Source organism: Pseudoalteromonas luteoviolacea DSM 6061, from assembly GCF_001625655.1.
Lineage (GTDB): Bacteria > Pseudomonadota > Gammaproteobacteria > Enterobacterales > Alteromonadaceae > Pseudoalteromonas > Pseudoalteromonas luteoviolacea.
The window spans coordinates 57672-115342 of sequence record NZ_AUYB01000013.1 but is presented as its reverse complement, the minus strand read 5'-3'; the positions used below and the strand labels follow the sequence as shown (position 1 = coordinate 115342).

51 protein-coding genes (2 of these 51 cut by a window edge) are annotated in these 57671 nt (G+C 42.3%); 26 read left to right on the top strand and 25 right to left on the bottom strand.

Going from position 1 to position 57671, the window contains the following annotated elements; translation table 11 throughout:
• A protein-coding gene (gene asnA, locus N475_RS00915) for an aspartate--ammonia ligase (RefSeq protein ID WP_063356683.1) crosses the window boundary here: on the top strand, nt 1–625 show its 3' portion. 371 nt of this gene lie to the left of the window's left edge; the window shows 625 of its 996 coding nt (coding positions 372–996); the start codon falls outside the window, past its left edge; its stop codon occupies nt 623–625.
• Between the two features lie 23 nt (nt 626–648).
• Here the strand turns inward: asnA and N475_RS00910 are convergent, their stop codons facing one another.
• From N475_RS00910 to N475_RS00875, 9 genes are all read right to left on the bottom strand, one after another.
• On the bottom strand, nt 649–2259 hold the full coding sequence (locus N475_RS00910; protein WP_063356682.1) for a flagellar assembly protein A: 1611 nt from the start codon (nt 2257–2259) through the stop codon (nt 649–651).
• 373 nt (nt 2260–2632) lie between these two features.
• Nucleotides 2633–3025, bottom strand: coding sequence for a RidA family protein (locus tag N475_RS00905; RefSeq protein ID WP_063356681.1), 393 nt, complete (start codon nt 3023–3025; stop codon nt 2633–2635).
• A gap of 11 nt (nt 3026–3036) precedes the next feature.
• Nucleotides 3037–5139, bottom strand: a complete 2103-nt coding sequence (gene spoT, locus N475_RS00900) for a bifunctional GTP diphosphokinase/guanosine-3',5'-bis pyrophosphate 3'-pyrophosphohydrolase (protein ID WP_063364533.1) — start codon at nt 5137–5139, stop codon at nt 3037–3039.
• Between the two features lie 182 nt (nt 5140–5321).
• Nucleotides 5322–5597: a DNA-directed RNA polymerase subunit omega gene (gene rpoZ / locus N475_RS00895; protein ID WP_039611918.1), complete on the bottom strand. Its 276-nt coding sequence runs from the start codon at nt 5595–5597 to the stop codon at nt 5322–5324.
• Nucleotides 5598–5723: 126 nt separating this feature from the next.
• On the bottom strand, nt 5724–6344 hold the full coding sequence (gene gmk, locus N475_RS00890) for a guanylate kinase (protein WP_063356679.1): 621 nt from the start codon (nt 6342–6344) through the stop codon (nt 5724–5726).
• Nucleotides 6345–6446: 102 nt separating this feature from the next.
• Nucleotides 6447–8456 (bottom strand): methyl-accepting chemotaxis protein, encoded by a 2010-nt coding sequence (locus N475_RS00885; RefSeq protein WP_063356678.1) that lies wholly within the window; start codon nt 8454–8456, stop codon nt 6447–6449.
• A gap of 558 nt (nt 8457–9014) precedes the next feature.
• Entirely contained in the window at nt 9015–9146 is a 132-nt protein-coding gene (locus N475_RS26150; RefSeq protein WP_264373389.1) for a hypothetical protein, read from the bottom strand.
• A 256-nt stretch (nt 9147–9402) separates the two neighbouring features.
• Entirely contained in the window at nt 9403–9540 is a 138-nt protein-coding gene (locus N475_RS25305; protein WP_155730874.1) for a hypothetical protein, read from the bottom strand.
• 680 nt (nt 9541–10220) lie between these two features.
• Nucleotides 10221–10505: a helix-turn-helix transcriptional regulator gene (locus tag N475_RS00875; RefSeq protein WP_063356676.1), complete on the bottom strand. Its 285-nt coding sequence runs from the start codon at nt 10503–10505 to the stop codon at nt 10221–10223.
• 490 nt (nt 10506–10995) lie between these two features.
• Between N475_RS00875 and N475_RS00870 the strand changes: the two genes are divergently transcribed.
• Complete coding sequence (locus N475_RS00870) at nt 10996–12750, top strand: PI-PLC domain-containing protein (RefSeq protein ID WP_063364532.1); 1755 nt, start codon at nt 10996–10998, stop codon at nt 12748–12750.
• Nucleotides 12751–13067: 317 nt separating this feature from the next.
• Here N475_RS00870 and N475_RS00865 read toward each other — a convergent pair whose 3' ends face one another.
• Nucleotides 13068–13928 carry a YicC/YloC family endoribonuclease gene (locus tag N475_RS00865; RefSeq protein WP_063356659.1) on the bottom strand — a complete coding sequence of 287 codons (861 nt, stop codon included), beginning with the start codon at nt 13926–13928 and terminating at the stop codon, nt 13068–13070.
• A gap of 153 nt (nt 13929–14081) precedes the next feature.
• Between N475_RS00865 and rph the strand changes: the two genes are divergently transcribed.
• The 8 genes from rph to trmB all read left to right on the top strand — a co-directional run bounded on the left by rph (nt 14082) and on the right by trmB (nt 21871).
• A complete protein-coding gene (gene rph / locus N475_RS00860; protein ID WP_023399777.1) occupies nt 14082–14795 on the top strand; it encodes a ribonuclease PH in 714 nt (237 codons plus the stop codon).
• Nucleotides 14796–14811: 16 nt separating this feature from the next.
• Nucleotides 14812–15456: an orotate phosphoribosyltransferase gene (gene pyrE / locus N475_RS00855; RefSeq protein WP_063356658.1), complete on the top strand. Its 645-nt coding sequence runs from the start codon at nt 14812–14814 to the stop codon at nt 15454–15456.
• A 136-nt stretch (nt 15457–15592) separates the two neighbouring features.
• Entirely contained in the window at nt 15593–16942 is a 1350-nt protein-coding gene (gene mpl / locus N475_RS00850; RefSeq protein ID WP_063364531.1) for a UDP-N-acetylmuramate:L-alanyl-gamma-D-glutamyl-meso-diaminopimelate ligase, read from the top strand.
• 4 nt (nt 16943–16946) lie between these two features.
• Nucleotides 16947–17564, top strand: coding sequence for a flavin prenyltransferase UbiX (locus N475_RS00845; protein ID WP_063356656.1), 618 nt, complete (start codon nt 16947–16949; stop codon nt 17562–17564).
• Between the two features lie 41 nt (nt 17565–17605).
• Complete coding sequence (locus tag N475_RS00840) at nt 17606–18526, top strand: ABC transporter ATP-binding protein (RefSeq protein ID WP_063356655.1); 921 nt, start codon at nt 17606–17608, stop codon at nt 18524–18526.
• Between the two features lie 2 nt (nt 18527–18528).
• Nucleotides 18529–19296 carry an ABC transporter permease gene (locus N475_RS00835; RefSeq protein ID WP_063356805.1) on the top strand — a complete coding sequence of 256 codons (768 nt, stop codon included), beginning with the start codon at nt 18529–18531 and terminating at the stop codon, nt 19294–19296.
• A gap of 300 nt (nt 19297–19596) precedes the next feature.
• Nucleotides 19597–20982 (top strand): fibrinogen-like YCDxxxxGGGW domain-containing protein, encoded by a 1386-nt coding sequence (locus tag N475_RS25905; protein ID WP_063356654.1) that lies wholly within the window; start codon nt 19597–19599, stop codon nt 20980–20982.
• Between the two features lie 223 nt (nt 20983–21205).
• On the top strand, nt 21206–21871 hold the full coding sequence (gene trmB / locus N475_RS00825) for a tRNA (guanine(46)-N(7))-methyltransferase TrmB (RefSeq protein WP_063356653.1): 666 nt from the start codon (nt 21206–21208) through the stop codon (nt 21869–21871).
• Nucleotides 21872–21900: 29 nt separating this feature from the next.
• On the opposite strand, the gene N475_RS00820 is transcribed toward trmB, so the two are convergent.
• Nucleotides 21901–23787 (bottom strand): GGDEF domain-containing protein, encoded by a 1887-nt coding sequence (locus N475_RS00820; protein WP_063364530.1) that lies wholly within the window; start codon nt 23785–23787, stop codon nt 21901–21903.
• 292 nt (nt 23788–24079) lie between these two features.
• Here N475_RS00820 and panP point away from each other — a divergent pair, with 292 nt between their 5' ends.
• Nucleotides 24080–25705 (top strand): pyridoxal-dependent aspartate 1-decarboxylase PanP, encoded by a 1626-nt coding sequence (panP, locus tag N475_RS00815; RefSeq protein WP_063364529.1) that lies wholly within the window; start codon nt 24080–24082, stop codon nt 25703–25705.
• Between the two features lie 377 nt (nt 25706–26082).
• Nucleotides 26083–27165, top strand: coding sequence for a sensor domain-containing diguanylate cyclase (locus N475_RS00810; RefSeq protein ID WP_063356804.1), 1083 nt, complete (start codon nt 26083–26085; stop codon nt 27163–27165).
• A gap of 7 nt (nt 27166–27172) precedes the next feature.
• Here the strand turns inward: N475_RS00810 and N475_RS00805 are convergent, their stop codons facing one another.
• Complete coding sequence (locus N475_RS00805; RefSeq protein ID WP_063356650.1) at nt 27173–30592, bottom strand: hybrid sensor histidine kinase/response regulator; 3420 nt, start codon at nt 30590–30592, stop codon at nt 27173–27175.
• Between the two features lie 399 nt (nt 30593–30991).
• Between N475_RS00805 and N475_RS00800 the strand changes: the two genes are divergently transcribed.
• The 10 genes from N475_RS00800 to N475_RS00755 all read left to right on the top strand — a co-directional run bounded on the left by N475_RS00800 (nt 30992) and on the right by N475_RS00755 (nt 42967).
• Complete coding sequence (locus tag N475_RS00800) at nt 30992–31255, top strand: DUF4212 domain-containing protein (RefSeq protein WP_063356649.1); 264 nt, start codon at nt 30992–30994, stop codon at nt 31253–31255.
• Between the two features lie 11 nt (nt 31256–31266).
• A complete protein-coding gene (locus tag N475_RS00795; protein ID WP_063364528.1) occupies nt 31267–32991 on the top strand; it encodes a sodium:solute symporter family protein in 1725 nt (574 codons plus the stop codon).
• 81 nt (nt 32992–33072) lie between these two features.
• The gene (locus tag N475_RS00790) at nt 33073–34911 is read left to right on the top strand and encodes a DUF294 nucleotidyltransferase-like domain-containing protein (protein ID WP_063356803.1); all 1839 of its coding nucleotides are present in this window, start codon (nt 33073–33075) and stop codon (nt 34909–34911) included.
• A gap of 4 nt (nt 34912–34915) precedes the next feature.
• Entirely contained in the window at nt 34916–35533 is a 618-nt protein-coding gene (locus tag N475_RS00785) for a 3'-5' exonuclease (RefSeq protein WP_063356647.1), read from the top strand.
• Nucleotides 35534–35690: 157 nt separating this feature from the next.
• A complete protein-coding gene (gene epd / locus N475_RS00780; RefSeq protein WP_063356646.1) occupies nt 35691–36704 on the top strand; it encodes an erythrose-4-phosphate dehydrogenase in 1014 nt (337 codons plus the stop codon).
• A 30-nt stretch (nt 36705–36734) separates the two neighbouring features.
• Nucleotides 36735–37913, top strand: a complete 1179-nt coding sequence (locus N475_RS00775) for a phosphoglycerate kinase (protein WP_063356645.1) — start codon at nt 36735–36737, stop codon at nt 37911–37913.
• A gap of 143 nt (nt 37914–38056) precedes the next feature.
• Nucleotides 38057–39121 carry a class II fructose-bisphosphate aldolase gene (gene fba, locus N475_RS00770; RefSeq protein ID WP_063356644.1) on the top strand — a complete coding sequence of 355 codons (1065 nt, stop codon included), beginning with the start codon at nt 38057–38059 and terminating at the stop codon, nt 39119–39121.
• Nucleotides 39122–39840: 719 nt separating this feature from the next.
• Entirely contained in the window at nt 39841–40530 is a 690-nt protein-coding gene (gene phoB / locus N475_RS00765; RefSeq protein ID WP_063356802.1) for a phosphate regulon transcriptional regulator PhoB, read from the top strand.
• A 61-nt stretch (nt 40531–40591) separates the two neighbouring features.
• Nucleotides 40592–41920 carry a phosphate regulon sensor histidine kinase PhoR gene (gene phoR / locus N475_RS00760; RefSeq protein ID WP_063356643.1) on the top strand — a complete coding sequence of 443 codons (1329 nt, stop codon included), beginning with the start codon at nt 40592–40594 and terminating at the stop codon, nt 41918–41920.
• A 78-nt stretch (nt 41921–41998) separates the two neighbouring features.
• On the top strand, nt 41999–42967 hold the full coding sequence (locus N475_RS00755) for a PstS family phosphate ABC transporter substrate-binding protein (RefSeq protein WP_063356642.1): 969 nt from the start codon (nt 41999–42001) through the stop codon (nt 42965–42967).
• A gap of 71 nt (nt 42968–43038) precedes the next feature.
• Here the strand turns inward: N475_RS00755 and N475_RS00750 are convergent, their stop codons facing one another.
• The 8 genes from N475_RS00750 to sfsA all read right to left on the bottom strand — a co-directional run bounded on the left by N475_RS00750 (nt 43039) and on the right by sfsA (nt 49641).
• Nucleotides 43039–43275 (bottom strand): hypothetical protein, encoded by a 237-nt coding sequence (locus tag N475_RS00750; protein ID WP_063356641.1) that lies wholly within the window; start codon nt 43273–43275, stop codon nt 43039–43041.
• 196 nt (nt 43276–43471) lie between these two features.
• A complete protein-coding gene (panC, locus tag N475_RS00745; RefSeq protein WP_063356640.1) occupies nt 43472–44320 on the bottom strand; it encodes a pantoate--beta-alanine ligase in 849 nt (282 codons plus the stop codon).
• Nucleotides 44320–45114 (bottom strand): 3-methyl-2-oxobutanoate hydroxymethyltransferase, encoded by a 795-nt coding sequence (gene panB / locus N475_RS00740; protein WP_063356639.1) that lies wholly within the window; start codon nt 45112–45114, stop codon nt 44320–44322. Before panB ends, panC begins: the two co-directional genes overlap by 1 nt.
• 1 nt (nt 45115) lies before the next feature.
• Nucleotides 45116–45619 carry a 2-amino-4-hydroxy-6-hydroxymethyldihydropteridine diphosphokinase gene (folK, locus tag N475_RS00735; protein ID WP_063356638.1) on the bottom strand — a complete coding sequence of 168 codons (504 nt, stop codon included), beginning with the start codon at nt 45617–45619 and terminating at the stop codon, nt 45116–45118.
• The gene (pcnB, locus tag N475_RS00730) at nt 45616–46968 is read right to left on the bottom strand and encodes a polynucleotide adenylyltransferase PcnB (protein WP_081215903.1); all 1353 of its coding nucleotides are present in this window, start codon (nt 46966–46968) and stop codon (nt 45616–45618) included. The genes folK and pcnB overlap by 4 nt, the downstream gene beginning before the upstream one ends.
• 342 nt (nt 46969–47310) lie before the next feature.
• Nucleotides 47311–48276, bottom strand: a complete 966-nt coding sequence (gene gluQRS, locus N475_RS00725; protein ID WP_081215890.1) for a tRNA glutamyl-Q(34) synthetase GluQRS — start codon at nt 48274–48276, stop codon at nt 47311–47313.
• A 46-nt stretch (nt 48277–48322) separates the two neighbouring features.
• Nucleotides 48323–48766 (bottom strand): RNA polymerase-binding protein DksA, encoded by a 444-nt coding sequence (gene dksA, locus N475_RS00720; protein WP_063356637.1) that lies wholly within the window; start codon nt 48764–48766, stop codon nt 48323–48325.
• A 164-nt stretch (nt 48767–48930) separates the two neighbouring features.
• A complete protein-coding gene (gene sfsA, locus N475_RS00715; RefSeq protein WP_063364527.1) occupies nt 48931–49641 on the bottom strand; it encodes a DNA/RNA nuclease SfsA in 711 nt (236 codons plus the stop codon).
• An 82-nt stretch (nt 49642–49723) separates the two neighbouring features.
• Here sfsA and pepB point away from each other — a divergent pair, with 82 nt between their 5' ends.
• Nucleotides 49724–51019, top strand: coding sequence for an aminopeptidase PepB (gene pepB, locus N475_RS00710; protein WP_063364526.1), 1296 nt, complete (start codon nt 49724–49726; stop codon nt 51017–51019).
• Nucleotides 51020–51065: 46 nt separating this feature from the next.
• Here the strand turns inward: pepB and N475_RS00705 are convergent, their stop codons facing one another.
• The 5 genes from N475_RS00705 to gpmM all read right to left on the bottom strand — a co-directional run bounded on the left by N475_RS00705 (nt 51066) and on the right by gpmM (nt 56414).
• A complete protein-coding gene (locus N475_RS00705) occupies nt 51066–51485 on the bottom strand; it encodes a CBS domain-containing protein (protein WP_063356634.1) in 420 nt (139 codons plus the stop codon).
• 96 nt (nt 51486–51581) lie between these two features.
• Nucleotides 51582–52343 (bottom strand): divergent polysaccharide deacetylase family protein, encoded by a 762-nt coding sequence (locus N475_RS00700; RefSeq protein ID WP_063356799.1) that lies wholly within the window; start codon nt 52341–52343, stop codon nt 51582–51584.
• 118 nt (nt 52344–52461) lie between these two features.
• Nucleotides 52462–53685, bottom strand: coding sequence for a S41 family peptidase (locus N475_RS00695; protein WP_063364525.1), 1224 nt, complete (start codon nt 53683–53685; stop codon nt 52462–52464).
• Between the two features lie 37 nt (nt 53686–53722).
• Nucleotides 53723–54868, bottom strand: a complete 1146-nt coding sequence (locus N475_RS00690; protein ID WP_063356632.1) for a murein hydrolase activator EnvC family protein — start codon at nt 54866–54868, stop codon at nt 53723–53725.
• Between the two features lies 1 nt (nt 54869).
• Nucleotides 54870–56414: a 2,3-bisphosphoglycerate-independent phosphoglycerate mutase gene (gene gpmM / locus N475_RS00685; protein WP_063364524.1), complete on the bottom strand. Its 1545-nt coding sequence runs from the start codon at nt 56412–56414 to the stop codon at nt 54870–54872.
• Nucleotides 56415–56696: 282 nt separating this feature from the next.
• On the opposite strand from gpmM, the gene N475_RS00680 reads away from it, so the two are divergent.
• The 3 genes from N475_RS00680 to secB all read left to right on the top strand — a co-directional run.
• Nucleotides 56697–57128 carry a rhodanese-like domain-containing protein gene (locus tag N475_RS00680; protein ID WP_063356630.1) on the top strand — a complete coding sequence of 144 codons (432 nt, stop codon included), beginning with the start codon at nt 56697–56699 and terminating at the stop codon, nt 57126–57128.
• Between the two features lie 12 nt (nt 57129–57140).
• On the top strand, nt 57141–57398 hold the full coding sequence (gene grxC / locus N475_RS00675) for a glutaredoxin 3 (RefSeq protein ID WP_063364523.1): 258 nt from the start codon (nt 57141–57143) through the stop codon (nt 57396–57398).
• 89 nt (nt 57399–57487) lie between these two features.
• Nucleotides 57488–57671, top strand: partial view of a protein-export chaperone SecB gene (gene secB / locus N475_RS00670; RefSeq protein WP_063356628.1) — the start only. It continues 299 nt past the right edge of the window; 184 of the gene's 483 nt are visible here — the first part of the coding sequence; the start codon lies at nt 57488–57490; the stop codon falls past the right edge of the window.

Below are 57671 nucleotides of genomic sequence, written 5' to 3'. Positions count from 1 at the left end.
TGGTGAGACTCAAAGAAGCTTAGATACCTTAAAAGCTACCGTGAGTACATTGTATCAGTGCATTAAAGCGACTGAACAAACTATCTCAGATGAGTTTGGTATAACTCCATTCCTACCTGAAAAAATTAAGTTTGTGCATGCTGAAGAGCTACGTAGCATGTATCCAGACTTTAGCGCAAAGCAGCGTGAAAAAGCGATAGCACAAGAGTATGGTGCAGTATTCCTAATTGGTATTGGCGGCAAGTTAGGAGACGGAAAAATTCATGATGTACGTGCTCCAGATTACGATGATTGGTCAACGTCAACATGTGAAAAGTACCAAGGGTTAAACGGAGACATCATTGTTTGGAACCCAGCATTAGAAGATGCATTTGAGATTTCTTCGATGGGAATCCGCGTTTGCCCTGAATCATTGGCACATCAGCTTGAACTCAGTGATGCGCTAGACCGTAAGGAGTTTGATTGGCACCAAGCGTTACTTGCTGGGGAACTACCGCAAACAATCGGCGGAGGCATAGGCCAATCTCGATTGGTTATGCTGTTGTTACAAAAGTCGCACATCGCGCAAGTACAAGTGGGTGTTTGGCCTGAGCAGGTTAAGCAGTCAATTGAAGGGGTTTTATAATTACGCTAGGGGCCTTTGGGCCCCTAGGTTTTAAATTCGATTTCGATTTTTCCCTCTAGCAACTTAGCAGTACATGGTGGGTAGCTACGATTTGTTCGATAGGTTTTATCAAAAATATGAAGTTCAACGCCTGAATGCAGTGCATTGGTTGCCCGCAATTGAGTGCCTTCCAATAACTCATGTAAGGTATGGTCTAACTCGCTTAACTTGTTCTCTAACGCTTCAGCTTGTTGGCTGTAATGGTTTTGTGTGGCGCTTATTTTAGCCATTAACATCTTTTTCTTTTCGGCGTCTCTTAATTGATCGGCCTTTTCAACGGCTTTTTGTAGATTATCTATTTGTTCGTCGGTTTCACCCAGTTCACGAATACATTGGTCGGTTTTGTTGGTAATTTCAATACCGGAAGTGGCTAAGTAAACTGACATGGTTGCACCAGAAGGGCTACCTATTTCGCCAGCCGTAACGGATTGAGCGTCAAATATGGTGCCACCAATGAGTTTGCCACGTGGGTTATCTTCTTGGCCTACCAAGACTTGTCGTAAGGCTTTTATATCGCAATGATTTGCTTGTTTTTGGATATATACGTTACGCCCCTCCAAGTACGTATACTGACCGTGAACTATGTTTATATCGCCCTTTGCAACTAATTTGCTGGTTAAGCTTTGGTCGTTGTCGCTGTGATCTAAGTGACCAATGACTCCACCACGAACTTCAATATTGCCATCGCTATAGATTTCTCCTGAGTCAACAGTGCCCATTATTGTAACGTCACCTGAAGCTTTCACTTTCATGCCTGGTTCAACATTATGGGTGACAATCACACTGCCACTAAAATCGATATGACCGCTTTTTACGTTAACATCATTGATGGTAAAAATATCATCAACACGCATGCCATTCTGTATGTCCGATGGGCAGCCAGCAATGGTTGCGATTAACTCAAGTGGATTAGTATGTGATATTTCGGTGCCCTCACCGGCAACGAGTTGAAATGTTTCCCCTGGTAAAGGCTCAATGGTTTCTCCTGTTACCGTAAACCCTTCCTTTCCGGGAGTTGCAGGCCTTTGAGTAATGAGCAAAGTGCCAGGAGAGACACTCGACAGTGCGCCAAAATCACGCATATCAACCGTACCATCTTCTCGCATTTTAGGTTGCTTCAAGCGCTCTTTTAAAGTTAAGACATGAGATATCAACTTAGCCGGTAGGCCATTCTCTGGCGGTCTCCCTTGTGCAATCACACCTGAAAATTCTGCACCGGGGGCTGCATCAAATTGCTTTGCTAAAATCTTTTCTAAGAAGGCTTGTTTGTATCCTCGGCATACGCCTGATTTGACGATAAGTTTTTTGGCTTGATCAAGACTGATAAGGCTGCCGCCTTTTGCTGTGATTAACGTAGCAGAGGCTTGCATTTTGTCTTCAGAAATCGCGATGCGCATTTCCGCGTCTTTTTGCTTAGCGACCAGCAATTGCTGTTCAACAACATCACTTTGAAAAAATGCTGCGATGGAGTCGTGGTCAACCTCACAGTCAGCGTAAGGAGAGCACTCCAATGCCTCAACTATAAAAGCTTGGCTTGGTGGCGCTGCAGTAGCAACATCCATTAAAATTTGGCCATTTTTAGTGACTTTAAACACAGGCTTTTCCTTATCGACCGAGCGGCTCTGCAAAAAGGCCGCAAATAATCTAACCCTTGTAAGCTTGCAATCGTAATGCCTTTTTAACCCTTATTTATTGGGGCTTTATTATTAAGACAGGCTTGAGCCAGATAAATTCCATAACCACTTTTAGGCGTGGTTTACTTTTATTAAATTTATGTCGCCAATGTGCTGGTTTATCTTTTAACTCATTTCCAGCTTGCTTAATTAATAGTATGTAGTCAAGTGGTTAAGATCAAAGTTAAAACGGCAATTAAATAAGATTTGTATAATAGGGGATATTTTCACTAAGCATCATTAGTAAAAAAGCCCGCAAAGTGCGGGCTTATTGTTGAGCTTTATAAAAGTACGGCTAGTTAATAGATGGTAGCTCCATAATGCCATCTATTTCAATTTGAACGCTTTTTGGTAGTTCTTTTACCCCGATTGCAGCACGTGCTGGATAAGGGGTTCTAAAGTACTGGCTCATAATCTCATTTACCGTTGCAAAGTGACTCAAGTCAGTCAAAAAGATATTTACTTTAACCATGTCTTGCAGCTCTCCGCCCGCCGCTTCACATACCGCTGAAAGGTTTTTAAACACTTGGTGGGTTTGTTCAGCAAAGTCTTCAGAAATGACTTCCATGGTTTCAGGTACCAGTGGAATTTGGCCTGATAAATAAACCGTAGTTCCTACTTTAATCCCTTGGTTATATGTTCCGATAGCAGCAGGTGCCTGATCGGTTGATATGATAGCTTTAGTCATAATACGTTCCTCTAGCGTTTACGATAAACGCGTTGTACATCTGGCATTACTCGGATTTTTCGCATGATATTGGCAACATGGACCCTGTCTTTAACTGTAACGCCTAGATCTATAATATATAGATTGCTTTCTTTTTCTTCGGTGGCAATCTCAACAATATTGGCTTGGGCGCTAGCGACCACGTTGGTCAACTTAGCAAGTGCACCCTGATGGTTGATGATTTCAACCCGCAGCGCGGCAATGTATTCTTTTTCTGGGTTGTCTTCCCACTTAACAACACAGTACTTAGCGCGTTCACTTTCCCAACCTTTGATATTTCTACACTCTTGCCTATGTACCATTAAGCCTTTACCTTGGCTAACATACGCTGCAATGGCATCTCCAGGTACAGGACGACAACATTTAGCGTAAGTGACAAGCATACCTTCAGTACCAATGATGGCGGCTTTAGCCTGTTTAGCAAAGCTTTCAATTCCGTCATCAGCTTGTAGAAGTCGTTTTGCAATGAGCACACTCATTATGTTGCCATTGCCTATTTCCACCAGTAGCTCAAGCAGGGAGTTTAAATTGTGCTCTTCAAGTACGCGTTCAATCTGCTCGGTAGGGATATCATCTAGTTTTTGTTCACCCAATGCGGAGTCTAAAAGACGACGACCCAGTTGAATAGACTCTTCTTGATGTTGGCTCTTTAAGTAATTGCGTACCCCAAGCCTTGCCTTACCCGTAACAATAAAGTTCAACCATGTTGCATTAGGGTGTGCGCCTGAGCTGGTAATAATTTCAACCGTTTGGCCCGTATCGAGCTCTTTACTCAAAGGGTAAGGTTTACGATTAACACGCGCACCGACACAGGTATTGCCCACATCAGTATGAACAGCGTAGGCAAAATCAACTGCGGTAGCGCCCATCGGCAATTCAATAATGCGACCGTCTGGCGTGAACACATAAATTTCTTCAGGGAAGAGTTCAGTTTTTACGTTTTCGACAAATTCAAACGAAGAACCCGCACTTTGTTGTAACTCTAGCAAGCTTTGCATCCACTGACGTGCACGCTGCTGTGCAGTATGGCCCGCACTATCACCAGCTTTTTTGTACATCCAGTGCGCTGCAACCCCTTTGTCAGCCATATGATCCATATCATGAGTACGAATTTGGATCTCTACAGGAATACCATGTGGCCCAACAAGAGATGTATGTAATGATTGGTAGCCATTGGTTTTAGGTACGGCGATGTAGTCTTTGAAGCGCGTTCCGATAGGCTTGTAAAGGTTGTGCGCAACACCTAAAACTCGGTAGCAAGTATCGATATCATCCACGTTAATTCTAAACGCGTAAATATCCATGACTTCGTTGAACAGCAGTTCTTTGTTGAGCATTTTTCGGTAAATGCTATATAGGTGCTTTTCTCTACCTTTAACGGATGCAGAGATCCCAGATTCTTCTAATCTTGATTCTATTTCGGTTTGAATATTGCTGATGACTTCTTTTCGGTTACCACGTGCTTTGGCGACTTCTGATTTTAATGCACGATGGCGCATTGGGTACAGCGCTTGGAAACCTAAATCTTCTAGCTCATTTTTGATATCGTGAATACCCAAACGGTTCGCAATTGGTGCGAATATTTCAAGGGTTTCTCTGGCGATTCTTCTGCGCTTTTCAGGTCTTAAAAACCCTAAAGTACGCATGTTGTGGGTACGGTCAGCAAGTTTAATTAGGATAACGCGGATATCTTGCGTCATAGCCATAATCATTTTGCGATAGTTCTCGGCTTGGAATTCTTTTTTATCTTTGAAGTCGAGCTTATCTAATTTACTGACGCCGGCAACAAGTTCAGCCACAGTTTCACCAAATATTTCAGCCAAGTCAGATTGGCTAAAGTCAGTGTCTTCAATAACATCATGCATTAAAGCGGCCATAAGCGTTTCATGGTCTAGCTTCATGCTGGCAAGTATTTGCGTGACTTCTACTGGGTGAGTGATATATGGCTCACCACTTGAACGAGTTTGTCCTTCATGCGCTTCACGAGCAACAACATAAGCTTTTTGCACCAGCTCTACGTCTTCTGGCGATAAGTACTCTGAGATTTTTTTCTTGAGGCCTTCAAATAGATACATTCACACTCCAATGTTCCAGTGAAGTTAATAGATAGTTATTATTGAATATACGATGAATTGGCTCGGAAGCCAACGCAAAGGCAGCGTGCTTTTGCAATATAATGAAAAAAAACGCCAGCTAGATGCCGGCGTTGATTTAAACTTGTGTAAGACTTGGCAGTTTTTGCCGTCTAAAGTTTATTTTAGCGGTTACCACCAACAATGGCTGCTACTGCTGCAAGCTCAGCGGCCTCTTGGTTTTGTTGCTCTTCACGATCGATCATGTCTAAAGAGTCTGTTGTTACTAGACCTTCTTCAATTTCACGTAGCGCGATAACAGTTGGCTTGTCATTTTCGGCTTCAACCATAGGGTCTTTACCACCAACAGAAATCTGACGAGCGCGACGCGCTGCAACAAGGATTAAATCGAAACGGTTACCAATTTTATCTACTGCATCTTCTACAGTTACGCGAGCCATCGAAGCACTCCAAAAAAATTATACATTTAGCAAAGGGCTAGTGTACTGTAAACTGCCGACTTCGCCAAGTAAATGGTTAAAATTTATCGAAAGCAACCACCTTGGTTGGTCGCCTTTCAATGTATGTTATGCCAACAGCTGTGTAATCAAATCTTTGTGGCGAATTTGCTGCGCAGTGGTTTGAAGCCTTGCTGCAACGACAATATGCTCAAGCTCTGTAAGGGCAGTGTTAAAGTCGTCATTGACAATGACATAGTCAAACTCATTGTAATGGCTACTTTCTGACTTCGCTTCAGCCATACGGCCTGCAATCACCTCTTGAGAGTCTTGCCCACGATTGTTCAAACGCTTTTCTAACTCACTGCGTGACGGCGGTAAAATAAATACGGTTTTAACGTCAGGCATAAGCTCACGGACCTGCCTTGCACCCTGCCAATCAATATCTAGAAAAACATCAATACCATTGTTTAGCTGATCTTCAATGGCTTGTTTTGATGTGCCATAGTAGTTTTCGAATACTTGTGCCCATTCAAAAAAGTCGCCTTTTTCGATTAAGGCTTTAAACTCTTCAACATTAACAAAGTGGTAGTGTTCACCGTTGTTCTCGCCTGGGCGTGGTGCGCGAGTAGTGTGAGATACAGAAACCTTAATGTTTGCTTGCTTCTCTAGTAAAGCTTTGATTAAGCTTGATTTACCAGCACCAGAAGGAGCTGATAAGATAAACAGATTACCACGTGTCATTGTCATAGTGAGACCTTTGTGTACTCAAAAGGAAATAAAATAGAGCTCGTTACTGCCCGTAAAAAGCACTATTTTAAATCTTTGAGCGCAGAGTTACCAGCTTCGTTATCAGCGCAACCTAAATCTGCTCACGAGCGTAGCTAACTCTTCAGCTTGCTTATTCAGCTCTTGTGCTGAATGTGCTGCAATTTGCGTGTCTTGTAGAGAGCTTTGGCTCGATTGTTCAATTTGTGAAATGTCTCTGGCCATTTCACTGGCAACCACCGACTGCTCTTCTGTCGCTGTGGCAATCGACTGGATCATCGCCGCGATTTCACTGGCACCTGTGACAATGCCTTCAAGTTGCGTTCCTGCATCTTCAGCCATAGAAACACTGTGGTTTACTTGGGAAACACTATTTTCCATTGATTTAACCGCATGTTCTGTTTGAGATTGAATGGATTGCACTGTGCTGACCACTTCTTCGGTGGCTTTTGAAGTGCGTTCTGCCAGTGTACGTACTTCATCTGCAACCACTGCAAACCCTCGACCTTGCTCGCCAGCTCTTGCGGCCTCGATAGCGGCATTTAGCGCGAGTAGGTTTGTTTGCTCTGCAATACTGCCTATCACACCAATGACATTACCGATTTGGCTACTTAGTTCGCCGAGGTGGGTCACATTTTCTGAAGTATCTTGTACTTCATTGGAAGCTGATTTGATTTTATCGACGGTGGATGTCACCGTTGAGCCACCTTCGGAAGCTAGGCTTCGAGCGCCTTCGGCATGGCTAGCTGCGACCTGACTTTGAGATGCAACCTCAGAAACTGTTGCACTCATTTGTTCAATAGCTGTCGCAACTTGTGTAGATTGATCAGCCGAGGCCTGACTGCGTGAGGCGATTTGATTATTGGTCTCAGCTATATCATTACTAGATGTTTTAACGTCATTGACCACATTACTAATCGCTTGTAGCAGAGTATTGAGTGAATTAGACATTTTGTTAGTTGCTTCAGCCAGACTATCAATTTCATCTTTGCCTTGGTGCTGGAGCAGTGGCCTAGAAATATCGCCTTCACTGATCCCTTCAGCAATCGTGAGCACTTCACTGATACGCGTGACAATAGAGCGGCTGATCACATAGGCGACCGCAATGGCGATAACAGCAGCGATGAGTGTGATAATGATGATGATCACCAATGTTGTGTTTAATCCTTCAACCAAATGATCTAGTGCATTGGTGGCATCGACTTTCTCTTCTTCACTTGAAACACTGAGAATTTTCGACAGTTCAACCATTTGATTGGAAGTTAAATCCTTCAGCTTTTGCTGGGCTTTAACGTAAGCGGTTGAGTCATAGGTTCTAAAAATTTCCTTCGCCTCGCTTTGAATCTCGGCGAACATACCTTCTATACGCGCTATGTCGCGCAGCTCATTTGGTTTTTGCTCTAATGGCTTTAACAGATTAAGGTAACTTCGAAAGCTTTGCGCATCATCGTTAAAGTCGGCTTCTGCGGCAGGAGCGCCAGTCGTATGGGAAATAATGGCTGCAATCATATCCCCGGCTTCATCTACGAGCTCAAGATAATAGCGCACACCCGGTAAGTCATCATTGAGCGATTCTTGTAGATCTGAGGACTTCAAAGCGTCGTTAAACTCTTGCTCTTTGAGTGAGTCGAGCAAATCTTCCAACTCTTCTCCTGTGCCTTTATCTAGTTTATCAACTCGCTCTTTGACTTGTGCATAGGCTCTTGGGTCGTATTTGGCAAATATTTCATTATTTACATCGCGGTGAAACTTTTCTGCAAGTTCCATGATGCGCGCCATTTTCTCACGGTCCGACTGCTTTGCAGACTCATACCCATATAACTCTTTTTGTGTGGTTTTAAAGCGCTCGAATAATTGGTTAAACTGCCCAGCTTTACTTACATCACCGTTAAGGTATTCAAGCGCAGTGTTGTTGAGTTGATATTCAAGGTGTAGCAAGCGGTTATATAGGATCATACCTGGTAGGTCATCACCCTTAACTTCAAACGCGCGCGCGGTTTCTGTAGAGACCTTAAACCACACAATTGTGCTCGAAAACACCATTAATGCGATAAGGCAACCGAAGGCCAAATATAGCTTTTTGCTTAAGTTCATATTGTTACCCAAGAAAGTTGTTTACTCCAATTCCCTGGAATATCAAATTTGCCTACCCAAATTATTATTTAAAGTTAAGAAAATTGCGAATTTGGGAATTAATTTCTCAATTGATTGTTCCGTATTTGGCTATGAAGTGATTCATAATTATCTATTCGAGGAACGCGGTTGATTTGTAATTGGCATAGAGGGGGAGGCTATTGCTTGCTTTTGAGGCGACGGGCAATACTTTTAATCACTGAAGTGAGATAACAAATAGCCTATTACTGCGCTCTGGTACTATGTGCTAAGCCTTTTAATATTAAGCGTTATAGATAAGAGGCGACTACTCTTTTGCAGGTTAAGGCTCATATCGTTAGAAAAAACTAAACCAGTGCACGGGCTCTTGGAAGGGGAGGGCTATTGGTTAAAAATATTATCTCTAGACTAATTGTAGATTTACTAACGAAAGCGGCCTATATAAAGCCTGTTATCAGTGTCTGTAAGATTAATATGTAAATTTTCATAAGAGTAAGCATTAAAACACGCGCTTACTCTTAAAGTCTGGCTATTATTTCTTTAATGCTTGGCCGGTTTATCAATCAGTTCGCAGTCAACTTGGGCTGATGCTTGAGATCTATCTGGTAGTTCTGGTGCTCGAGCGTCTCCACCAACAATAAATTTAGCCATTTGTTTATTCAGTATTTTCATAATTCAATTCCTTCGATTAAGTTAGTAATACATGAGCTAAAAACTCACCGTAATTACGCTTAATTAATTCCTTTTTTTATTGAACTGGGAGTTTTTTGTGCTTTATTTGGTTGCAGGTTTGCCATAGATCTATGAGGCAAATCTGGTGAACTACTATTCAACCCTCCATAAATTGCTTTTAATTTACTCGTATTCAGTATTTTCAAAATTCAATTCCTTCGACAATATCTGTAATTTCTTACATACTCTCTGAAAATTAGGGTAAAACAATCTTTGCCATATCATCGGTTTGCGTGTGTGAAGGCAAAGCTCGAGACTGTTGTTGAGGTAAATCTGGAGAACGGGAGTTACCACCCTGAGTTTTCTTACAAAGATTTTTAGTTAGAGCTTTCATTGCTTGTCACATCCTTTTATTAATATAGTCATTTTTTCCAAACTTATAATCTCTAGTCTGAATATTATGTTGAGTTATTCAATTAGTTATGAGAACAACTCAACTTGAGCGATATATTATTCCAGTAAGGTCTCAATGCGCTTTTAATTGGCTTCTTCTGTAGTTATGTCTCTCGACTGAGCTTTCAGGGCATATGTGAGCAAACAAGCACACAACACTAATTGCACACATAAGATAATATTATCTCTAAAATATAGCTTAAAGTAAGCATTGCTAATTAATGAGTGCTTGTAAGCTAGAACTTCAGTCCAAGTCATGAGATTAACAAATATGGCCATTACAAATATGAGTGCAATCATGCATTCTTGAGCAGAAAGTTTCTGATTATCATATATTTGCTTGTAGAAATCTATGCTGGTCTTTTCATAGATGTATATCGCTAAATTCCTACGATAAACTATTGGTAACATAAAAACAATATTTATACTGGCCTGAAATAGGTAGTAGTGTGTATTCCACTGCGAACTTATTGGGTAGGAAGCAAGGTTTAGTACGATAACTACTGCATATGAAATTAAAAACCACCTTGCAGTAGCTGATGTCCAACTAAGCAAAAGTCCAACAGCGATAAATATTAGTTGTCCGTGATCGACTAATGAATATATGTCATACATGTTACCTTACTCCTTTTCTCGCTCAGTTTGATGTTTATCGACAATCATTGAAGACTTAAAATCAAACACACTGCTTAAATCCTTGCCAAATATTAGAAATAGCTCAAACAACTGAGTAAAGGTCATATCCGTTTTACCGGATTCATAATTACTGATGGTTGCCTGATCGACACCGAGCTTTTTGCCCAATTGTTCCTGAGTCCACTTTTTTTCTCTGCGCAACTGTCGCATAGAGCGCTGCACATAAACTCGAAAGTTCTCTGTTTTGATCCTTCTAGTGCTACCTAACACACCTTGCTACCTCTTCCTTAATCCGTCAGCGTAACATATCAATAGATATCATTTTCATCAACTAATTTTTAACAAAAGCCCTTTAAAATTAGCATTTTATAAAAGTATTAATAAAAATGGGCGTAAGCTTCAATACCGATTAGAAGTAGCACGTTTTTCTGCTTTCACTTATTAATAAAAAAGAAGTAGCAGAGTATTTAGGGCGTAATCTTGGTATTCAAAAACGCTTTAGTGGCCTTAGCTCAATTCTACATATTTGAAGGTACAGAGGCTGGTGGCGCTATATATTGTCAAGCCACTAGGTACGCCTAAAACAAGCAGGCATTAAATTGCTTGCACTTTAACTCTGAGATCCGCGTCACTATTTCTATTAGACATAACACCGTAATCTTCAGAAATACCGTGGTCGTAATATCCTGTAATACCAAGCCAACCGTGATTCTTCTAACCTGCCATTACTCAATGAACGGTAAACAAGAGGAATAAACCGATGAAGGATGTATTTTTTGGACTAGCAGAACAATACGACACAGGCAGTATTCCCAACGTAGCAATCAATGCTTCAGGTCAAGTACTTGAGGTACATAAGAACGAAGAAGGCTTTAAACTTTACTATCGCTTTGGCAACTTGAATAAAGCGACTGTAAACTGGGAGGCAAGTCACCATTACGATGACGGTAATACTCCTGCTGTAGCAATGAACAACCGTGGTGTTGCAGTAGAAGTTCATAAAAATCAAGCAGGGTCTTCACTGTATTATCATGTTGGGGATGTATCCTCAAACGGTGTAAGCTGGCATAGTTCCCACAAATACGATAGTGGCATTGAACCCAATGTTGCGGTCAATGACGATGGCATTGTTGTAGAAGTTCATAAAACGCAAAGCCCTTTTAGTAATGGCCTTTACTATCATGTGGGGCAGGTTAACGGTAGCAAAGTTGACTGGCATTCTAGCCACGAATACGATTCAGGTTCTGTTCCTCAAGTCGCCCTGAATAATAATGGTTACGTCGTTGAGGTACATCAATCACAAAGCAAGTCAAAAGTCTGGTATCACGTTGGTCGCGTAAATGGCAGCAAAATTGATTTTGGAAGTAGTCATGAATTCGGTTCAGGAACTGCTCCAAGTGTAGCATTGACAGACGATGAAACTGTGATCGCTGTATGGAGCCAAGGCGGAACACTGTATCAGCGCAAAGGCCAAATTAATGGTACTCAAATTGATTGGCAAAGTGATGCTGTCGAATTTGATGATGGTCAACGCCCTTCAGTTGGCATTGCCAATAACACCGCAGTACAAGTGCACCCTTCAGAAACAATTTTATACGGATTGTGGTATTCCACGTCCTTACTTACAAACCGAGCATCATGGATGCAAGATCGATTAGGCGAGCTGGGTAACAAAACCATATCTGAATTGGCCCTACCAGCTTCGCACGATTCAGGTATGTATAAAGGTGGACTGGCTGTATTTGGCAAAACGCAAGACTTGTCAATTAAAGGCCAATTAGAAGCAGGGGTTAGGTACTTCGATTTGCGCCCTAAATGGACTGGGAGTAAGTTTGTTATTTATCACGGCCCAATTACCGGACCAGACCTATCAGAAGTCCTTTCCGACATTCGCTCCTACTGTGAGCAAGGTCATAAAGAGCTTGCCATACTTAAATTTTCTCACTTCGATGGCATCAATAGCGATAATTACCCAGCATTTCGTCAACAAGTTGAAGATGCAATTGGTTCATGGATGGTTAAAACTAAACCTGAAGGTAAGCGTTTGGCTGAAGGCGCGCTAAATGAATACGTTAACGACGGCACAGCCATGATGGTCGCCATTGGTAATGATTTATCGATTAATCAGCCACAGCAAGGCTTTTGGGTTTACAAAGATTGGGACTCTAGCTCTGTTGCTAAAGCCGATCTCACCGTATTTGATGAGTACTCTGATACCATTAGTTTTAGTACGATGAAGCAAGATCAGTTCAAGAAATTTGAGGAGTTTACTGGTCAATGCAAAAAAGATCCAAGCGTCCCTTGTGACCTATTTTTACTCTCATGGACACTCACCCCACCAACTGCGGTATGGCCAGTTTCCAAAGAAGCTAATCGGGCATTAGGAAGTGCAATGGTAGAGCTACCTGCAAAAAACCAATACGGGAAGATAGTAAACCTGCTTTATGTGGATTATGTGGAGTACGCCCGAGCTACTGATGTGGCAATCGCTCAAAACAACTCAAATCAGCTTTAAAGTTGTTGTATCAATCAACAGGAAGGAGTAAAAGACTCATGTCTTTTTCTTCTTCCTATCCTATGGGCTGCGCACCGAGCACTCAGGTTGAGCTCGATCTTAAATATTTGGTTATTAGTAACTACCGGAAGTTTTGCTCGGTTATTCTTCATCAATTTTGGCGAATTTATTGACGAGTTAGTTTAGTAATTCTAACCATCTGTGCTCGAGAAGTGGATGAAACAGATATAAAAAACACGGTGTCATAAAAACAAAACCCCGCATTAGTAGCGAGGTTTCTTCAGCTGCATATAAGCTTTTAGAGCTGTGGTAGGCTTTTATTCAATATTCTGGATCTGCTCACGCATCTGCTCTATCAAGACTTTAAGCTCGACGGCTGCGTTGGTGATCTCAGAGTTAATAGACTTAGACGCTAGGGTGTTTGACTCGCGGTTAAACTCTTGCATCATAAAGTCTAAGCGTCGACCACATGCGCCGCCTTTTTTCAGGATCTTGTGAGTTTCTTTAACATGCGACTTTAAGCGGTCAAGCTCTTCGGCAACATCTTGCTTTTGCGCAAGATATATAAGCTCCTGTTCAAGACGAGATTCATCGATTTCGGCCTGAAGCTCTTCAAGTTTTTGAGTAAGCTTATCACGTTGCCATTTTGCGACTTCAGGCATATGACCCTCAACCACAGCAACTTGTTCTAAAATCGCATCTAAACGGGTTGTGATCATGGTTTCAAGGTTGGCACCTTCGCTGGCTCTTGCCGCTTTAAAGTCGGTGACTAATTCATTAAAGCCTTCAAGTAACGCGCTATTTACTTCATCTAAATCAACTTCTTCTGCTTCCATTACACCAGGCCAGCGTAAAATATCTGCTGGGTTGATATCACCACCACTGTGGGATTGGACCCACTTGGCGTTGTCGATCAATTGCTTTGCCAATGTTTCATTAATTGACATTTGACCAACGTGCGCAGGATTTGCTGCAAACTTTAAATAGACCTCAACTTTGCCTCGTTGTAGCTGTTTACGAAGGCGTTCACGTACTACTGGCTCTAGTGCCCTAAATTGTTCTGGTGCGCGGATAAACGTTTCAAGATAGCGTTGATTGACTGAGCGGATCTCCCAAACCCCAGTGCCCCAATCTCCTTTCACCTCTTTTCGAGCGTAGGCGGTCATACTATGGATCATATAAAGTTCCTATTTTATTAAGTTAGCGTGGCCATTATAGCCTAAGAAAAACGCAGCTCCATAGGTAAAGCTAAGATTTCTTTTGGTATTGCGTGGCATAGCGCAAAGGATCCCTTTATAATATCGCGAAACTTTGATGATAGGGGAACGTGGATGCGTCCAAGTGAAAGAACTGCGAATCAGATTAGACCTGTAACATTTACCCGTAACTATACAATGCACGCCGAAGGCTCAGTGCTTGTAGAGTTTGGCAATACTAAAGTGTTGTGTACAGCAACAGTGGAAGCGGGTGTACCGCGTTTTATGAAAGGACAGGGTAAAGGTTGGATCACCGCAGAGTATGGTATGCTTCCTCGCTCTACCCATACCCGCAATGGCCGAGAAGCTGCTAAAGGTAAGCAAGGCGGCCGTACGATGGAAATTCAACGTCTAATCGCGCGTGCATTACGCGCTGCGGTTGACTTATCTGCGCTTGGCGAAAACACAATTACGATTGATTGCGATGTTTTACAAGCCGATGGCGGTACACGCACAGCATCAATTAGTGGCGCTTGTGTTGCGCTTGTTGATGCACTTACACATATGCGTGCAAAAGGCATGATCAATGCGAATCCGCTTAAGTTTATGATTGCGGCAATCTCGGTTGGTGTATACAACGGTGAAGCGATCAGTGACTTAGAGTACCTTGAAGACTCTGAAGCAGAGACTGATATGAATGTGATCATGACAGAAACAGGCAAGCTAATTGAAGTACAGGGTACTGCTGAGGGCGAACCGTTTTCTTTTGAAGAGCTTGACGAATTACTAGCACTGGCTAAGCATTCAATTCGTGAAATTATCGATATTCAAAAGCAGGCTTTAGCGTAAACATAGAAGGTGAGTTATGAAACAGTATCAAAAAGAGTTTATTGAATTTGCACTAGAAAAGCAGGTGCTTAAGTTTGGTGAGTTTACGCTTAAATCTGGCCGTACAAGCCCATATTTTTTTAATGCTGGTTTGTTTAATACAGGTCGTGATCTTGCACGCTTAGGTCGTTTCTATGCGGCTGCGTTGGAAGATGCAGGCATTGAGTATGATGTATTATTTGGCCCTGCATATAAAGGTATTCCAATTGCAACGACTACGGCAGTTGCATTGGCAGATCATTATGATAAAGATGTACCTTACTGCTTCAACCGTAAAGAGAAAAAGCAGCACGGTGAAGGCGGAAGCCTTGTGGGGTCTGAGCTAAAAGGCCGTATCATGCTAGTCGATGACGTTATCACTGCGGGTACTGCAATTCGTGAGTCGATGGAAATCATTCAGGCGAATGAAGCAGACTTGGCAGGTGTACTGATTGCGCTGGATCGTCAAGAAAAAGGCAAAGGTGAACTTTCTGCTATTCAAGAAGTTGAGCGCGACTTTGGTACTGAAGTTGTTTCCATTGTAAAACTTGCAGACCTAATTACTTATCTTGAGCAGCAAGGCAGTGCATCTGAGCACTTAGCTGCGGTTAAAGCTTACCGTGACCAATACGGCGTAGCTTAATCTTTTCGAGATTATAAAAATACCAGCCAAGGGGCTGGTATTTTTTTGTCTGTGCAAAAGTGTTTTGCACACAAAGTCAGCCTAGGCTCATGGGAGTGTGTTACCCTAAGGGCAAATTTAATAACTAGCTGAACTTATGCATATTCATATCCTTGGGATCTGCGGCACCTTTATGGGTGGTATTGCAGCCATCGCACAATCTTTGGGCCACAAAGTGACTGGCTCAGATCAAAACGTTTACCCGCCAATGAGTACACAACTTGAATCTTTGGGTATTGAGCTGACTCAGGGCTACGACCCGGCGCAGTTGGAACCTCAGCCGGATGTAGTTGTGATCGGTAACGCAATGAGCCGCGGCAATCCGTGTGTTGAATATGTATTAGAGAAAGGCCTACCTTATACATCAGGGCCTGAATGGTTAAAGCACCATGTTTTACAAGATGCTTGGGTATTGGCGGTGGCTGGTACTCATGGCAAGACTACCACAGCCAGTATGTTGGCTTGGCTACTTGAGTACGCGGGGTTAAAGCCTGGATTTTTAATTGGTGGTATTGTTCAAAACTTTGGTGTGTCAGCACGAGTGAGCGATACGCCATTTTTTGTCATCGAAGCGGACGAATATGACACTGCGTTTTTCGATAAGCGCAGTAAGTTTGTGCACTACTTACCACGTACGCTGATTTTGAATAACCTTGAGTTTGATCATGCAGATATCTTTGCAGATTTAAGTGCAATTCAAACTCAGTTCCATCACCTAATAAGAACCTTGCCAGGCCAAGGCAAAGCCATTTACCCAGCGCAAGACATTGCAATCAATGAAGTCATTGAACGCGGTTTTTGGAGTCAAAAAGAATCGTTAGGGAAAGATTGGTCGTATCAACTAATCAATCCAGATGGCAGTCGATTTAAAGTCGTGCTGGAAGGAGACGTTGTTGGTGAAGTGAACTGGCAAGCAATTGGTGAGCACAATGTAAAAAATGCCATTATGGCGATTGCTGCTGCACGGCATGTAGGTATTCCTGTGAGTGCGAGCATCGAAGCACTGGGTGAATTTAAATCCCCGAAAAGGCGCATGGAGCTGAAAGCTGAGATTGCAAACATTTGCGTCTATGATGATTTTGCTCACCATCCTACAGCGATTGAAACAACGCTTGCAGGCCTTAGAGCCAAAGTCGGGAATGAAGAAATTATTGCGATTCTTGAGCCTCGCTCCAATACCATGAAAATGGGGGTTCATCAGGAGACGTTGATGAATGCACTCGAGGCAGCTGACAAAGCATTCGTCTATGAACCTGAGGGCTTGTCTTGGTCTCTTCAAGACGCGGCGGATAAAGCGGGGCGTCAGTGTTTTTCAAGCACCGATGACATTGTGGCGCAGGTAGTAAAGCAAGCTAAGCCTAACCAACATATATTAATCATGAGTAACGGCGGGTTTAATGGCATACATGATGCCTTAATCGCTGAGCTTAACAAGGTAATGTCATAATCACATGTCAAAATATAAAGATCCCATCACGTTAGCATTTAGTGGTGCTTCAGGTGCACCTTATGGCTTGCGCTTATTAGAAGTGCTTGTTGAACTTGATTATCAAGTATATGTACTTATATCTAGTGCTGCGCGAGTGGTGTTAGATACAGAGTCTAATGTCAAGCTGTCTGGCAATGAAGAAAAAGCCACGGAACAATTAAGTGCGCTTTGCAAAGCCAAAGATGGACAGATAAAAGTATTTGGTAAAGACAACTGGTTTAGTCCGGTGGCTTCTGGCTCGGCTGCACCTAAAAAAATGGTGGTATGTCCATGCAGTGCGGGCAGTGTGTCAGCCATTGCGCTGGGTGCTTCAGATAATTTACTGGAGCGTGCAGCAGACGTGGTGATTAAAGAGCGAGGGCAATTGATTTTAGTGCCTCGTGAAACGCCATTTAGTCCAATCCACTTGGAAAACATGCTTAAACTTAGCCAGCTAGGCGTGACGATTATGCCAGCCGCTCCGGGCTTTTATCACCAACCACAGTCAATTGAAGATCTCGTGGATTTTATGGTGGCGCGCATTTTGGACCATTTGAATATTGAACACACACTCGCTAAACGTTGGGGTTATGGCGATTAAATAAAGTGAAACACATCTAGGGGATTGGGGATCCAAAATACATGACAACTGCATTAAGTATAAAAGGCTTGCGAAAAGTCTATAAAAACGGTGTCGAAGCTGTAAAAGGGATTGATTTAGAAGTACAGCAGGGCGACTTTTTTGCGCTGCTTGGTCCAAATGGGGCCGGAAAATCGACGACTATTGGCGTGATAGCTTCACTGGTCAATAAAACTGAAGGCGAAGTGACGGTATTTGGCCACTCAATAGATTCAGCGCTAGAAGCTGCTAAATCTGAGCTTGGCCTTGTTCCGCAGGAATTCAATTTCAGTCAGTTTGAAACGCTGAATCAGATCTTAGTAAATCAAGCTGGTTATTATGGTGTACCGCGCCAAGTGGCCCATGAACGCGCTGAAAAGTATCTGAAGCAATTAGGTTTATTTGATAAAAAAGACAAGCAAGCGCGTACCTTATCAGGAGGTATGAAACGCCGCTTGATGATAGCCCGAGCTTTGATGCATGAACCAAAACTGCTGATTTTGGATGAACCAACTGCAGGTGTTGATATTGAATTAAGACGCTCTATGTGGGATTTCTTACGTGAAATCAACAGTCAGGGTGTGACGATTATTCTGACCACGCACTATTTAGAAGAAGCCGAGTTATTGTGTCGCAATATCGCCATCATTGATAAAGGGGTTATTGTTGAGCACACCACAATTAAGGCGCTACTCGCTAAGTTAGACAAAGAGACGTTTGTTCTGGACTTACAGGCGCCAATTAAGCCTGTGTCACTTGAGGGCTATCAGTTTAGTCTTGTTGACGATCATACGCTCGAAGTAGAGGTCGAAAAGTCACAAGGCTTAAACGGGGTGTTTACTCAACTTAGCGAACAGGGCAATACCGTGCTGAGTATGAGAAATAAAGCGAATCGATTGGAGGAGCTATTTGTTGGTCTATTAGAGCAGGGGCGCAGTAAATGAGTATTGTAAAATATCGAGTGGCACTGAAAAGTATCTGGATTAAAGAGTGTATTCGTTTTTTGCGGATCTGGGTGCAAACACTGGTGCCACCGGCAATTACCATGACGCTCTACTTTATTATTTTCGGCAGTTTAATCGGCTCTCGAATTGGTGAAATGGGTGGCTTTGGTTATATGGAGTTTATTGTTCCCGGTCTTATCATGATGTCGGTGATCACCAACTCTTATTCTAATGTGGCTTCGAGCTTTTATTCGACTAAGTTTCAAAAAAGCATTGAAGAACTGTTAGTTGCACCAGTGCCTAATTACATTATTGTACTTGGTTATATGGGTGGCGGCATGGCACGAGGCATGCTGGTGGGCCTTATCGTGAGCATCGTGAGTTTGTTTTTTGTAGATATTCAAATTCATAATATTGCGGTGATTGTGGCGACGGTGGTATTAACTTCAGCGGTGTTTGCTTTAGGTGGCTTAATCAATGCTGTTTACGCAAATAGCTTTGATGATATCAGTATTATTCCAACATTTGTGTTAACGCCTTTGACCTACCTAGGTGGGGTTTTTTACTCAATCCAATTATTGCCTGAGTTTTGGCAAGGTGTGTCACAGATCAACCCAATCATCTATATGGTTAATGCATTCAGATATGGCTTTTTAGGTGTTTCTGACGTCAATATCTATGTCGCTTTTGGGGTATTGATTGGCTTTATTTCAGTGCTGTTTACGATTGCATTGACACTGATTAAACGTGGTGTTGGTTTGAGACACTAGTATTTACCTGTTTGGCACCGCCCACAATAGGCGGTGCTCTATAACAAGATATATCGTTCTCAATACAGTCAACTCCCTCAAAATAACCCTTCTAACTTTTCTCTTCATAACAGCAACGATCTTATTGGTAAAAATATTTAGTGCTAATACTCTAATTTAAATGTTGCTGCAAACTATAACCGGTACTTTTTTCTATAATTCAATGCTTTATGAGTGAGTCTGTAGTTTAATATGAAGGTTAACAGTATAATTTGGCCATCGGAATAATAAATTACCAACCAATAGTCAGAGGGAATAAAGATGACTAAAAAAACTCTACTTGCTCTATGCATTTCTTCAGTTTTTACCGCTCAAGCGGTGGAACTGCAAACCAACCAAGTGAATGACCAAGGCATTGCTGTGAACAAAAGCGCACAGCAGGCTATTTTCACAGGTGTGCCAACTTTGAATGATGTAAGTCCAGGTACCGTATCTGTCGTAGACAATAACGATGGCACTGTGGCAGTTAAATTTTCTGAGTGGTCTTATTTAGATGGTGCTCACCAAGATGAAACCGTTCCAACGATGGTAATGGGCATTGGTCGTCATCAACAGCAGGATGGTTCTATTTGGGAAGTAGGCGTTATTGATCTTGATGCTGCGAGCAAAATGGTTTCTTTCCAAGAAAAGATGCCGCAGGTGCCATATGTATTTTTAACGGGTCAAGTGCTTAATGGTACAGAGCCATACACAGCGAGAGCGAGTCACGTCACCCGAGAAGGCTTTAACGCGCAAGTTCAGTATCAAGAAAGTAGCAAATCAACAACAGCCCAAAAAGTTGCTTATTTAGCAGTCTATGCGCCGAATAATGCAGGTGCTTTAGATTCAGGAATTAACTATAAACTGGACCAAGCGAGAGTAACGGATCAGCTTACTTCAGTTGGTACACATGATATTCAATTACAAGAAGAGCAATCGAGTGACTCGGAAGTAACCCATACGACTGAAGTAATTAATGTACTTGAATTGAATGAGCACTTATTTGCGCAGGATATTACCACCTTAGGTGGAGATACCATGACCATTCGAGCAAACTTGAATGTACGTGAGCCAAGTGTGCCTGCACCACAAAGTTGTCAGGCTATTCTAAGCTCAGATCCTTCTGCTCAGTCGGGTTATTACAAGCTTGATGTAGATGGTGAAGGTGGATTAAGCGAGTTTACAACCTACTGTGATATGGAATATCAAGGCGGTGGTTGGATGCTTGTGAGTCTTAGGTTTGTACCAAATAAAAACTACAATGGCTGGCCAAATGATCTGACTGGCTTTTTTGTAGAGGCGCAGAACATCACGTCATTTGATGATAACTACTACTTACCTGATGCGCACTGGAAAACTATCAAAGATACGTTCCAAGAGTTAATGATCACAGCGCCTACAGCAAATGGAGCATACGCGATTGCTGATATTGCGGTATTAAAACAGGCTAACTGTATGCCATTACAAGAAACACTGGGTCTAATCCCTGGAGAGTCGGGCGAGAGAAGATACAGACTATTCTGGCATGAGAACTCAGGTTGTTCAGGTTCTGGTAGTGATTATTCTATGCTTAACTACCAAAATATCTATGGTTTCTCAAGCATATACAAATCAACAAACATTAGCTCGTATGTATCTCAGCATACGTCGTATGTTTATGTAAGATAAGTCTTACTGTTCTACATGGCTGTTTGGGGACACAAAATTATTGTGCTCTTCAATCGGCCATGAAACTGATAGCAAATATATCCCAGTAGGAACAAAAGAGTATTTAATTTGACGACCAGTCTAAAGAATCGCCTGCACAGCCCTATTAATTTGACAATACGCTATTTACTTTACTCTCCAAGCTTCTAAAATTGGCCCATTTACAGATAAAAATACGAGTATCATGGCTGACGCAAACTCTCGAAGTATCACCACTAATCAGACTGAACTGCATGAAAAGCTGGATGAAATCGTCCAAAAGCATCTTAATTCAGAGTTCAAAAAGCCCATCGCAGAGCATACCTTAAAAGCATTTAATGAAGTAAATGAAAAGGTACAGGCTTTTAACGGGCCAATTATTTTGGACTCTTGTTGTGGGGTTGGTGAGAGCACAGCTAACTTGGCAAAATTACACCCTGATGCGCTCGTAATTGGTATCGACAAATCTTCCCACCGACTAGATAAGCACGATGTGGAGTACAAGCAGGATGAGCATGGACAGTACATTTTAGTGCAAGCGGACTTGAATGACTTTTGGCGTTTGGCCTGTGACGCGAACTGGCAACCGACACATCATTACCTGCTTTATCCAAACCCTTGGCCTAAATCTAAGCATATTCAGCGTCGATGGCATGGAGCCGCTGTTTTCCCATATATCGTCAAGTTAGGAGGGTGTTTAGAGGTGCGCAGTAATTGGGATATTTATGTCAAAGAGTTTGCGCATGCTCTGCAATTGGCAGGTGTTAAAGCAAGTGCCCAGCCTTATCACAGCGACGATGCAATCACGCCGTTTGAACGAAAATATTGGGCAAGTGGGCAGTCTAGTACACGCTTGGTAGTAGAGATTTAGCCAGTTAAGAAGGCACCTTAAGGTGCCTTTTAATTGTCAAAAATAGGCGTTTCTTGCTGCTCTTTAATGTGTGGTGCTGCTGCGCCAATATAAGAACCCTCAAACATGGTAATATGGGTTTCCTTGAGCTGTTGTAACTGCGCTTTATTGGTAATACCGGACACAACCAAAGATATTTGGCTATCTTTACACTGCTCACCAATGTGCTTTACCAGTCCTTTAACCTGAGGGTTATCAGCGAGTTGTTCAACAAGTGTTTCTTCAAGTTTTACCGCATTAATCGACATTTTTAACATGCGGCTAATAGTAAGAAGGCCACTGTTTCGTGAGTTCACAAGAATATTAACGCCCTTGCTTCGCAAAATACTGATGATAGCTGACATGTCATTAAACTGGCTGATAAGTGCTTGCTCGTCTAATTCAAATGTGATCAAGTTTGGTTGCGGGTAGCGATTGATGGCTTGGTTAATACTTTCCATCATTTGTGGATCGCTTAAATCTTGGGGAGTAAGCGCAAGACTCCACGCTATGTTCGTCTTTCTAAATTGAGTGACGCACAACTCCAGCATTTGTTTGGTGAGCTGTGAATTGAGACGCGAGTGCTTAATGACTTCTCCAAAAGCTTGAGATTTAAGGATAACACCTTGCTCTGTGAGTACGCGTGGAGCACAGTGGTATTGCACAATTTTACCATCGTTGATGCGTGCTCTTGGAGTGAAATAAGGAATTATCCTGTGCTGATCAAAAGCACTTTGCACTGTTTTTGCAATGGCCAAATTAGACTCTTGTAGTAATTTGGTTTTTTGAGTTTGCTGGCCATAAATATATGTCGTCTGGTGCAACTGCTGAGCTTGGCGACAAGCAATGAATGCATTTTCTAAAAGTAGACCTTTGTTGCCTTTTGCAATACCCGCTTTGAGCTGAATATACAAAAGAGGCTCTTCTAAAATTGGCCTAGAAAAAGGGAATTCTGAGATTAAATTATTCAAATAGTGTTCACCGTTTGGTGTGTCGCACATTAATACGAGTTTTGAGGTGGCCAGTCGATAAACCTTAAAAGGTTTTGTAAAACTCTGAAAGTAGCTCATCACATTTTGAATAACTTTGTCACCCACCGCTGCGCCGTAAAAGCTAATAATTTCCTCAAGCTCGCAAATAGAGATAATCGCAAGGCTTAAATGTTGGCGTTTAGCTCTAAGCAAGTCTTGCTCTAAGGCTAAGCGGTTGGCAAATCCAGTTCTTGCGTCTGTCGTCAATGCGCGTCGGTATACTAACAGATACATACCAGCAACAAGCAAAGCAATACAAAAGAAAAAACTTGCGGATAACGCTGCTTGCGTCACGTTGTCTTGGAGCTGCGATTCGATATGAGATATCGTGATATCGGCACCGGTTAAGTATATTTGCCCTTTCGGTGTTATATGGGGTACGAAAATAGTTTTAAAATGCCCCCACTTATCAACAGAGACTTCAAAAACTTCCTTGGTGGAGCGAAAGGCGCCTTTGTTGGTTGTTGTTGCCTCTGGGTAGATGTCTCTATACATGGTGATGTTACCATTGGTGATATCATCTACTGTATAACTGGATGCTGTAAAACGAACATGGGGAGAGTCATATACCATGGTATAGACGTATTCCACTCCAACAGCCTGTGCTAATTTGGTGAGCTGCTCACTGGCTTGCTTAAATTCTTCATCGTTGATGTTATTGAGGTTATCGTGATAATCCGCACCAACAAAGAGGTTGGCGCTTTGTGCCGCGATGCGCAGGGTTTCATCGATTTCTTCCATTATTACTGTTTTGGTGTTGTGGTAGGTATAGTAAACGTAACCCGCCAGCGATATAACGAAAGTAAGAAAGCCCACTAATACCCAAGTGAAAGAGAGGGTACGATGAGCAAAGTTCCATTTTTTCATTGCAGTTCCGATTGCCTAAGCATTAACAATATTGCAAATTTTATAGGCTTGGATGAGTTTTTACAAAGTATTTCATGAAATGGTGATGCATTATGTTCCTAAAAAGCTCTATTTCAGCTATTTATACAGAAAATAGCCTTTTAGCTTACTTTTTTGCTGCTCATTTGCAGACTTTCCCGCAACTTTAAAGTAGAGTTAGTCATTTCGTAATAAATTAGCAAGGTAGATGTGCCTATCAGACGCAGCCTCGAGGCGCACACATCTACTTACTCTTTTGTGATTGGGAATTAGAATGGGTCCAAAGCGTTGTGCAGTCGCTTCTGAAGAAAGCTTAATGCGAATCTTTACCGTACCAGAAGCGCCAGGCTCTACACTCAGTAAAATAGAACAAGAAATCTCACATAACCTTGCTGGGTTTTTGAATGAGAACATTGCTGCTGTTGAAAAGCCATTACACGAAATAGAAAAAGATTTTCAATCTGCTTCTATTCCTGAAGAGCCGACTTTTGTTTCGGATTATGCTCAAGATATCATGGAGCAATTAGTGGCGCATTCGGTTCACACCGCGTCACCAAGCTTTATTGGTCATATGACCTCGGCATTACCGCACTTTTTACTACCACTATCCAAGTTGATGGTTGGCCTGAACCAGAATTTGGTAAAAATTGAAACATCCAAAGCGTTCACTCCACTTGAAAGACAAGTCCTTGGGATGATGCATCACTTAACCTATGGCCAAAGTGAAACCTTTTATCAAAAGTGGATGCACAGTGCTAAAAATGCATTGGGTGCATTTTGTTCGGGCGGTACCGTAGCCAATATCACTGCTTTATGGATTGCAAGAAACCGATTACTCAAAGCTGATGGCGACTTTAAGGGGATATCATCGCAAGGAATGTTTGCAGCCATGATGCACTATGGCTATAAAGGGCTTGCTGTATTGGTATCAGAACGAGGGCATTATTCGTTAGGCAAAGCGGCTGATGTACTTGGTATCGGGCGAGATAACTTCATCGCAATAGGTACTGACAAAAACAATAAGGTAGACATGGTTGCGATGCGTGAGAAGGCATTGGAACTAGAGTCTCAAGGCATTAAGGTCATGGCCATTGTTGGTGTGGCAGGCACAACCGAAACAGGCAATATTGACCCATTGAATGATATGGCTCAGCTGTGTGAGGAGCTTAATTGCCATTTCCATGTAGATGCTGCTTGGGGTGGAGCGACTTTATTGTCTAATACATACCGGCATTTGTTATCAGGTATCGAAAAAGCAGATTCAGTAACCATTGATGCGCATAAGCAAATGTATGTGCCTATGGGGGCTGGGATTGTGCTGTTTAAGGACCCTGCTGCAACCGATGTAATTGAACATCACGCAGAATACATTTTGCGTAAAGGTTCAAAAGATTTGGGTAGTCATACTCTAGAGGGAAGTCGCCCTGGTATGGCAATGTTAGTTCATGCTTGTTTGCAAGTCATTGGCCGTAAAGGGTATGAAATGCTAATTGATCAGAGTATTGAAAAAGCACAGTACTTTGCCGATCTGATTACTAAACAAGAGGACTTTGAACTTATTTCACAGCCTGAGTTATGCCTACTTACATACCGTTATGTACCTAAGGCGATAAAAGGTGCGCTTGAACATGCGGATGAGCAAGAAAAGCTGGACATATATGCAGCCTTGAATCGATTAACGGCGAGCATGCAGAAGCGACAACGTGAAACGGGTCGTTCGTTTGTTTCAAGAACGCGTTTGACTCCAGAACAGTATGATAATCAGCCAACGGTTGTGTTCAGAGTTGTGTTGGCAAACCCACTGACCTCTTACCAAATGTTAAATGATATTTTGGAGGAGCAACGGGAAATGGCGCAGCATGATCCAATAATGAAAAAGTATTTAAGTAAATATTTATAGATATGAAGGAGCTTTACGCTCCTTTTTTATTTTTCCTTCCCCCAATACCTTTAATCAAACTTTTTGTTTGATAGTGCATATAAGTCATATGGTTAATTATTAATTTCAAGTACTTCACAGTTAACGCATGCTCTGTGACAGCTCTCTGAAAACTATTTTCTGGAAAGAAGTACCTTTACTGGGATAAAAATGGGTGATTTTTTATCGTTTAGGCGTATTATTATTCAAAGCAGTAGCTTAGTTGTTTTACCCCAAAGTAAAGAGATCTGGAAATTGGTAAAACAGAGCCAAGTGAGTACTTGATGCCAGTTTTGTACTGGTTAGTTACGATATGACTTGGAAACAAGTGCAAAACTAGATGTATTTGGGTGAAAAAATTGGCTGTAGATAGTAAAGAGAATGATGATTTATCTAACCATAGACATAACGAGTTAACACACGTCACGCAAAGACTTAGACGGGTATTATCCAAAGAAGTTGATGTCTCGGTTGGGCACCAACAGTTTCTCGCCGACATTATTTTGGAAGGGAAGGCGTTACTGGACGTTAGCCGTGTGTCCATTTGGTTATTCGATAATGCAGCTAACCCAACTAGATTAATTAATTATGCCAATACGGATTGGGATGGATTGATTTCTAGTCCTTTACCTGAACTTCAAGTAACTGATTATCCGATTTACTTTCGCACGATTGTCAGTGGCGAAACCATTTCTGCACGTAATGCGTTGACTGATTCTCGTACCAGTGAGTTTAAAGATGGATATTTAAAACCGCAACAAATTGCAGCTCTACTCGATACTGCTATCTTTCAAAATGGTTTGGCTATTGGTGTGGTGTGCTGTGAAGGCAGATTTCACCCAAGAGATTGGTTGTCCTGGGAAGTGGTTGCAGCAGAATTAATTGCCGATTGTTGTAGTCGTCGCTTACTCGTGCACGAACTTTGGCAAATGCAGCAGCAATTGACTGAAATGGCCTTTCAAGATGTGCTCACAGGACTCAAAAATCGCCGGTATTTAATGGACTACGCCAAGAGTGAAATGAGCCGCCACCAGCGAGCAGATCGGCCATTGAGCCTATTGATGATTGATCTAGATCGATTTAAAAAGATCAATGATAAATATGGGCATGACGGTGGGGACGAAGTATTAAAGCGGTTCTCTGATTGTTGTACCAATTTAGTCAGAGCTGAAGATTGTGTGTGTCGATTAGGTGGTGAAGAATTCATTATTCTGCTGCCAGAGACTGAAGTTGCATCCGCCATGAATGTGGCGCAGCGGCTTCGTGAAGAGGCCGCAGCACTTAAGGTGGCATATGAAGGGCAAGAAATCTCTTTTACTGTGAGTATTGGCGTGGCAGAGGTTAATTTAAATATGCCGTTTAGCAAATCTCTTAAAGCCGCAGATCAGGCGGTTTATCAGGCCAAAGCTGCTGGACGCGATCAAATAAAACTGGCTCTTTAAACGCCTATTAGTAAGAGTGATTAAAGAGCGCTTTTAATTTAGCAGGCTTAAGCGGCTTTGTTAGATAGTGGATCTGACTTTCTTTTGCCTCAGCTTTGAGAGTTTGGTCACGAACCGCTGTAATAAGCACCGCAGGTATTTCACTTTGCCAAATTTCACGCAAGGTTTTGATTAAAGTAATGCCATCGCAGTGAGAGTCTAGCTGATAGTCCACTAACAGCATATCAGGTGCTTTGTTGTCTTTTGCACACTTTATTGTCTCTTCCACTTGACTAAATAGTTCGTGTTGCAATTGCCACTTAGTCAGCAAACTAGACATCGCCGCTAGGTTATTGGGGTCATCATCGATCACCATGACTTTGAGTTTACGTTTGTTGTCCGCTTGGCTCACTGTATTTGGTGTAACGACTTGGGCAGCATCTCCAAGAGGAACATCAATATAAAAACGACTGCCCTTTGTGGGAATTGATTTTATTGCAAGCGGTATACTCATCAAGTCACATAGCCTTTTAACCACTCCAAGGCCCAACCCAACTCCGCGATTGTCTCCGGCTTCAATGCGATAAAAATCATTAAATATTTTTTGTTGCTCATGTTCGGTGATGCCAGGTCCTGTGTCCCATACTTCGATGCGTAGGCTATGAGCTCGTTTACGACAAGCGATCAATACACTACCAGACTCCGTATACTTTACTGCGTTGGATACTAAGTTTTGCACGACCCTACGTAAATAAGTTATATCACTGTGAACAGTAAATTCGCTGTTTCTGACTTTCAGTTTAAGTCCCTTCTCTTGGCAGATAATCGCGTACTCATTTTCGAGCGGCGCCAAGATGTCGGTAATTTTAAAGTGGCGAGGAGTGGGTTGCATCGCACCTTGCTCTAATTTCGCAATATCGAGTAATGAAGACATGAGATGAACTGTCGAGTCGAGGCTATTGCCTAGCTTATGCAGATTACTGCGTTCGGCGTCTGGTAAATGCTTTTCCTCTATGGCGCCGAGATATAACCTAGCGGCATTCAGGGGCTGCAAAATGTCATGGCTGGCTAAGGCCAAAAAGCGAGTTTTACTGTCATTGGCTTTTTCTGCTTCTTTTTTTGCGGCAACGAGATCTTGTTCAATTTTCTCTCTGGTAGCAATTTGAGCTTTGAGGTCTTGGTTGATAGCGCGGATTTCAAGCATTCTGGCCTCAATGCGATTCTCAAGATCCATATTGATTTCTTCTAGTGCATTTTGTGTTGCCATATGCATGGTAATGTCAGAAAAACTGGTAACAAAACCTCCACCCGGCAGCGGATTTCCTGTCATCTCGAATACTTGGCCATTTTCTCTATGGCGAATGTAGTGATGTGGAGTGCCATTTTTGAGGTGCTGAACACGTTTTTCCACGAGCTTTTCAAGGGTGCCTGGACCACATTCGCCACGCTGAGCGTTATAGCGGATAATTTCCTCAATATCTTGGCCTACTTGCAGGTAACCTTTAGGGTATTCAAACATTTCATGGTAGCGCTTATTCCATGCAACGAGTTTTAGATCCTTGTCGACAACTGAGATACCATGACTTAGGTTCTCCAGTGATGTAAATAGCAAGTTTTGATTAAACTGCAGTGCTTGGGTGGTTTCATCGAAGAAAGTAACGACTTCTTCAAATGCCATTTGTTTACCAGATGACACAGCATGAATAAGGGCTTGTGCAGATGAAGCACCCAATACTCCGGTGAGTGCTCGTTCACAAAAATTAATGAAATCAGCTGTTGGAGAAGCATTGTTATCGTCGATATCTTCATTGAGCGCATAATGGCCAAGTAGCTGCTGGCTGCGCTGGATACCTAAAAATGTTTGCAGTAAAACTTTAAAATCGTAGACCGTGGCCTTTACTTCTTTATTCAGCTTTTTAGCCAGTGCCGCTTGCTCTTTGGGTTTTACAAAGGCGGTTGCTTGTAATTTATCAATCAAGCGCTCATAAGCACCCAGAGAAAAGCTAATGTAGCAACTAATGTTGGCCAGTAAGGCGAGCAGTGTGCCACGCGTTACAATAGATTGCTGGGTTTGGTAGTCTAGTAATTCGGGTGTAGAAACAATGGGTAGTAATAAAAACAGTGCCCAGCAAATAAGACCTGCGGTGAGGCCTGCATACACCCCATAGGCATGTCCTTTTCGCCAGTAAAGTCCGCCGACAATTGCGGGCAATAATTGAGTAACCAGTGAAAACGCAACAAGCCCCATACTGGCTAAGGCCGCCCCATGCCCAACCCATTGTTGATATAGGTACGCTAACAACAAGATTGCGCCGATGATAAAACGTCTCACCAAGAGAATTTGCGACTTATAATTGTTCGTTAATAAGCTTCGTTTAAAACGTCTCTTTAACAATAGAGGCAACACAATATCATTGGAGAGCATAGTACTGAGCGTGAGCGTGGCGACTACTATCATTGCGGTTGCAGCCGATAATCCACCGATAAACACAAAGGTAGAGACCACTGGGTATTCAAGATTTAATGGCAGGGCCAATACAAAACTATCTGCTGAAATATGTTGACCAATTTGTGGGTGAATCGCTGCGCTAGCTATTGGGATTATCATCAGGGCAATAAGCACCAAGTAAAGTGGAAATGCCCATCTAGCAGTGTTTAAGTGGTTACTATTTTGATTGTCGACCACAGTAACGTGAAATTGCCTTGGCAAACAAATAATGGCGGCTGCAGCCATTAATGTTTGGCCGATAAAGTTGAAGTTTGAAAAGTCAAAGCCTTGCCAGTGAGCCCAAACTAGCTCGGTATCTTTTTGAGCTATGATGGCTTGAAAAGACAAATAGGCAACCGCTATCAGCGCTAACAGCTTGATAACGGACTCAAAAGCAACGGCAAGCATTAAGCCCGAACGATACTCTGTTACGTCGACTTTTCGCGCGCCAAAAAATATGGCAAACAGCGCCATCATTAATGTACCGGTAAGTGCCAATGTTGCGCCGGAAATATCATCATTGTTGCGTAGCAATTCAAAACTATTTGCGAGTGCTTTGAGCTGAAGCGCTATATAGGGGATAGTCGCAAGCAAAGCAATCAATGTGACCATAATGGCCGTCGTTTGGCGTTTTCCATAGCGGGCGCTAATAAAATCAGAAATGGTTGTGATGTTTTGTTTTTTACTTACAAGTATTAGCTTGCGTAAAAAGCCATGACCAAAAAGAAATAGCAGAATAGGGCCTAGCAAGATAGGGAAAAAATGCCAGCTACTCGCCGCAGCGGTACCGACCGAACCATAATATGTCCAAGAAGTACAATATATTCCCAATGCAAGCGCATACACAAATGGGTGGTGACTAATTTTTTGTGCCAATGGTGTCTGTTTGTCACCCCAATTAGCCAACCAAAATAGCAATCCGATATAGCTTAAAGCAACGAGTATGAGGGCAGCAGTCATCTTGAATCCTAATAGATGTTTCTGATTATATTGTTAAATTTCTAGCCTTTACGCAGATTAATCATATCTGGCTTAGTTTCCAGAAGCCAGTTATCGTGGGTGAAGATTATAATACACTGATCCGTAAGGAATAATGCTGGTTTGTTGTGCTATTTAGACTAATGTCTTATACCGTATGGATTGTTAACAAGAAACGCACTCGAATAACAGTTTTTGTTTAAGTGCATGATTTATAAGGTTATTAATTATCTTCAAGTTCGATGTTTTAGCAGTTTACGTAAACGTAAGGTGAGGCTTACGACTAAGGTCTCAATTCAATAATTCAAAGCCATTGCTACAGTCAAAAGGTCAATTAATACCAACACACTCATTTTGAATGAGTTAAAAGGGGAGTAAATAATGGCCTTTAAAAGTGAAGAACAAGCAAAAGCATACTGGTCAGAAAATCTAGCCTTGATGTTTAAACTGTTAGCCGTTTGGTTTGTTGTGTCGTTCGGCTTTGGCATTCTATTGGTAGATGTATTAAATGAGGTACGTTTTTTTGGGTTTAAATTGGGCTTTTGGTTTTCCCAACAAGGTGCAATTTATACGTTTGTTGCTTTGATTTTTGTCTACGTATCAAAAATGGATACGCTTGATAAAAAATACGGCGTAGATGAATAAGGGGCGACATAATGGATGTTCAATCGTTTACATTTTTAATCGTAGGGTTGAGTTTTGCCCTTTATATCGGCATCGCAATTTGGGCGCGTGCTGGATCAACTAATGAATTCTATGTTGCTGGTGGAGGTGTGCCGCCATTGGCCAACGGTATGGCAACCGCAGCTGACTGGATGAGTGCTGCATCGTTTATTTCAATGGCTGGAATCATTTCATTTGCAGGTTATGACGGTGGTGTTTACCTCTTAGGGTGGACAGGTGGTTACGTGTTACTGGCGCTTTGTTTGGCTCCTTATCTTCGCAAGTTTGGTAAGTTTACCGTGCCAGATTTTATCGGTGATCGTTACTATTCTCAGGTCGCACGTGTCGTGGCAATTTTATGTGCAATTTTCATTTGCTTTACCTATATTGCAGGTCAAATGCGCGGTGTTGGCGTGGTATTTTCTCGTTTCTTAGAAGTGGACATTGAAACGGGCGTATACATCGGCATGGTGATTGTATTTTTCTATGCTGTTTTGGGTGGCATGAAGGGGATCACATACACCCAAGTCGCGCAATATTGTGTACTTGTATTTGCTTATCTTGTACCAGCAATTTTCATCTCGATGATGATGACAGGCCACTTACTACCACAAACAGGGTTTGGGGCAACATTGGCTGATGGTTCTGGTACCTATGTACTTGATAAACTGGATGGTCTCAGTGCTGAGCTCGGCTTTGCTCAATACACCGAAGGTTCCAAAAGTATGATTGATGTCTTTGCTATCACAGCGGCATTGATGGTTGGTACAGCTGGCTTACCTCATGTCATTGTGCGCTTCTTTACTGTACCAAAAGTAAAAGACACGCGTATTTCTGCAGCATGGACACTTGTTTTTATTGCGATTGTTTATACGACAGCGCCGGCAGTTGCATCATTCGCTCGGGTAAACATGATTGATACAATCAACGGCAAAGATGGTAGTGGTACAGCGTACGCTGAAGCACCTCAATGGGTTAAAAATTGGGAAAGAACAGGACTTATCACTTTCAACGATAAAAACGGTGACGGCAAAATGTTCTACTCGGCGGGTAAAATTGATGATCCAGCGAGTACAAACGAAGTAAAAATTGACCGCGATATCATGGTACTTGCAAACCCAGAAATTGCTGACTTACCAGCATGGGTAATTGCATTAGTGGCGGCGGGCGGCATTGCGGCTGCACTGTCAACAACGGCTGGGCTGTTGCTGGTAATTTCTACCCCAGTTTCCCATGATTTACTCAAGCGTACACTTAAACCTGACATCAGTGACAAACAAGAGTTAATGGCTGCAAGGCTTGCTGCAATGGTGGCCATAGGTATCTCTGCGTACTTTGGTATTAATCCTCCCGGGTTTGTCGCCTCAGTGGTAGCCTTTGCATTTGGTTTGGCGGCGGCAAGTTTCTTCCCGGCAATAATCATGGGTATCTTCTCTAAACGCATGAATAAGGAAGGTGCAATAGCAGGTATGGTTTCAGGTATCGGCTTTACGGCGGCCTATATTATTTACTTTAAGTTTATAAACCCTGAATTGAATGCGCCTGCCAACTGGTTGTTTGGTATTTCACCAGAAGGTATTGGGATTATAGGTATGGTTGTGAACTTTGTGGTGGCTGCTGTAGTTATGAAATTGACAGCTGAAACGCCAGAAGAAGTGAAGCGCATGGTTGATGGGATCCGTAATCCAAAGGGGTCTAGTGCTGCTCACGCACACTAATATTCAAACCGCAAAAAATAGCCCAGTTTTTTAGCTGGGCTATTTTGCTTTAAGACGATAAAAAATATGACGCAAACAGGAATGACAGTAGAACATCAGGATGTTTTAAACTTTGTATTAAAGCAGTCTCCATTTAATGAGCTTCCAATTGCCAGTGCACATTATTTTGTCAATCACGCTGAGGTAATTTATCTCACGGTACACAATCAAGCGGATGCTTTGCAGGATGAAGAGAAATATTTATACCTTGTAAGGACGGGAATATTTGACTTGGTTGATACGACGGGAGAGGTGGTAACACGTCTTTCGGCTGGTGATTACTTTGGCTATCCGTCGCTATTGACTGGGGAGGAAATTAAAAATCGTCTTGAAGTGCAAAGTCCCGGACTCATACTGCTATTGCCACAAGCTGGGTTTGATTTTTTACGACATGAATACAAAGTATTTGAACAACACTTTGTGAGGGCGCATAAAAAACGTTTGCTATCCAGTCATTATCAGGAGCGTGGCAAGGGGTGGTCAGAGCGAAAAATTTCAAAATTGATGACCAAATCAGCGGTTGTATTAGAGCCTACTGCCAGTATTGTGGAAGCTGCAAAAGTAATGCAATCTGAAGGGGTTTCATCAGTGATGATAACCGAAGGTGGGCAATTGCATGGCGTTGTAACGGATAGAGATTTGCGTAACCGCGTATTGGCGAGTGAACTTGACCCTGCTATGCCTGTATCATCGATCATGACACCCGAACCAAAATTCATCTTCGAAAATAATCGAGTGTTTTCTGCCTTACATCTAATGCTAAAGCACAATATTCATCACCTCCCTGTGCTGAATGAAGAGCGAGTACCTTTGGGGATGGTGACCAGTACAGACTTATTGAGATTACAAAACAGCGACCCTGTGCAATTGATTGGCCAGTTGTACAAAGCGAGCAGTGCGCAAGAATTGAAACTGTTGGCAAAAGAAATACCGGTATTATTACGTAGCTTCTCAAATACGGTTGAAGACATTTCTTTTGTGGGGACGCTGTTAAGCGGATTAACAGATGCGCTTATGAGTCGGCTCACAGAGCTATTTGTTAAGCAACATGGCGATGCTCCTTGCTCATTTTGTTGGATATGCTTTGGTTCTCAAGCGAGAGAAGAGCAAACATTAGACTCAGATCAGGACAATGGATTGATCTTTGCTAATGATATTAAACCTGCTGAGCGCGCTTATTTTGCGTCTTTAGGTACATTTGTGACGCGTCATTTAGTCGAGTGTGGTATTCGAGCATGTCCTGGTAACATTATGGCAAGTAACGAGCAATGCCGAGGAACAGTGCGTGAATGGACTGCTCGATTTGAAAAGTGGATGACGGCACCTACGCCTCAAGCGATGCTCAATTGTAAGATATTTTTTGACCGCCGCTTTATTTGTGGCGATCAGTCGTTATACCAAAGCTTGAACTCTCAACTAGGTGAGATCAGTCAACAAGAGTTATTTTTTGCGGCAATGGCGACTGACATCAGTACCAATAGTGTACCAATAGGTTTATTTCAACAATTTAAGTTACAGCGTGGTAAAGACAAACATAAATATTTGGATTTGAAAACTCGCGGTATTGCTATCGTCAATGATTTAGTCAGAATTTATGCGTTAAAAAGCGGTATCACTAAAGCGAACACACAAGCGCGCTTAAAGGCACTTGAAGCCCACACTCAGTTAAGCCAAAGTGATATTTACAACTTACAAGATTGTTGGCGATTTTTAACTCAGCTCAGACTTCGAAGTCAAATTGAACAGCATCAGTTACCATCAAATTGCATTAACCCTGAGTCGCTTAGTTCGTTAGAAAGGCATCAATTAAAAGAAGCTTTTCATTTAATTAAGCAAGCACAACAGGCGTGCGTTTTTAAGTTTGCAAGAGGAAGTTTATAAAACGATGCGATGGAAATTTCCTTGGTTTTTTAAACATGGCGCTGCACGTGAGCTATGGCTTGATAGTGAATTGGTTGTTTTAGATTTAGAACTTACCGGTCTAGACCCTACGCAGCATGAAATAGTATCTGCCGCTTGGGTCATAATTAGACGCGGAAGAATAGTTTTAGCAGAGTCTCGATACTTGATCAATCGCAGTGTGAAGAGTTTGGCTCAAAGCCCCGTTTACCATGGTATTGATGACGCGCAATTGGCAAAAGGTGTCGACATTAAAGTGATTATGAGGGAGTTCGCCGAGGCGCTTGAAGGGCGCGTATTGGTGTGTCATCACACTGCGCTTGACTGGGCATTTATCAAAAAGTCTTTTGCAGCGCTCGGTATCGCTACACGACCAAATCAAATGATAGATACCTTAAAAATTGAGAAGTCGAGATTGCTTCGTCAGCATCAGCAGGTAATTCAAGATCAGTTGCGCTTACCAGCATGCCGAGAGCGATATGGATTGCCTGATTATCAAAACCACAATGCGTTAAGTGATGCACTTGCGACCGCAGAACTTTTGCTGGCACAAGTGAACCACCTTGGCTCTGAAAAGCATGTAAAGCTAAGTGCATTAGTGTAAACGTCACTGATGTGAGTTTTATGGCGTCTCACCGTATTACACAGAAAAATTTTTGCATATCCCTTACACATTTGTTCAAGGTCGATTACAATAGCGCCATCTTTATAGGGGAGCGTCAATAACTCCTTTTTGCATGTAGAAATGGGTCTTCTAATTAATGACAATCAAACTGGCAATCAATGGTTTTGGTCGCATAGGTCGCAATATTGTCCGAGCCCTTTATGAATCAGGGCGTCACAATGAAATTCAAATCGTAGCTATTAATGAGCTAGCCGATCCTGAGGGGATCGCACATTTGATGAAATATGATACCTCTCATGGGCGTTTTGCCTTTCCTGTTGCCCTTAACAAACCTTATTTAGAAGTTGCTGGTCAACAAATTCAGATTTTCAATGAGCCAGACCCAAGTCATTTACCATGGCACGCACTAGATGTTGATGTCGTACTTGAATGTACTGGTATTTACCACTCTCGCCAACATGCTGCGGCACATATTACTGCTGGCGCAAAAAAAGTGCTGTTTTCTCACCCTGCTGACGCTGACGTCGATGAAACCATTGTCTATGGTATCAATGAAGATAATTTAAAGTCCCATCATAGTGTTGTGTCAAACGGCTCTTGTACAACAAACTGTATTGTTCCTGTCATAAAAGTACTGGATGATGCTTTTGGGATAGAGTCTGGGGCAATCACTACGATCCATGCCTCTATGCATGACCAACAGGTGATAGATGCCTATCACAAAGACTTACGACGCACCCGCGCAGCTAGCCAATCAATTATCCCGGTTGATACAAAGTTGGCTCGTGGTATAGAGCGAATTTTACCTAAATTTCATGGTCGCTTCGAAGCGATTGCCGTCCGAGTACCAACAATTAATGTAACGGCCATGGATTTGAGTGTATCTCTTGATTCTGATGTGACTTTAGATCAAGTCAATCAGGTATTAGAAAAGGCTGCTTCGGGCAGGCTTCAAGGGATTTTAGATTACACTGAAGAACCTCTAGTCTCTGTAGATTTTAACCACGATCCTCATTCAAGTATTATTGATGGAACACAGACTAGAGTTAGCCACAAACGTTTAGTGAAAGTTTTAGTTTGGTGTGATAACGAGTGGGGTTTTGCAAACCGTATGCTCGACACCGCAATGGCAATGATGAAAGCCAAATAATTTTAGTATCGTTCTTTTAAGGAGATGTCCATGTCAGTCATCAAGATGGCGGATTTAGATTTAAACGGCAAACGCGTGCTTATTCGTGAAGATTTAAACGTGCCAGTAAAAGACGGCAAAGTAACGTCTGACGCACGTATTAAAGCATCGTTGCCAACCATTAAGTTAGCACTTGAAAAAGGCGCGAAAGTAATGGTTATGTCTCACCTTGGTCGCCCAACGGAAGGGGAATACGATGCTCAGTATTCACTTCAGCCCGTTGTAGACTACCTCAATGAAGCTCTTGACCAAAGCGTGCGCTTGGTAACTGACTACCTTGATGGAGTAGAAGTTGCTGACGGCGAAGTGGTTGTTTTTGAAAATGTGCGCTTTAATAAAGGTGAGAAGAAAAACGACGAGGCATTATCTAAGCAGCTTGCTGCGTTATGTGATGTATATGTCATGGATGCCTTTGGTACAGCGCACCGTGCACAAGCTTCGACACATGGTGTTGGCTTATTTGCAGAAGTGGCATGTGCAGGTCCTCTTCTGGCAGCAGAATTAGATGCACTCGGTAAAGCATTAGACAATCCAGCACGTCCACTTGTGGCAATTGTAGGTGGCTCGAAAGTGTCAACTAAACTGACGGTATTGGACTCATTGTCTACGGTTGTTGATCAGCTAGTAACTGGTGGTGGTATTGCCAACACATTCATTGCAGCATCAGGCAGTCCAGTTGGCAAGTCTCTGTATGAAGAAGAGTTGATCCCTGAAGCACAAAAGCTTAGCACTGCTGCTCAAGCCAACAATGGTGATATTCCTGTACCAACAGATGTCGTAGTTGGCAAAGAGTTTTCAGAAACAGCGGTTGCAGTCATCAAAGATGTGTCTGAAGTGCACAGTGACGATATGATTTTTGACATTGGTCCGAATACGGCAAATGAATTGGCTAAAATCATCGAGCAAGCAGGTACTGTTGTATGGAATGGTCCTGTTGGCGTATTTGAATTTGACCAATTTGGTAATGGTACTGAAGCCATCGCGCACGCAATTGCAAAATCAAAAGCGTTTTCAATTGCAGGTGGCGGTGACACACTTGCAGCCATAGACAAGTATGGTGTTGGTGATGAAATTTCATATATTTCAACTGGTGGTGGTGCGTTCTTAGAGTTCTTAGAAGGTAAAAAATTACCAGCAGTTGAAATGCTAGAGCAAAGAGCAAAAGCATAATTTAAATGAGGCGCTTGCGCCTCAAACTATTTATTGAGCACTCTCTCACTCTTTGTTCAATAAATGGTGGTTGGTAACAACCAAAAATATCTATCCCGTTCAAATAGATGGTGAAAAACCATCAAAAATTGGAGAAAAGCAATATGGCTTTAATCAGTATGCGTCAACTTCTCGATCATGCGGCTGAGAATGGATACGGCGTTCCTGCCTTTAACGTGAATAACCAAGAGCAAATGCGTGCAATCATGGAAGCGGCTGATAGAACAAACAGCCCAGTGATCGTGCAAGGCTCTGCAGGGGCTCGAAGCTATGCGGGCGCGCCATTTATTCGCCATATGATCCTTGCAGCAGTTGAAGAATGGCCTCATATTCCTGTGGTAATGCACCAAGATCATGGTACGTCACCAGCGGTATGTCAGCGTTCAATTCAACTTGGCTTTTCATCAGTAATGATGGATGGTTCATTGCTTGACGACGGTAAAACACCTTCAACTTATGAGTACAATGTTGATGTGACACGTCGCACAGTTGAAATGGCCCATGCTTGTGGTGTATCTGTAGAAGGTGAGCTAGGCGTTTTAGGTTCATTGGAAACTGGTGAAGCAGGTGAGGAAGATGGCATCGGTGCTGTGGGTAAATTGACTCAAGACCAGCTACTGACAGATCCAGAAGAAGCGGCTGACTTTGTTAAGAAAACAGGTGTAGATGCCCTTGCTATTGCATGTGGTACTTCTCACGGTGCATACAAATTCACTCGTCCACCAACAGGCGATATCTTAGCTATTGATCGCATCAAAGAAATTCATGCCCGTATTCCTGATACGCACCTAGTAATGCACGGATCTTCATCTGTTCCTCAGGAGTGGCTAGCAGTGATCAATGAGTTTGGTGGTGAGATCCCAGAAACTTATGGTGTACCTGTTGAACAGATCGTAGAAGGTATTAAGCACGGTGTGCGTAAAGTTAATATCGACACGGATCTGCGTTTAGCGGCAACTGGTGCAATTCGTCGTCACCTTGCTCACAACCCTGCTAATTTTGACCCTCGTAAATATTTAGCTGAAGCGACAAAAGCAATGACAGAGATTTGTATCGCGCGTTATGAAGCGTTTGGTACTGCTGGTCAAGCATCAAACATCAAGGCAATCTCTTTAGACGACATGCACTTGAAGTACCTTTCAGGTGAGCTAGCGCCAAAAGTAAAGTAATATACTTTTGAGAGCATATTGATATTTAAAAGCCCCTTTGTTGGGGCTTTTTTGTGTCGATTGTTTACGCGTCTAATGACGTTGTACTCAGTGGGTTAATATGTATATTTAGCGTCTAACCCAGATGAGTTTTGGGCGATCAGGTAGCCAGTTTATCGGGATCATTATTTAACTAAGACAAGGTTAAGAGATCGAGATCTTACTAACTCAGTGGTGTTCAGATCAGAGTTATACTTACTTGAGAGCCAAGGATCATATTTTTACCAACATCAGTTTTAAAGGATCTGATTTATACCAACTGATCGCCGCCAATTATCGAACATGGTAGGGTACTAAAAGCTGATAGGTCATTTCCTCGATAAAAATATCAATGACTTAGCTACTTTTATTTTGCAGAGTTTTCCATTGAGTCAGTAAAAATGTGATCCCAAAGAGATCCACTAGGTAAGATTTTGATCCCTCACAATCAAAGTTAGAAAAATACTGATCCCATAAATTTGAGAAATTTTTTGTCTCATAAATGTTATTTTGAATACTAAGGTATTCGAAGCTAATTGCATCAATTTGAAGATAATTTAGGGACAAATTATATCTAACTCATTGAAATTATGTTCTAGAGAAATGAATTTACCTGTTATTTATCAGGTAAACTTTCATAAAACTGTCATACTTAGTCATAATAATGAAACCGACTTCGGTAACGTAAGAGATAAATGGGAATGTCACGTAGAGTACTAGTAGTTGATGACGAAGCACCGATCAGAGAGATGCTGGTGTTTGTGTTGGAACAAAATGGCTTTCAAGCAGTTGAAGCTGAAGACTATGATTCGGCAATTGCGGCCATGGTAGAGCCATACCCAGATATGGTACTACTGGATTGGATGTTACCAGGAGGTAGCGGTATCCAAATTGCGAAAAAGTTCAAGCAGAGCGAATATACACGTCAAATTCCAATCATCATGTTAACAGCACGTGGTGAAGAGGAAGACAAGGTTAAAGGATTAGAAGTAGGCGCAGATGACTATGTGACCAAACCTTTTTCACCTAAAGAGTTAATGGCTCGTATCAAAGCTGTGATGCGCCGTGTTTCTCCAACTTCGTTGGAAGAAGCAATTGAAGTTCATGGCTTAAGACTTGATCCTATTTCACACCGCGTAACTTCTGCTGGTAACGAATTAGAGATGGGTCCTACTGAGTTTAGGCTCCTACACTTCTTCATGACGCATCCTGAGCGTGTTTATAGCCGTGAACAGCTACTAGACCATGTTTGGGGCACCAACGTATATGTTGAAGATCGTACGGTAGACGTACATATTAGACGTTTAAGAAAAGCGATTGCGCCGTTGGGCCATGACCGACTCGTACAAACTGTACGTGGTGCTGGTTATCGTTTTTCAAGTAAGGTATAAAGCAATAATGTACGCGCTGTGGTAGCGTTATCCTAGCGCTTAAATTTTAGGATCATTTTATATGTATAGAGTGATTGATAAACAGGCGTTATTAAAGCGCCTGTTTTTGTATTTTTTGCCCTTAACCCTTATTGGGATTTTATTGGGGGCACCTTTTGTGCTGTTGTTTTTAGGTGCATCAGTTCTGCTTTTTTGGCATTTTAAACAACTCTATAAATTGAGTGACTGGCTGATCAATCAGCGCAGCTTCAACCCACCCGAAGGATCTGGTGCTTGGGAGCAGATTTTTGAGGGGATCTATCACCTACAACATCGCAACCGCAAGAAACGCAATGAATTGGCTGCATTAATCAGACGTTTTCGTGAAGGCGCAGAAGCCGTGCCTGATGCTGTGATCGTGATGCAGCAAGATCTGAGTATTATTTGGTGCAACCAATTGGCACTTAAGATCTTGGGATTACAATGGCCGACGGATCATGGCCAGCGCCTTGACAACTTGATCCGTGATCCAAAATTTGTGAAGTACATGCAGGAACATGATTTTACGGATCCACTGGAATTAGAAAGTGGCCATAATGGAGAGCGTGTACTGGAATTTCGTGTGATGCCATATGCTGAGCAGCTAATGATGGTAGTGCGAGACATTTCTAGGCTGAAAAAGCTGGAACAGATGCGTAAAGACTTTGTGGCCAATGTTTCCCATGAGCTACGTACGCCATTGACGGTTGTAACTGGTTATTTGGAGATGATGGAAGGCGATCAGATGCCACCACCTGCAATGTGGCAAAAAGCACACAATACGATGATAGAACAATGTAAGCGTATGGATAGCCTCGTTAATCAGCTGCTATCTTTATCACGTATCGAGGGTGATAGGGATCAGACTGATGACAAGGCAGTAAACGTGCCTAATATGCTGAAACTTATTCACACTGAAGGAATGTCTCTAAACCAAGATAAGCATCATGAGATTACTTTTGAGGTTGATGAGACCCTAGATATCAAAGGGTGTATTGATGAGTTGCGAAGTGCGTTTTCTAACTTAGTGTTTAATGCCATTCACTATACCAAACCCAATGGGAAAATAGTGGTTAAGTGGTATTTAGATGGTGAAAGCCCTGCATTCTCTGTAACGGACAACGGCGATGGTATTGCATCTGAGCACATCAACCGTTTAACGGAACGCTTTTATCGAGTAGACAAAGCTCGTAGCCGTAAAACCGGTGGCTCTGGACTTGGACTGGCTATCACTAAGCATGTGCTGAGTCGACATGACTCTCACTTAGAAATACAGAGTACGCTAGGAGAGGGGTCGTGTTTTTCGTTCTCTTTCCCAAAAGAAAAGCGCATTTTTATGACATCCACTGAAAGTCATAAAAGTGTCATTTAAGAGTAATTTTATTGTAATTAACTGAGCGCACAATGAGCACCAGTTAAACAAATGGGACGAACAATCGGAGTGACCCCAATGAAATTTAAAAGCTTAGTTGCCGCAATGGGTGTGGCTGTAACAACATTGGTATCTACACAAGTTTCTGCACTTGATAAAAACTTACCTGAGTACAACAAAACCAGCGGAATCTCGGGTAACTTTTCATCTGTGGGTTCTGACACGTTAGCAAACATGATGACGTTTTGGGCTGAAGAATATAAGCGTATTTACCCTAACGTAAATATTCAAATTCAAGCAGCGGGTTCTTCAACTGCGCCTCCAGCTCTTACCGAAGCCACAGCAAACTTCGGTCCAATGAGCCGTAAGATGAAGTCAAAAGAAATCGAAGCGTTTGAAAAGCGTTACGGTTACAAGCCTACTGAAGTGCGTGTAGCTATCGATGCACTAGCAGTATTTGTACATAAAGATAACCCAATCAAAGGTCTTCGTATCGACCAAGTTGACTCAATTTTCTCTTCTACTCGTAAATGTGGTGGCGACAAACAAGTTAACCGTTGGAGCGATGTTGGTCTAAATGGTAACTGGGCCGCGAAAGACATTCAGCTTTATGGACGTAACTCAGTATCAGGTACTTACGGTTACTTTAAGAAAAAAGCACTTTGTAAAGGTGACTTCAGAAATAACGTAAACGAGCAACCTGGTTCAGCGTCAGTTGTACAGTCAATCTCTTCTTCAGTGAATGCGATTGGTTACTCGGGTATCGGTTATAAGACTTCTGGTGTACGTACTGTACCGCTTGCGAAAAAAGGCGACAACTTTGTTGATGCAACTTTAAACAATGTTGCAACTGGTAAATATCCGCTTTCTCGTTTCTTATATGTTTATGTGAATAAGCACCCGAATAAGCCGCTTTCACCAATCGAAGCTGAATTTTTAAAGATGGTTCTTTCTAAAGAAGGCCAGAAGATTGTAGAAAAAGACGGTTATGTGCCACTGACAAACAAGATGGCAAGCCGTGAGCTTAAGAAGTTAGGTCTTCTATAAAACTCATTATGCTTAAAAAGCCGCTCAATTGAGCGGCTTTTTTGTGTCTGCTAATTTCAAAAACGGCTATTTTAATATTGGCCAGTTCTAATTTTTGATAGCTCTTCAGCTTGTGCTTTGCAACTATTATACTTCTCTACACACTCACCACTGCATATTTGCCTCGTCATTGTTTGTTCTGTTGAACTTAGACTGCAATTTTGCTCACATTGATAATTTTGTTGGGCACACTGATTCAGCTCAGGAGAATTATTTTGATTGCTACAGGCTGCAAGCGTAATGAATATAAACGGAAGCGCAATTCTCATAGTAGTTCCTATTTTGGCGTGATTTCAGAGAGTTTTATTAAAGTTTATTTTTAATACTTTGTTTAATTTAGCACACTTTATATTTACAAGCGCACCTCAGAGTATAAAACTAGAATAATTTCAGTGGCGTTAAGTACCGGAAGGATATAAAAAAGCGCCTAAAAAGGCGCTTAATCACAGCTTTAGTGGCAGCTGCTTATTGAGTTACTTGGATGTTATCAATAAGCCTAACACTGCCTAAAAAGGCTGCTGCTAAGATGACAAATTCATCATCTTCGGTAATAGCAGGTTTAAGAGTATTACGATGTGCAATAGAGAAGTAATCAGGTTTAAGCCCTGCGTTTTCTAGTTGTGATTTAGCATCCAGTTCTATCTGACTGAAATTACGCTCGCCACTTTTCAGTTCGTTAGCAGCATCATTCAATACTTTATACAGTACTTTAGCAACGTCTTTTTGTTGCTCTGATAAATAGCCGTTTCTGGAGCTCATGGCTAAACCAGACACTTCGCGTTGTGTCGGTACACCAATGATTTCAATCGGCATTGAAAGATCATGTACCATAGTTTTAATGACTTGAAGCTGCTGATAGTCCTTCTCACCAAAACACGCGAAATCGGGCTGAACAAGATTAAATAGCTTGGTAACAACAGTTGCTACGCCTCTAAAGTGACCAGCACGGCTACCGCCACAATAACCCTCAGACACGCCAGGAACATCCACAAAGCTCTGTGTATCGAGTCCATTTGGATAAATAGTGTCTACGCTAGGTGTAAAGACGATATCCGTTTCAAGCTCAGCTAAACCTTGTTTGTCTTGAGATAAGGTTCTCGGGTAGTTATCAAGATCTTCATTTTGACCAAACTGCATTGGGTTAACAAATATACTTACCACTACTTTATCGGCAAGCGTTTTGGCCTTTTCTACCAAAGAGAAATGCCCCTGATGCAGATTGCCCATTGTTGGCACAAACGCGATGCTTTTACCTTGTTGGCGCCATGCTTTAATTTGGCTACGTAGAGACTTTATTTCAGTAATTGATTGCATTAGTTAAACTCGTGTTCACTGCCAGGGAATGCGCCTGATTTAACATCATCACAAAACTTTTTCACTGCATCTTGCATATTGCCTGTTTCTGCTAAGAAGTTCTTCGAAAACTTCGGAATATAACCTGCAGAAATACCCACTAAATCATGCATGACGAGGATTTGGCCATCAACTTCTTTACCCGCGCCAATACCAATTACCGGAATATGAACAGCCTCAGAGATGCGCTTTGCCAAACTTGAAGGTACACACTCAATGACCAACATTTGTGCACCAGCTGCTTCTAAAGCCTGCGCATCTGCAATCATTTGTTGTGCTTGTTGCTCTTCACGTCCTTGGATTTTGAAACCGCCAAAAACATGAACAGACTGAGGTGTGAGGCCTAAATGACCACATACCGGAATACCTTGCTGGTTTAATAGCTGGATTGACTCAGTAAGCCAAGTACCACCCTCTAACTTAACCATATTCGCGCCATTGCGCATCAGTGTTGCTGCATTTTCGCAAGCTTGTGCAGGGTTTGAATAGCTCATGAAAGGCATATCCGCAATCACAAACAGCTCTTTGCTACCAGCTCGCACACTGCGAGTGTGATAAGCGATATCTGCGGTGGTAACGGCAAGTGTATCTTCACCGCCTTGTAAGACCATGCCAAGGGAATCACCTACCAGTACAACATCAACGCCATTTTCATGAAAAAGTTTAGCAAAACTTGCATCATATGCAGTTAAGGCGGTGATCTTTTCGCCTTGTTGCTTTTTCTTTGCTAGGGTTGAAACTGAAACTTTTGCCATTTTATGTCTCCTTATTATGGGTCATAGGCAGCGTTGTTAAACCATTACGTGGTAGGGTAGCTGCGATATCTTTGAGTGCAGTACCGCACGGTAGGTACAATAGAGGGTCAAGTTCTAGCATTGGAAATACAACAAACTCTCTCTCACACAGGCCATAATGAGGAACTGTTAATCTGGGAGTATCAATTGTTGTGTTGTTGAACAATAAAATGTCCAAGTCTAATGTACGTGGACCCCACCTTTGTTCTTTTCTTACTCGACCCTGCTGCTGTTCAATCATTTGAAGTTGGTCAAGCAAATGTTCTGGTTCTAATGTGGTTGAGAATCTAGCGACGGCATTAACATAATCAGGCTGATCTTGAGGCCCCATTGGTTTGGAACCATAAAAACTAGACACAACCATGTCTTTTATATCAGAGTGGTTACGTAGTGCTTCAACCGCTTTATTTAACTGTGCTAGGGGCTCGTACAAATTAGCCCCCAGTCCTATGTAAACTGTGTTCATGTATCTTGTTTTGGCTTTCTTCTTGGCTTATTACGATAGCGGCGCTTTGGACGATCTTTTTGACCGAGGTTTTTAACCATGTCTTTCTGCCCTGAGACATCTTGCTTAAGGTATTCAGTCCACCAATCAGCAAGCGCTTGCTGATCTGTCTCTCCACTTTCAACACGTAATAATAGGAAATCGTAAGACGCTTTGAACTTAGGTTGTAGGCTCAATCGATATGCTCGTTGGCCACTGCGTCTGTCTAGCCTTTGTTGAATATGCCAAATATCACGGGCACCTAAAGTAAAGCGTTTTGGCACAGCAACACGTTGCGCATTTTCGCTCAATACTTGGCTGATTGCTTGCATAAAGGCATCGTATTCAGAAATCCCTTGCTGTTGCAAATGAGCCGCTCGGCTACGTAATGGGAACCACAGCAATGCCGCATAAATAAATGCAGGCGTAACTTTTTTATTCCCATTGATACGTGCATCGGTATTGGCAAACATTTGTTGTACAAAGCGGCGCTCAAACTCGCTCTCTTCTCGCTCTAGAATTTCTTCAAGACTTGGGAATAACTCTTTAAATAATCCCAACTCCCTGAGCATAAGGAAGTTTGCTTCAGCTTTACCATTTAAAAACAGCTTCAAAGTTTCTTCAAATAATCTGGCAGGAGGGATATTACCAAGCAAAGGAGAAAGCTCTGAAATAGGCGATAATGTCGCAGGAGCAATTTCCATATCCAGTTTTGTTGCAAAGCGCACTGCGCGTAGCATACGTACAGGGTCTTCCCTATAACGAGTTTCTGGATCGCCGATTAATTCAATTCTTCTGGCTTTAATAGCCTCAATACCACCGGCAAAGTCTCTCACTCCGAAGTCTTTGACTGAGTAATAAAGCGCATTAATTGAAAAGTCTCTGCGTTGTGCATCTTCTTCTATGGTGCCGTATACATTGTCACGCAGCAATTGGCCTTGTTCACTTGCTTTGCTGGTTGGGTCACCATCACCACTTGCAGAGATATGATGTCCACGCATAGTCGCAACTTCAATGACTTCTCTACCAAATACAATATGAGCAAGTCTAAAGCGACGTCCAATCAGACGACAATTTCTAAAAAGGCGCTTGATTTCTTCAGGCGTTGCGTTTGTTACAACGTCGAAATCTTTTGGTTCAATGCCCAACAAAATATCCCGAATACAACCACCCACAAGATACGCGTCATAGCCGCCATCTTTGAGTCGATATAGCACTTTGATTGCATTGGGGCTAAATTGTTTACGTGAGATATTATGCTCACTTCGAGGGATTATTTGAGGTTGCGCTTTTGCCTCTACTGGTCCCTTGTCTTGCTTTGACCCAACAATTTGCCGGCACAGCTTAAAAATTTTAGAAATAATAACCACTCTCCTAACTACTCTGAGTCCCCATCCGTAGCATCATTTATTGTAACTATCGAACGCCATTTACCGCTTTATTTTTGTAAAGTGTAGGCGAATTAATAAGGCTCGCTATGATATACGCAAACGCTTCTAAATTGAAGTTTCCCGCGTGAATTAGCGATTAAATTTTCATCCAAGTTATCTGTGGTCGATTTCGCAAAACACAAGCTGCGTTTATTTTTAAGATAGCAATGATATGTTGGCGTGATTAGGCTGAGCATTATGTAATTTTAATAAGGAAACAGGGCGCTAATTTACTCGAGGTATTCAAAGTGGGATGAATTGGTAGTGTGCTTCACTTTGTTGAATTACTTGAATCTCCTTGTTATTGGGCAGCTTTGTAAGTTGATAGTTTGAAATAGCCCAATTAAGCAATGCCTCTATAGTGTCAAATTGCAATTTAGGTGGGTTAAATCCTAAAAATTCTAGTGCAGCAATCAATGCAGGAAGCGGGTTTTGATTATCTATTGCTGGGGCATGGTTTTGCTTTGATAGTTTGAACCCTGGATTCGCCACAGCCAGTGGAACATGGGTAAACAGTGGCGTTGGGTAGGCTAATTGTTTGAATAAGCTGAGTTGCCTCGCCGTGGGTTCTAGTAAATCAGCGCCACGGACCACATGGGTGATCCCTTGCTCATGATCATCCACAACCACAACTAACTGATAGGCAAAAAGACCATCTCTGCGTTTAATGATGTAATCTTCCTGAGCGATTGTATCTGGGATTTGCACCTTGCCTTGCAAGCCATCATGAAATTCAACTACAGGATAGTTTTGTTTTAAACGCAATGCATTGTTATCAAAGTTATGATTTGCCGCGCGACAATGATTGTCGTAGTACCCCCCACGTGCTTTTATCTGCTTTCTTGTGCAAGTACAGGCATACACAACATTGCTACTGATGAGTGATGCCAATACATCTTGGTAAAGGTCATGTCGTTGGCTTTGATATACCACAGGTCCATCCCAATGCAGGCCATACGCATCCAACGTAGTTAGAATTGCGTCTGCAGCGCCGGGTACCACGCGCGGTGTATCAATGTCTTCCATTCTCACAAGCCATTGTCCATTTTGGGCTTTTGCATCTAAATAACTTGCAAGTGCAGCTACCAATGAGCCAAAGTGAAGTGGTCCTGAAGGGGAGGGAGCGAAACGTCCGCGATAGGCATTATTTGGAAAGCCCAGAGCCGCGTGACCGCTCTGCTCTGGGTGTATAGCTTGTGAAATTTGCATTGTTGGTGAAACTTAACCTTTGCTAACCATTTTGTTTAGCGTTGGATTAGCCTCGACCTTGTTGCTTTTCTTTAATTTCAGCAAGTGTTTTACAGTCAACACACAAGTCTGCTGTAGGTCTTGCCTCTAGACGACGAATTCCAATCTCGATGCCACAAGAGTTACAGAAACCAAAATCGTCTTCTTCAATCAACTGCAGTGTTTTTTCTATTTTCTTGATCAGCTTACGCTCACGGTCACGTGTACGAAGTTCAAGAGAGAACTCTTCTTCTTGTGCTGCACGGTCGACAGGATCAGGGAAATTAGCCGCTTCATCTTGCATGTGGTTCATGGTGCGATCAACTTCGTTACGAAGATCATTGCGCCATGCTTCTAGTATTTTCTTAAAATGAGCTAGCTGCGCCTCACTCATGTATTCTTCGCCCGGCTTTTCTTGGTAAGGTTCTAAACCGGCCTGAGCCAATAACCCTAGTTTTTTCTGGTCTGGCATAGCATTCTCCTAAATCCTTAATAAACAACCCCAGCTAACGCCGGCGGCTATAAATAGCAAAATCTTCACCCCTTAGCAAACACTTTTTAATCATTTACTGTTCTCTGACAAGCCGTTGGCATGAAGTTTTTAACGGCAGAGATATAAGGGTGAACTTATTTTTTTCAAGTGTCTAGAACAGATAGTTGTTCAATAACTTTTACCTCTTGAGGTGTAACTTGCGCTTTATAGGCATAAATTTCAACCCCTTGCAGTCTTGCTTCGGCAAATAACTGCGCATATTTTTTATCAATGTGTTGTGCGGCTGCAACATTCTCGATCCCATTATGCATCACGATGAACAGCAATACTGCGCGTTGATTACTATGTTTTATGTGCATTAGCTCTCGTAAATGTTTTTGTCCTCGGACTGTTTCTGCATCAGGAAAAAAGCCTTGTCCATTAGTTTCTAATAGAGTTACAGACTTTACTTCCACATAGCAGTCGACTTGGTCCGGTGAGCTCAATAAAATGTCGATACGGCTGTTCTCATGCCCATATTTCACTTCACTGGTAAGTTTTTGATACCCTGCTAACTCAGGTATTAACCCGTTTTCTATTGCCTCAATTGCTACTTTATTAGCCATATTCGTGTTGACACAGATGAGTTGACCTTGCTCGTTCTCAGTTACCTCCAGAGAATGCGGGTATTTGCGTTTTACATTATCACTGGTGGAGTAATATGCTTTAAACCCTGAGTCAGCACATCCTGTCATTTTTCCAGTGTTCGCGCAGTGCACAGTAAATTCTTCTCCACTATCTTTACGTAAGTCGACTAAGAATCGTTTATAACGTTTTAACAGTATTGCGCTTTTCAGCTCGGATGAAAATTTCATAGTTTAATCGCATTCGTTTTGGGGCTGTTGTGATGGTGGTGTACACTGACCATAATCTACAAGCGTAAGAGTGAAAACCTATATGTCTGAAAAATTTATTGTTCGCCTAAGTGAACAAGTTCCAGCTGCACATTGGGGCAGCAACGCATCGCTGTCTTTTGACGAACAGGGTGCAACAATTCATTTAGCCGAGCAAGAAACCTTAAAGCATATTCAAAGAGCGGCTCGTAGCCTAGCACAGCAAGGCATTCCTGCGGTAGAGCTTAATGGTGAAGCATGGTGCACTGAATCTCAATGGGCATTTTACCAAGGCTTTGTAAGCCCTAAGCAGCTTGATCCGGTCACTTTTGTTGATAACGAACAATCAGATATTAAAGAGCTAGTCGCATTGCAGCGTGCTGCAATTTGGACTCGTCAGATGATCAACGGCACTGCTGAAGACATCTATCCTGAAAGTTTAGCAGGAAAAGCCGCTGAATTTATTCAATCTTTGGCTCCAGAGCATGTTAGTTACCAAATTATTAAAGGTGATGCGCTGTTGGAGCATCAATGGATTGGTATTCATGAGGTTGGCCGTGGTAGTGAAAGGCCTCCAGTACTGCTTGAGCTTGATTTCAATCCAACTGGCGATGAAGATGCGCCTGTCAGTGCAGCTTTAGTGGGTAAAGGCATTACTTTTGACTCAGGTGGCTATTCGATTAAGCCGAGCGAAGGCATGTTGGCCATGAAGTGTGATATGGGTGGTGCAGCAACAGTGACTGCGGGCCTATCATTGGCAATTCAGCGTGGAATTGATAAGCGTATCAAGTTGTTCTTGTGTTGTGCTGAAAACCTAATTTCAGGACATGCATATAAGTTAGGCGATATCTTAACGTATAAAAATGGTACTACGGTTGAAATCGTAAATACGGATGCTGAGGGGCGTCTAGTATTAGCTGACGGCTTAATGGCAGCAGGTGAAACGGGCGCGCCGCTCATTATTGACGCTGCTACATTAACTGGCGCAGCATTGGTTGCTGTTGGCCAAGAATACAATGCACTGTTCGGTTTGGACAAAGAGCTTGTTAGTGAAGTACAGCAATTCGCAAGTGAAGAGTTTGAGGCTGCGTGGCCGCTACCTCTTGAAAAGTGGCATCAACATAACTGCCCTTCACCTTATGCTGATACTGCAAACAGCCGTGCGCAAAAAGGCGGCGGTTACGGTGGCGCTTCTAATGCGGCTGGTTTCTTGTCACGTTTTGTGCCAAATGATGGTCAAGGCTGGGTACATATTGACCTTGCTGCGTCTTTCCAAAACAGTGCCGGTGCACAGTGGGCATCAGGCGCTACAACATTAGGTATGCGCACAGTCGCGCGTACTCTTTTGGCTAAAGCGTAATTACGAGAAGTAAATTTTAAGCCTCCAATTTGGAGGCTTTTTTATGTCAAGAGAGCAAAGCTGCTGCCAAACGGACGAAGTCAGAGGAGGTTAAAATACCTAAAAGCTTGTTGTTATCATCGACGACAGGCATACAACCATGGCGATTCTCAACGAAAAATTTAACGACTTCATGGAGGCTTTGATCTGGCGTTACACTGGCGAAGTCTTGTGTCATAACGTCTGCGACTTTTTCTTGCTTTTCTTTTCTTTCGAGTGCCAAAGTGCCATATGTTGCAAGTATATTCATGACCTTGGCAATCATGATTTTTTGCGTCAGCATACCTACCAGTTGGCCATCTTCATCAATCACAGGAATGTGGCGAATGTTTTTTTCACGCATAAGGTTATGGGCATCGTGTAGGGTGTGTGACTCTTTAACCGCAAGTGGATCTGCGGTCATCAGTTGCTCAACTGTATGCAGCATAATATCTTCTCATTTATTAACCTTATTTAGGTATAACTGAAAGTGTGAGAGTTTGCCTGTGCCTAGATCAATAAATAAAGTAGAAATGTATCCGTATTAATGCTTCGCTTGGTTGCTTTTTTGCAGAGCGACCAGACGTATGTATTTATTTTCAACGAGCTTTGAAAGAGGCACAAGCTCAAATCCTTCCGCCGATAAATCTTGCAAGGCTTGCATTAAAAACTGCTGGGTTTCTGGGTAAGGGTGGGCTATGCCTATTGCATAACCTTGCTCTTGTGCTACCTCCTTGAGCTGTGCAAGTTGTGCTTGTAGCTGCTCAGTTTGCAGTTCATTGTCTAAAAATACATGACGCGCAATGTTGTCTACGCCGTACAAATTAGCCACTTTTTGGGCTTGGCTATAGGGGGTGGTTTTGCTATCCAAAAAATACAGCGAGCGCTTTTTGAGTACTTCCATTGTCCATTTCATTGGTTCATCGTGTTGCGTTAATGCCGAGCCCATATGATTATTAACCCCTTTTACATGAGGTAAGCTAGCAAGTGCATGACCTAGCGTGCGTTGGAGTTGCCACTTTGGCATTTCTAGTGTCAATCCTCCTGGGCCCAGAGCTTTATCGTTAAGTGCTTGCATGGGAATATGCAAGATGATTTCTTTGTTTAATTTTGCGGCGTGATAAGCGAAATGTTGTGAAAAGGGAGTATGTGGTAATACCGCGTAAGTTAACTCTCCCGGCAGCGATAAAAACGCGAGGTCGCGCTGGTGGTTGCCAATGTCATCTATGACAATGGCAATTTGTTTTGCGTAGCAAACAATTGGCAACAGATAGAGTAAAATTACAGATATAATTTTTTTGCGCACAAAGTAAATCACAGTTATTTAATTATTTTATAGTTATATTTTGTTGGCTATAACAGCCGACGCTTTTATCAACTAACCTAGCATGTTTCTTGTGCTGATAAAAGCGCCAATATGTGTATTAATTAATCACAGGTTGTTGTTTTGTTACCAACTTTTTAGCCGCTTTCCAGTGTTTAGAAAGTCGTGTGTAGAGGTCACTATTTACCTCATCGTTTGACATTATAGCTGCTTTATTGAGCACCGATAGGGTGTTATTACTATATTCTATATCTGGCTGTATGCCGGTTCCCTCAATCGACTGGCCCGATGGTGTGTAATAGCGCGCTGTTGTCAGTTTTAATGCACTGGTGCCATTGCCTATGGGGATTAAAGATTGCACTGACCCCTTACCAAACGACTCTTGGCCTAATATCAATGCGCGTTTGTTATCTTGAAGAGCACCGGCCAAGATTTCAGCGGCTGAAGCGGATTGTTTGTTGATAAGCACGAGTATTGGCGCACCATTTAAAATATCGCCTTGTACGGCATAAAACTTTTGATTGGCATCGAAAAAGCGCCCTTTGGTAGTGACAATAACCCCGCTTTGTAAAAACAAATCCGAAATTGCCACTGCACTATTTAGCGTGCCACCTGGGTTATCTCTAAGGTCAATTACAAGGCCTTTCAATGAAATGCCACTGTGAGCGAACAGCATATTTATATGTCTTGCAACATCATGATAGCTGTGATTATTAAATGATGAAATCGCAAGGTAGCCGATATGCCCGTTGAGTAGTTTGCTGGTAACACTTTCTAAAGTTATTTCCTGACGTCTCAATGCAAGTGTAACTAGCATTTCTGCGCGCTCTACGGTGATGTGTATAATTGATAATTTAGCCTCTCTGAGCAGCTTAGAGACCTCTGAAATGGTTTTGTCAGTGACATCATGGGTATTTACCGCAACTAATTTGTCTCCGCCTTCAATGCCCGCTTGCTCTGCCGGAGAGCCTGGCAGTGTATCAACAATGACAATCCGGTTTTCAATTTCTTCGACTTCAATACCAAGTCCTGTATAGCGCCCATTTGTCGCACTAAAAAGGGTTTCTAACTCATGCTCATTTAAGTATTTTGAGTAAGGATCGAGTTGCTCGAATAAGTCATAAAAGTTATCGCGTTTGATATGATTCAATTGCACTTCTTCCACATAATAAGTTTGAATGTGGTAAAGAATCTCTTCCATGTGCGCATGACTGATCTGCTTTGCTTGTAGGTTGCTAAAAAATAGTGCAAATAACAATAAAAACGTGCCAACTACAATGCTGCAATAGTTTGAAGGCGGGGAAATAGAGGCGAAATATTTCATATGCTGCTCCTAGTGACGGGCAGCATAGGTTATTCATTTAACTTGATCTGCACCATTTAACTGGATTCACAGCGCTTCCTTTATGCCGTATCTCGAAGTATAGTCCAGGAATTTGTTGTCCGCCGCTTTGCCCGACCAATGCAATAGGGTCACCGGGGTTAACATGGTCGCCAACATCTCTGAGTAAAGTCTGAGCATGGCCGTAGAGGCTCATAAACCCTTCGCCATGATCAAGCACAATCACCCAACCAAAACCGTTCATCCAATCTGCGTAAACGACATGTCCAGGTGCGACACTGCTGATTTCATCGCCATTTTTACCTGCGATCATCACGCCTTTCCAGCTCATACCAGCATGTTTGCGCTGGCCAAAGCGTTTTGTGAGCCTACCTTTATGGGGCCAAGCCAGTTTGCCTTTTAGCCTGCGCAACCCGTCTAATTGCGCAATGAAAACCTCTTCACTTGGTGCTTGAACTTCAGCAAGTGCCTCTAAAGTTGTTTTTAGCGTTGTTTCGTTTTCTTCTAAATATGCGATAGCCGATTGAGTTTGCTGCAGCTTATCATTGAGGTTGTTTAAGTGCGTTTGACGTTGCTTCTGAGCCAATTGTAATTCGTTTTGTCTGACTTGTTGTTGCGCAAGCAATTCAATGAGCTGCTGCTGAACCTTTTCTAGTGCTTGTTGGTTTTTTTCTAACTCTAAAAAGATATCTTTTAAGTCTTCAAGCTGATTAATTCGTGCCTTGTTGAAATAATCATAATAACTAATTGTGCGCTCTAACGCGGATGTCTTTTGTTGATTGAGCAGCATTTTTGAATAATCATGACTTCCAGTGACATAGGCACTTTTTAGCTGAGCAGCCAATAGTCTCTGCAAGTTTTTTTTGCGACGGTTGAGTTGTTGGCCTTCAGTTTTTAGCGTGTATTGCTGCTGTTTGTTTTCGCTGATCCCTTGTTTGGTGAAGGCGAGTGCCTTGGCACTTTTCGCAATTTCCAATTCAAAAGATTGCAGCCTTTCTTTTAGAGAGGAGAACGATTTTTTCTGTTTATCGTAAGCTGCCTGACTTTTTTTAAGCTCAGCCTGCACCGCAGCAAGATCAGCCTTGGTTTGAGACTCATTGGCAGCGCTAGGTAGCGCAGCCAACAAACAAATTAAAGTCAGGCCTGTAACGAATTCACGCAACATATTATTTTAAGCGCATAATAGGTGAACCAGTCATTTCTTCTGGCTGTTCCATGCCAAGTAAGTGAAGCATCGTCGGTGCAACATCACTTAACGTCTTTGTTGCTTGAGGCTCTGCATCACGACCAACATAGATAAATGGCACAGGTTCACTGGTATGTGCGGTGTGCGCCTGACCGGTGCTTGGATCTTGCATTTGCTCTGCATTACCATGATCTGCTGTAATAAGCGCTTCACCACCACACTCTTCAAGAGCTTTAACCACTCGACCAATACAATGGTCAACAGCTTCACAGGCTTTAACTGCCGCTTCGAAAACACCTGAATGTCCGACCATATCACCATTTGGATAGTTACAAATAATGACATCAAACTCACCGCCATGAATCGCTTCTACAAGCTTGTCTGTTAGCATCTCAGAATTCATTTCGGGTTGTAGATCGTATGTGGCAACTTGAGGCGATGGAATGAGTTCGCGCTTTTCGCCTTCAAATAAGTCTTCGCGTCCGCCACTGAAAAAGAATGTCACATGTGCGTATTTTTCTGTTTCAGAAATGCGCAGTTGTGTTTTATTGTGTTTTGCTAGCCATTCACCCAGCACATTATTTAGTTTTTCAGGTGCAAATGCGATTGGGGCGTTAATGTCTGCAGCGTACTCTGTCATCATGACAAAGCTGCTCAATGCTGGTGATTTCTTTTTATCAAAACCACTGAAATCAGTATCGACAAATGTACGTGTCATTTGTCTTGCTCTGTCGGCACGGAAATTTAGGAATAGCACTGCGTCACCATCATTGATGGTCGCAGCTTGTTGGCCTTCAGGTATTATGGTTGAGGCATTAACAAATTCGTCATTCTCATCACGAGCATACGCAGCTTGAAGCGCGTCGACACCATCGGTGTAAGAATACTCAGCTTCACCACACACCATTAGGTTGTATGCCAGTTCAATTCTATCCCAGCGATTATCGCGGTCCATTGCATAGTAACGGCCAACCAGCGTTGCTAAACGGCCAGTTCCTAGCTTTGCGAATACTGATTGTATACGTTCAATTGATGCTTGTGCGCTTCTAGGAGGAGTATCTCGACCATCTAAAAAAGCATGAAAGAAGATATCTTTTGCACCGCGTTGGGCTGCAAGCTCGATAGATGCAACGATATGATCTTCATGACTGTGAACGCCACCAGGACTGAGTAGACCCATTAAGTGAACAGCTTTGCCCTGTGCAACAGCGTCATCAATGCTCTTTAATAACGTTGGATTGTGTGCAAACTCACCATCATCAATTGCTTTTGTGATGCGAGTAAAGTCTTGATATACGATGCGGCCTGCACCAAGGTTTACGTGCCCAACTTCAGAATTTCCCATTTGACCATCTGGCAAGCCTACATCTAAACCAGAACCTGAAATTAATGTTTTAGGTTGTGTTTGCCAAAGCTCATCAAGTACAGGTGTGTTAGCAGCGAGGACCGCATTACTCTGTGTTTCTTCTCTGTATCCCCAGCCGTCTAAAATCATTAGTACTAGTGGTTTTTTCTTCGCAGTCATTTGGGCTCCTGAAAAATGCACGATAGATGGGCATAGAATACCTTGTTTTGCGTAAATATTCAGCCCTGTGCTAGTGATTTATGTTCAACTTTGATTAATGCAATAGTAACAACCCTATGAGTATACTTTAGGATTGAATTAATCAGGGGCAACTTACTGCACCAAAGTGAGCTGAATTAAGCAGTATTGGGTGGCAGAAACTAAGATGGGTTTGTACCAAGAGACGTAAAAAAGTATACTCGCTGCACTGTAAGTTTTATCTCCCAAAAAGTGGCAAGGTCCATGGAACAATATATAGCTTTTTTTTCAAATCACCCGGTGTTGAGTATTATCTGGGTTGTCTTGGCAATTATGCTGGTACATAGCTGGTATAAAAGCAGCTTCTCAGCCATTCGCCAAATTAACCCTCAGCAGCTAACTTTGTTAATCAATAAAGAGGATGCTCAGGTACTGGACATGCGTGGCAAAAAAGACTTCACAGCAGGCCGTATTGCCGGTGCTGAGATGATGAACGCAGACAAAGCCAAACTAAATGACTTCGGTGGTCTTGAAAAGTACAAATCTAAGCCCATTATACTTGTGTGTAATACAGGTATGACTGCCAACAATATTGCCGAAAGAATGCATCAGCAGGGTTACGAACAGGTTTATGTGCTATCTGGTGGTATGAGTTCATGGCAAAGTGCAGGTTTACCAACGACTAACGGAAAGTAATCGGAGTGGTTTATGAGCAATGATATAATTATATATACAAAAGATTATTGCCCTTTTTGTCATCGTGCCAAAGCCTTGTTAGACAGCAAAGGCGTAACATACACCGAGTATGATATTGGTGCAAAGCCTGAGCTACGAGAAGAAATGATCGAAAAAGCGAATGGCGGTTACACAGTGCCTCAAATTTTTATCAAAGGGCAACACATTGGTGGTTGTGATGATATTATGGCGCTGGAAGCTCAAGGCAAACTGGCATCTTTACTGAACTAATAAAGTAATATTAAGCATTTACAGCGTCTAAATTTGTGCTTATTTTTTATGTCACAGATGCTGATTAAACAAAACTTATAGGAATAATAATGACTGAACAAAATCAAAACGCGGCAGCAGAACAACAAGAAGGCCCACAATTTAACATCCAGCGCATTTATGTAAAAGATGTATCTTTTGAGACACCTAACTCTCCGGTAATTTTCCAAAAAGAGTGGACGCCTGAAGTTAAGCTAGATATGGACACTCGTTCAGCGAAGTTGGACGAAGGCG

What these genes read in the sequence shown, in the direction of transcription:
- N475_RS00785 (WP_063356647.1), top strand. Translation starts at nt 34,916, where the DNA reads ATGCGATGGAAATTTCCTTGGTTTTTTAAACATGGCGCTGCACGTGAG.
- epd (WP_063356646.1), top strand. Translation starts at nt 35,691, where the DNA reads ATGACAATCAAACTGGCAATCAATGGTTTTGGTCGCATAGGTCGCAAT.
- N475_RS00805 (WP_063356650.1), bottom strand. Translation starts at nt 30,592, where the DNA reads ATGACTGCTGCCCTCATACTCGTTGCTTTAAGCTATATCGGATTGCTA.
- N475_RS00705 (WP_063356634.1), bottom strand. Translation starts at nt 51,485, where the DNA reads ATGCTGCATACAGTTGAGCAACTGATGACCGCAGATCCACTTGCGGTT.
- panB (WP_063356639.1), bottom strand. Translation starts at nt 45,114, where the DNA reads ATGGCAAAAGTTTCAGTTTCAACCCTAGCAAAGAAAAAGCAACAAGGC.
- trmB (WP_063356653.1), top strand. Translation starts at nt 21,206, where the DNA reads ATGGCTGACGCAAACTCTCGAAGTATCACCACTAATCAGACTGAACTG.
- panC (WP_063356640.1), bottom strand. Translation starts at nt 44,320, where the DNA reads ATGCAATCAATTACTGAAATAAAGTCTCTACGTAGCCAAATTAAAGCA.
- gpmM (WP_063364524.1), bottom strand. Translation starts at nt 56,414, where the DNA reads ATGACTGCGAAGAAAAAACCACTAGTACTAATGATTTTAGACGGCTGG.
- pyrE (WP_063356658.1), top strand. Translation starts at nt 14,812, where the DNA reads ATGAAACAGTATCAAAAAGAGTTTATTGAATTTGCACTAGAAAAGCAG.
- panP (WP_063364529.1), top strand. Translation starts at nt 24,080, where the DNA reads ATGGGTCCAAAGCGTTGTGCAGTCGCTTCTGAAGAAAGCTTAATGCGA.
- dksA (WP_063356637.1), bottom strand. Translation starts at nt 48,766, where the DNA reads ATGCCAGACCAGAAAAAACTAGGGTTATTGGCTCAGGCCGGTTTAGAA.
- N475_RS25905 (WP_063356654.1), top strand. Translation starts at nt 19,597, where the DNA reads ATGACTAAAAAAACTCTACTTGCTCTATGCATTTCTTCAGTTTTTACC.
- rph (WP_023399777.1), top strand. Translation starts at nt 14,082, where the DNA reads ATGCGTCCAAGTGAAAGAACTGCGAATCAGATTAGACCTGTAACATTT.
- N475_RS25305 (WP_155730874.1), bottom strand. Translation starts at nt 9,540, where the DNA reads ATGAAAGCTCTAACTAAAAATCTTTGTAAGAAAACTCAGGGTGGTAAC.
- N475_RS00885 (WP_063356678.1), bottom strand. Translation starts at nt 8,456, where the DNA reads ATGAACTTAAGCAAAAAGCTATATTTGGCCTTCGGTTGCCTTATCGCA.
- N475_RS00680 (WP_063356630.1), top strand. Translation starts at nt 56,697, where the DNA reads ATGGAACAATATATAGCTTTTTTTTCAAATCACCCGGTGTTGAGTATT.
- fba (WP_063356644.1), top strand. Translation starts at nt 38,057, where the DNA reads ATGGCTTTAATCAGTATGCGTCAACTTCTCGATCATGCGGCTGAGAAT.
- grxC (WP_063364523.1), top strand. Translation starts at nt 57,141, where the DNA reads ATGAGCAATGATATAATTATATATACAAAAGATTATTGCCCTTTTTGT.
- N475_RS00870 (WP_063364532.1), top strand. Translation starts at nt 10,996, where the DNA reads ATGAAGGATGTATTTTTTGGACTAGCAGAACAATACGACACAGGCAGT.
- pepB (WP_063364526.1), top strand. Translation starts at nt 49,724, where the DNA reads ATGTCTGAAAAATTTATTGTTCGCCTAAGTGAACAAGTTCCAGCTGCA.
- N475_RS00905 (WP_063356681.1), bottom strand. Translation starts at nt 3,025, where the DNA reads ATGACTAAAGCTATCATATCAACCGATCAGGCACCTGCTGCTATCGGA.
- phoB (WP_063356802.1), top strand. Translation starts at nt 39,841, where the DNA reads ATGTCACGTAGAGTACTAGTAGTTGATGACGAAGCACCGATCAGAGAG.
- sfsA (WP_063364527.1), bottom strand. Translation starts at nt 49,641, where the DNA reads ATGAAATTTTCATCCGAGCTGAAAAGCGCAATACTGTTAAAACGTTAT.
- N475_RS00865 (WP_063356659.1), bottom strand. Translation starts at nt 13,928, where the DNA reads ATGATCCATAGTATGACCGCCTACGCTCGAAAAGAGGTGAAAGGAGAT.
- N475_RS00795 (WP_063364528.1), top strand. Translation starts at nt 31,267, where the DNA reads ATGGATGTTCAATCGTTTACATTTTTAATCGTAGGGTTGAGTTTTGCC.
- N475_RS00820 (WP_063364530.1), bottom strand. Translation starts at nt 23,787, where the DNA reads ATGAAAAAATGGAACTTTGCTCATCGTACCCTCTCTTTCACTTGGGTA.
- mpl (WP_063364531.1), top strand. Translation starts at nt 15,593, where the DNA reads ATGCATATTCATATCCTTGGGATCTGCGGCACCTTTATGGGTGGTATT.
- folK (WP_063356638.1), bottom strand. Translation starts at nt 45,619, where the DNA reads ATGAACACAGTTTACATAGGACTGGGGGCTAATTTGTACGAGCCCCTA.
- N475_RS00840 (WP_063356655.1), top strand. Translation starts at nt 17,606, where the DNA reads ATGACAACTGCATTAAGTATAAAAGGCTTGCGAAAAGTCTATAAAAAC.
- N475_RS00775 (WP_063356645.1), top strand. Translation starts at nt 36,735, where the DNA reads ATGTCAGTCATCAAGATGGCGGATTTAGATTTAAACGGCAAACGCGTG.
- phoR (WP_063356643.1), top strand. Translation starts at nt 40,592, where the DNA reads ATGTATAGAGTGATTGATAAACAGGCGTTATTAAAGCGCCTGTTTTTG.
- N475_RS00750 (WP_063356641.1), bottom strand. Translation starts at nt 43,275, where the DNA reads ATGAGAATTGCGCTTCCGTTTATATTCATTACGCTTGCAGCCTGTAGC.
- N475_RS26150 (WP_264373389.1), bottom strand. Translation starts at nt 9,146, where the DNA reads ATGAAAATACTGAATAAACAAATGGCTAAATTTATTGTTGGTGGAGAC.
- gmk (WP_063356679.1), bottom strand. Translation starts at nt 6,344, where the DNA reads ATGACAATGACACGTGGTAATCTGTTTATCTTATCAGCTCCTTCTGGT.
- N475_RS00690 (WP_063356632.1), bottom strand. Translation starts at nt 54,868, where the DNA reads ATGTTGCGTGAATTCGTTACAGGCCTGACTTTAATTTGTTTGTTGGCT.
- spoT (WP_063364533.1), bottom strand. Translation starts at nt 5,139, where the DNA reads ATGTATCTATTTGAAGGCCTCAAGAAAAAAATCTCAGAGTACTTATCG.
- N475_RS00695 (WP_063364525.1), bottom strand. Translation starts at nt 53,685, where the DNA reads ATGAAATATTTCGCCTCTATTTCCCCGCCTTCAAACTATTGCAGCATT.
- gluQRS (WP_081215890.1), bottom strand. Translation starts at nt 48,276, where the DNA reads ATGCAAATTTCACAAGCTATACACCCAGAGCAGAGCGGTCACGCGGCT.
- N475_RS00845 (WP_063356656.1), top strand. Translation starts at nt 16,947, where the DNA reads ATGTCAAAATATAAAGATCCCATCACGTTAGCATTTAGTGGTGCTTCA.
- N475_RS00790 (WP_063356803.1), top strand. Translation starts at nt 33,073, where the DNA reads ATGACAGTAGAACATCAGGATGTTTTAAACTTTGTATTAAAGCAGTCT.
- N475_RS00800 (WP_063356649.1), top strand. Translation starts at nt 30,992, where the DNA reads ATGGCCTTTAAAAGTGAAGAACAAGCAAAAGCATACTGGTCAGAAAAT.
- rpoZ (WP_039611918.1), bottom strand. Translation starts at nt 5,597, where the DNA reads ATGGCTCGCGTAACTGTAGAAGATGCAGTAGATAAAATTGGTAACCGT.
- N475_RS00755 (WP_063356642.1), top strand. Translation starts at nt 41,999, where the DNA reads ATGAAATTTAAAAGCTTAGTTGCCGCAATGGGTGTGGCTGTAACAACA.